The following is a 57,010-nucleotide window of genomic DNA, read 5'->3' on the forward strand; positions in this document are numbered from 1 at the left end:
CTCGGTCAGGTCCGTTTGATCTGGAGGCGTATAATAGCGCGTTTCCGTCACAGTCCCTTGCGACCAAACGGCATAGCTTCCGGGGTTGAGCTTGCGGATTTGTTTAAAAAGCGTGCGCGGTCCAGGCACGTAACGCCAGCGCAGGTACTCGTGCACAGCGTCCAAATCGAGTTGCTGCGCATTTGGCTGCGATGACAACAACGCGTTGATCTCTGAGGCAAAGGACAGCAGTTTTTCGCTCTGCATGAGGTAAAGGGGCTTTTTGCCGAACGGATCACGGGCGAGGATCAATTCGTGCCTCTGAGCATCCCAGAGCGCAAAAGCGAACATGCCGCTCAACCGTTCGAACATGGACAAGTGCCACTGATCATAAGCTCTGAGCAGCACCTCGGTATCGGAGCGCGTTCGAAAATGATGACCGAGGCCGATCAGTTCCTGGCGCAGCTCGATATAGTTGTATATTTCGCCGTTGAAAGTTATTCTGAGATGGCCGTCCTCGATATGCATCGGCTGATTTGACTCTGGCGCTAAGTCAATAATCGCCAGGCGGCGATGGACCAATGCCAATTGTTCCTCGCCAGTATTCAAGTCCAAGAACTCGATGCCTTCGGCATCGGGACCGCGATGCCGCAATGCATTTGACATTCTGGCGGCCCGCTCTTGTGGATTCTCGGCCCTTCGGCCGATCCACCCGGCAATTCCACACATTGTTCCCCCTAGGCGCGCGTATTCCTCACTCCAGTACAACAAATGTATTAAACACTTCGTGGCTAACAGATCGAGCCGCGAGGGAAAACTGCCACAGGCCGTTCTCGATCCAACCTGGCGTTGAGAGGATCGAAGTTGACGGCTGCTCATCCGCGACGAGAACTGACGGCAATTAGGGCAGGCCCAGTGCCTGCAGCATCTCCGGGTCGGGCACCGGGGGGCCATCGGGCCGGATGAGGCTCATCCCATAGCGATTGGAGAACTCCCAGACAGACCATGGGATCGCGAAGCGTTCGGCCTCTCGGCGCACCGCCTTGAGATAGCGCGAACGGTCGGCCTCGAAGGCGCCCATGCGGCCGTCCGCTGACATGAGGATAGCGCCGAATTCGCCCATGAAGAGCCGCCGGCTTGGAATGCCATGGCCTTCAGCCCAGCCGACGGCCTGACGAAAGCTCGTCTCGAGTTGGCTCTGCCCCCAGTTCTGCTCGAAATATTTCGCTACTGCTTCGCGCGCGGTGGCCATGTTCATCATCTGCTCGACCCTGCTCAAGCCGGCAGCTTCCATCCGCGCCCTAAGGGTTTCGGTCACCACTTCGGGTGTACTGCTGTCGGCAGGCCAGGGAAGTCCCGGAACAAAGCTGTTTGTGTCGTCGGGCCGCTGGTGGGTGAAGCTGTGCGGCTCATACATATGGAAGCTGTAATAGAGGTTTGGGTCATCAAAGTCGGGGCTGAGGTTGACCAGTCCGGCAATGCTGCCGCCGCAGGCGCCGGTCGCAACGATGGTGAGTTCGCTGCTGACCGCTCGAATGTCGTGGACGGTCCCCGCCATGATCCGCTGCCAGTCATCGCTGCCGCTTGGATCGCAAGGGTAATATGCTGGCTCGTTGTAAGGTTCGAGGGCGACTTTGTCGGTGCCTATCTTGACCAGCATGGCGGCGACCGCCACAACCATCTGGCGGTAGCCGGCGACGCCCTCGCTGTCGGCGCCGCCGTAGATCATCTCCATGCTGTAGTCCGGAACCTGAGTGACGCCATGCAGGTCGAAAACCACCTTGAGGCCGGTCGACGTGATCCGCTCGACGGCGGCGGCAAGTATGTCCAGCGCCTGCTGCCGCCTGGCGCCCTCGCTGGCAAGCAGAGGGCCGGGATCGACGCTCAGCCGGACGAAGTCGAAGCCCATCGATCGGATGTGGGCAAACACCTCCCCGGCCGGCCAATCGGTGAACGGCCTGCTTCCCGCAAGCCACTCCTTTTCGCTGCGATAGGGCGGCCAAACGTAGGTTCCGTCTTTCTCCACCGGCGACCAGTTGAGCCACTCATGCACGCCAACGCCGCGCTTGAGAGGGATGGGCGCTGCCTCGGCCGCCATAACCAAGGCGAGCACCCAGGCAACAACACACACCGCTTTTCTCATCGCTCTCTCCGCATGGTCGCCGGAGATATTAACCGCAACGAACGGGAAAAAAGATTGCCGGCGCGCAGCTTTTCGACGGCATGGTATACAAGGACCGAAACGTTGACGGGGCGTGCATGAGAATCGGCTGGTACATCAACCGATTGCGCAGCATGGGACCGGCCGAGGTGTTGCACCGGCTGAGCGAGCAACGTCGAAGGATCGCGTCGCGCCGCCGCGATGATGGGTGGGAGCGCTATCCATCGCCGCAGTTGCACCCGGTGCTGCCGGGATTTCGCCACGCTGTGCTGGCAGCGACCGACGCTAAACGGCAAGCCATAGCGGCGGCCGCGCAAGAGACGCTTCAGGGCCGGTTTTCGGCACTCGGGCGGACATGGCCAAAGCGCGAGCCCGATGTTTTGTTTCCTGCTGAGCTTTGGCGTCTTGATCCGGTGACCGGCAGGCTTTGGCCTGGCTCCGAGGCTCATACTTTCGACATCGATTTTCGCCATGGCGGCGACCTTGGCGATATAAAATATGTCTGGGAAATCAACCGGCTGCAGCAATTGCCGCCACTGGCTGCACACCTGCTCCTCAGCGAGGACAATCGGTCCCGGAGGGCCATTGAGGTGGCAATCGGCAGTTGGCATTCCGCCAATCCGCCGTTCCGAGGCATTGGCTGGGCGTCCGGCATCGAGGTAGCGCTGCGAGCCATCAGCCTGATCGTCACCCTGGACCTCGTTGGCGACCGGCTTGACCCGACGACCCTGCGGAAAGCCGGTGAGATACTCGCGGCAAGCGCCTATTGGCTGCCGCGGTTTCCATCGCGATATTCCTCCGCCAACAACCATCTCGTCGCAGAATTGGCTGGCGAATATCTGGTCGGCCTGGCGCTCGGGGCCGAATCCGAAATCGCCCACGGCGCCCTCCTGAATGAGACGCACAAGCAGATACTCGCCGACGGCGCCGGTGCCGAGCAAACGCCGACCTACGCAGCCTTCAGCGCCGAACTCATCTTGCTGTGCGCCGCCGCGGCACGCCAGGCGGGAACGCCGTTTCCCCACGCTGTCGAAGCGCGTCTGGGTGCCTTCGCCAATTTCGTCGGCTGGCTGCCACTGAAAGCCGCCCGCTTCGGCGACGACGATGAGGGCCGCGTGCTGAAGCTGGGGGACGAGCCGAACTATATCCGATCCGTCGCGGCCGCCATCCAAAGCTTACTGGGGACGCCGGGCAACGCGCCGGGGCCCGACGACTTTCGTTCGCTTTTCTTTGGTGCGCCGTCGGGCCCGGCACCGGCGGTGCATGGCTTGCAGACATTCGCGCGAGGTGGGCTCTCCGTCTGGCGCGGAGCAATGAATGGCCGCGATGTCGAACTGACGTTCGACCATGGGCCGCTCGGCTATCTCTCGATAGCGGCGCACGGCCATGCCGACGCGCTGTCGCTCACCCTGTGCATCGACGGTGAGCCGGTGCTGGTCGATCCGGGCACCTGGCTCTACGGTTCGGGAGGCGCATGGCGCGACTGGTTCCGCTCCACGCCGGCGCACAACACGCTGAACATCGAGGGTAAAAACCAAAGCACCATCGCTGGGAATTTCAACTGGTCGCACAAGGCAGTTGCGACGCTGGTGGACAGCGAGCCTGGAACGCACTGGAGGCTGTGTGGCCGGCACGACGGCTATAGAAGCCGCTTCGGCGTCATGCATCAGCGCACTTTGGCGCGCCAGGCCGATGGCATCCTCATCACCGACCAACTGCTCAGCGGCAAGCATCAGTCCGAGATCGTCTTCCAACTGGCCGCCGGCCTCCATACCGACCGGCATGAAAACACGGTCACGGTGTTGCGCGGCGACGAGGCGCTATTGGCCATCCGCTTTCCTGATGCCGCGCTCGATATCCGCGCCGGCGGTGACATGCCGGGGCAAGGCGGTTGGGTTTCACTGCGTTTTGGCACCAGGCAGCAAGCCGAACGCCTCGCCTGGCACGGTGAAGTGGGCGAAGCTGGAATCCATATCCATCTTGCCCCAATTCACCCGCCGCAACGGCAAAAACCGGCGCCAACGTAGAGTTGCCGGGCGAGTTCCAGCCGTATTCGACATTAATTACGTTTGGACATTTAGCGGTTTCGTTACCGTTGATCTGCTAGTCTCGCATCATCCAGCCTGCTTTGCCCGCTGCGCCCGCAACAGCCACTGGTTGCAGGCGGCGTAGCAGGTGTGGCGGGGATTTCGTGCTTTGCAATTCGCCCCAGGAGCCGCTGCAACGATGTTTTCCGAATTTGCCAGAGCGATTGTGGAAAAGCTTTCGAACGTCAATCTGACCACGCTCGGCCTGCTTCTCCTCACCGCACTGGGCAGCGCGGTGATCGCCTACTGGCGAACTGCCGAACATAAGTCCCTCAGGGACTTTTTCGACTTCGCCTTCCCGGCGGAAGTCATCCTGCACCCGTCGGCGCGAGCCGACGCCCTGTTCTGGATCACGAAACGGGCGATGATGCCTTTCCTGCTCATTCCTGCCGGCGTCACCTTCGTCGTCGCGGTGGGCTACGGCACACGCGAGGCAATCGGCTGGCTCCTTAACATCCACGCGCCGCTTCTCGGCGGCCCGGCGGGACCGATGACGATCGTCATCTTCACCGCAACCATGCTGGTCGCCTATGATATTTCCTACTACCTCTACCACGTCGCCCAGCACCGCTTTCCGTTCCTGTGGGAATTGCACAAGGTGCATCATTCGGCCGAGGTGATGGTGGGGATCACCAAGGACCGGGTTCATCCGCTGGACGATCTGATGAACCGTATGTGGGATGGCGTCATCCCGGGCATCTGCTTCGGCATCTGGAGCCTCATTGCACTCGATCCGGTAGAGATCGCTATCTTCGGCATCAACGTCTACGTCATCCGCAACATCCTGATGATGGATTTTGTTCGCCATACGCATCTCAAGATCTCGTTCGGCCCGTTGAACAACATCATCTTGTGTCCGCACTGGCACCAGGTGCATCACAGCATCGACCCACGTCATTATGACAAGAATTTCGGCCTGCTTTTTTCGTTCTGGGATCGTCTGTTCGGAACGCAATTTGTCCCGGAACCGGATGAAGACCTGAAATTTGGCCTGATCGATCGCGATGTGCGCGATTATCAGTCGCTCTTTGGGCTCTACATCCTGCCGCTCAAGAAGATGGCAAGGCATGTCATGCGACTGTTTCACAGGCGGCCCAATGTGGTCGCGCAGCCACAGGACAGTTCTCCTTCATGAACACCGCTGTTTCCATCGACGTCTTAGGCGCGGAGCGCCTGGAAATCGTCCGTTCGGCGGATCGCCTGGCTGCGGTCGAAGCCGCTTGGATGGACCTTTGGCATCGTACCGACGGGCTGATCTTTCAAAGCCATGCCTGGATTTCGGCATGGTGGAGTACCGCACAACGCCGTGACCAGCGCGCGTTGCGGATCGGCCTGGTGTGGAAAGGCGAGAAACTCGTCGCCGTCGTTCCGCTGGCGATCGGCAGGCGCAGGGGGCTGCGGTTTCTCGAATGGGCGGCCGGCAGCTATACCGACTATGGAGATATTCTCGTTGCCCCGGACTGCTCGTTGTCGGCGCTGCAGGAGCTATGGAGCCAACTCTGCGATGCCGGTGGCTTCGATCTTGCCCTGATCAATCGTCTCTCACCGGATGCGGCGGCCCGCAAAATTTTCACGCCGGGAGCTTCCTGCGGCATCAGGCTTCGTCCGTTTCACCGAACGGAAGTCAGCTATCGCGTTGCCGGACAATGGGAAAGCGGAGCGGCATGGTTCGCGGATCAGTCGAAAAAGACGCGCCAGAACTATCGGCGCGGCATCAAAGTGCTGGAAGAAACCGGAGAGGTGAGATTTCGCCTGCTTGCCCCCGACGAGCCGCTGCAACCGGTACTGGAGCGCCTCGCGGCCTTGAAGCGGAAATGGCTGACCGAGCGCATGCGTGAGTCCGACCTGTTCGAAGAGGGCGTGCCGGTACTCGCCGCGCTCGTCGACGCGCTGGCGCACGCCGGCGTGCTGCATATCTTCGTCCTGGAATGCAATGGCATAATGGTCGCGGTGTCGATCAACTTCGTCCAGCACGACGTGATGATGGCCTTCGTAACGACTTTCGATCCGGATTTCGGCCGGGCGTCGCCGGGTGTGATCCTGTTGATGGATTACGTACAGTGGTCGATCGATCACGGCTTGAGCGTGGTCGATTTCCTCTGTGGTGCAGAGTCGTTCAAACACAAATTCTCAACGCAGGCGGTTACGCTGGAATCCGTCATCGGAACGCGCACGGCACAGGGCGCGCTTGCATCCCTTGCCGATCGTGTCCTTCAGACCGTCAGGCACATGCGCGAGCGTTCATTGGCACCACCAGAGGGGCGCGATATCCCCGCCCAAGCCGAAGCAGCCTTGGACTAGCGGGACGCTGGCAAAAAAGCTCAAATGAAGCGCGGTATTGGACCGTTTTGCGGCGTGGTGCGGTCGCCGAGGTCGAGGAAGATATCGTCGATGTAGCACCATCCCCAGCCTTCCGGCGGATCGTAGCCTTCGATGACGGGATGGCCGGTTGCCCGAAAATGCTTGGTGGCATGACGGTTGGGCGAGTCGTCGCAGCAGCCGACATGGCCGCATGTGCGGCAGAGCCGCAGATGCACCCACTGCGAACCGCTCTTCAGGCATTCCTCGCAGCCGAGCGCGCTCGGCGTCACGTCGCGAATGTCCCCGGCATGCCTGCATTCGTCCGCCATCATGCGCTCCTGGCCAGTTGAGGCGCCACGGCGAGACTGCCGCCTTGCGCGAGATATGCATGCAGCGCCGCAACCACCTGGGCACCTTCACCGACGGCAGCGGCGACGCGCTTGATCGAGCCAGCGCGCACGTCGCCGATGGCGAACACGCCGCTGCGGTTCGTCTCCAGCGCACCCGCTTGGCCAATGTCCGGCCCAGTGCGCACGAAGCCCTTCGCGTCCAACGCCAAGCCGCATTGCGCCAGCCAATCGGTGTTCGGATCGGCGCCGATGAACAGGAAGAGATGGTGGATCGGACGTGCTGTCTCCGTGTCGCGGTTGCGCCAGCGTACATTGCCAAGATTGCCGTCGTCGCCTTCCAGCGCCGTGATCTGGGTCTCAGCCAGCACCTCGATGTTCGGCTGTGCCCTGACGCGCTCCACCAGATAGCGCGACATGCTCGCATCCAGGCTGCTGCCGCGCGCCAGCAGCCATACCTTCTTCACATGCGCCGCCAGATAAACAGCAGCCTGGCCAGCCGAATTGCCGGCGCCGACCAGGGCCACCTCTTGCCCGGCGCAAAGCCGGGCTTCGATCGGCGAAGCCCAATAGTGCACGGAGGTTCCCTCGAATTGCGCCAGGTTTGCCATATCAAGGCGGCGATAACGCGCTCCACTGGCGATCACCACCGACCGCGCCTGCACGGTCTCCCCGCCGCCGACGGCGAGCGTGTAATGGGCGCCCGACGTGTCGCTTGCACTGCCCAGCCGCTTCGCCTCGTCCGGTATCACCATTTCGACGCCGAATTTCTGCGCCTGATTGTAAGCGCGCGCCATCAGCGCCATTCCCGAAATGCCGGTCGGGAAGCCGAGATAGTTCTCGATGCGCGAGGAGGCGCCCGCCTGTCCACCAAAGGCACGGCAATCGAGCACGATCGTCGACAGCCCTTCGGAAGCCGCATAGACGGCCGCCGCGAGGCCGGCCGGTCCGGCGCCGACAATGGCCACGTCGTACAGCTTGTCGGCGTCGATCGGCCTCACCAGGCCGATGCAGCGGGCGAGCTCGTTCTCTCCGGGATTGAGCAGCAGCTTGCCGTTCGGGCAGAGCACGATCGGCAAATGGTGGATATCGACATGGAAGCGTTCTATCAGCGTCTTGGCGCAGGGATCGGTAGCGGAATCGAGAACCCTATGCGGCTGTCCGCTGCGGGCTAGGAAACCTTGCAGCCGCAATACGTCACCGCTGTCGACCGGTCCGACAATGATCGGTCCGGCTGTGCCGCTCTCGAGCAGGCCGACACGGCGCAGGATCAGCGCCCGCATGATGCGCTCGCCGAGGTTTGCTTCCTGTACCATCAGGTCCCGCAGCCTTTGCGAGGCGATGACGAGCGCCTCGACCGGCTCGACCGCCTCCACATCCACCAGCGAGGGCCGGGCTGAAAGCTGCGCCAGCTCGCCGACGAAATTGCCCGCACCGTGCGTGACGATCGTTTCGCGCCGGCCGAAGCTGCCGCCCTGGATTATATCCACTTTGCCGGACAGGACCACGATCAGACCGGGCGCCAGCTCGCCGGCTTTGACGATCTGTTCGCCTGCAGCATAAGACACGGCTTCGCCGAAACGGCCCATGCGGTCCAGGTCCGCCTCAGCCAGCGCTGGAAACATCTGATCGCGACGGGCAATGGAGATCGGATTGGCGGATTGAGACATGGTTCGAGCCTATCGCCGGTGTCCGACAGATTGAAGCGGTTTTTTGCGGCTAGCAGGCCGGCAGGAACGCAGCCTGCCTGTCGGTAAACGCTGTGCCTTTCGCTTCGCAGTTCACGGACGGCGGCCCGGGCGGCGGTGCCGGCGCGACGTGCCTCACATTCCGTTGCATCTCCTTGATTTGTTTGATTTGCGTATTCCGGCAAACCCGACGCATGCTGCTTCGGCCGGCGCCTGTCTAAGCCGGCCAGGCCCGGCGCGCCGTCCTGTGTCAAACTCTCGGCCGCCGGGCTTCTGAACAGGAGAAACGGCCTGCGTCCGCTAGGCGGCTACCTGAAGCACGATCTTGCCGCGCGTATGCTGCTTCTCGAGCCGTTCCTCGGCTTTGGCGACGTCCTCGAGAGGATAGATTGCCTGCACGAACGGCCTGACCTTCCCGGCGTCGATGAGGCGGCTGATTTCGGCAAGCTGTGCTGCGTTCGGCTTGGTCAGATAGGAGACGCCGCGAGCCCGATGCTGGCGGGCCTTCTCCGCCGACGGTTCGGAAAGCGTTGAGACGAGCGTCCCGCCGGGCTTGAGCACGTCCCACGAGCGGTCCTGTGTTTCGCCTGCTACCAGGTCGAAGACGAGGTCGACGTCCTCGACAACCTCCTCGAAGCGCTGGTTCTTGTAGTCGACCGCCTGGTCGGCGCCAAGCGCGCGGACGAAATTGAAATCCTGCGCGGAAACGGTCGTCGCGACGAAGGCGCCCGCAACCTGTGCAAACTGCACCGCCAGATGACCGACGCCGCCGGCGCCACCATGGATGAGAACCCGCTGCCCGGATTTGAGGCCGCCGTGATCGAAAAGACCTTGCCACGCGGTAAGGCCCGCAAGCGGCACGGCGGCGGCTTCGGCGTGGCTTAAACGTTGCGGCTTCGCCGCCGCCTCCGTTGCCTTGACGACAACATATTCGGCGTTGCCGCCGCGGTCGTTGCCGAGCATGGCATATAGCGGATCGCCCTTCTTCAGCGTATGGGCCCGCGTGCCGCACAGTTCCACCACGCCGGATACGTCACTGCCGAGCGTAACGGGCAGATCCGCGCCCGAAGAGCCCTCGCGAACCTTGTAGTCGACGGGATTGACGCTTGCCGCGTAGACCTTGAGCGTGACCTCGTCGTCATGCGGCTGAGGCAACCGAACCGTGTCCAGCGAAAGAGCCTCCGGTCCACCAAAATCGTGGATACGGACGGCCTTCATGGTAATCATGGCTTGCTCCTCGTCGGTTTGCGGTCCAGTTCGCCTCTGAACAGTTTCACCGGCAGGCCGGCGTCTATCCGGCCGGCGGTTCGGTCGTGGCAAGGCCGGTCGACGGTGCGCCGTCAGTGTATCGTTTGCGAATGCTCGCCGCCGGGTTGCGAGATGCCGCTTAGCGCTTCACCGGCTGTCGCCGTCTCGCTGTTGGTGGCGAGGTCGCCCAGCGAAACGATGCCGACCAGGCGCTTGTCCCGATTAAGCACCGGCAACCGGCGCACTTTCAGATCAGCCATGTTGCGCAGAACATCCTCCGCGTCTTCGTCGTCGAAACAATACCTGACCTCGGTGCTCATCACTTCCCGTACCTTGGCGTCAGGTGTCTTGCCTTGGGCGACGCCGCGGATTGCGATGTCGCGATCGGTTATCATGCCGACGAGCCGGTCGTTCTCGCCCACCGGCATCGCGCCGGCGTCGAGGCGACCCATCATTTCTGCCGCACCACGTAGGGTTTGCTGCGGACTGGCGATCTCGACGTCCTTTGTCATGCAGTTGCCAACTTTCATTTTAACCTCCGTTGGTTGCAGGCCCTGCCGCCGAATTCCGTGATGGAAGGGTGAATGAGCGCCAGCGCAAAACGTTCCATGGCAAGACCCGTTTCGAGCGCTCCGCCAAATCACCCTTGCCATCCTCCACTCCGACCGCCCTTCAGGCGGTCGGCCCGGGAAAAGTCGGTTCCGAAGGAATTTCGGAAGGGGTGCCAGGAGGAATCCCGATTGGCTCCTGGTCCGGCATTGGAATTGGATCCGGCGAGGGTGGGGGTACGCCTGGAGGTTCTCCCGGCGGAGTCTCCGGCGGGGCAGGCGGCCGGGCCGGCTCGGGATTGGGATTGTCCGGCAGTGGATTCGGGTTGTTCGGATCGGGATTGTCCATCGATCACTCCCTGACATCTGTGGCCTGATCTCCGCTCAGAGTGGGTTGTCGCAGCGGCGATCAGGCTCTCTTGTCCTAAACCAAGGGGAAGCAAAAGCGTTCCCGATTCCGACGCCAAGCGCGGTGCGAATCTATCGGGCGGTTCCCAGGCTGGCATACATTCCGTTGGTGCGGAATTGCGTCGGGTTGATGCCGTAGAGGCGGCGGAAGACCTTCGAAAAATAATTGGCATCCTCGAAGCCGCACATGATGGCGACTTCCTTGACCGGCAGGAAATCGGCCTTCGTCAGCAACTTCGCCGCGCGCTGCAGTCGCTGCTGCAGCACGAATTCGGCGGGCGGAAGACCTTCACTCTCGGCGAAGCAGCGCGAGAAATGCGCGCGGCTCAGGCCGCTGATCTCGGTGAGATCGGCAACGCGGAGCGGCCTGTCGAGATTGGCCTTGATGTGATCGATGACCGGTTGCATGGCGCTCTTGTCGTCGGTGACGGCATGCGAGCCGAAGACATCGTCGTAGAGCGCCATGGCGGCTTCATAGGCGACAGCCGAGGCGGCTCCGGGCGAGACCGCGCCTGTGATCAGGCGTACGCTGCAATCCGCGAGATGATCGATCGTCGAGGGCTTCAGCCGAAGCACCGGACCGACGGCGGCAAGGATCGACTTGTGAATGCGCAGTGCCTCCTCGCCGTTCATCGATATCCAGAAGAATTCCCAGCGTTCGCCCCTGGCCAGCCAGTAACGGTGGTTGTGCGGCACGAGAACCAGCAACGTATCGCCCCTTTGCAGACGGTAGTTCCGGTTCTCGTAGCGCAATCGGCCGATGCCGCTGATCGTGTGCTGGAGCACGGTAAACGGCGTCTGGCCGCGCCTGCGCCCATCCCAGTCGTAGACCTCGTTCTCGCGCACTTCATAGCCCGTGCTTGTCGGCATGGTGTGCAGGCGCTGGCGGCCGCGCGGCAGCGATACCGTCCTGCCCGCCGGCCCGGCGTCGATCAAGTTCCGCAGCACAAAATTACCCCTAAAAGCATAATCCTTCTCTGGTCGCGTGCTGAATTAGGCGCATAATCCCTCGAGAAAAGCAAAAGAAACCGCGGTCAAAGAGCGGACGGGAGGAAGCGCCGGAGTCCAGCCTGCACGCCATGGCAGGCGGGCCAAGCCTGTTTTCGCCGCCTTTGCCCTAACATTCGATCAGGTCGAGGTGAGACTGATGAGTTTCAAGATCGCTATCATCGGTGCGGGAAGCGTCGGCTTCACCAAGAAGCTCTTCACCGACATTTTGTGCGTTCCTGAATTCAGGGATGTCGAATTCGCGCTGACCGATCTCAGCGAGCGCAATCTCCAGATGATCAAGTCGATCCTCGACAGGGTCGTCGAATTCAACAGGCTGCCGACCAAGGTTACAGCAACGACCGACCGCCGTGCTGCCCTTGAGGGTGCCCGCTACGTCATCAGCTGCGTTCGCGTCGGCGGTCTCGAAGCCTATGCCGACGACATCCGCATTCCGCTGAAGTATGGCATCGACCAATGCGTCGGCGACACGATTTGCGCCGGCGGCATCCTCTACGGCCAGCGCAACATTCCGGTGATCCTCGATTTCTGCAAGGATATCCTCGAAGTCGCCGAGCCTGGGGCGAAATTCCTGAACTACGCCAACCCGATGGCCATGAACACCTGGGCGGCGATCGAATATGGCAAGGTCGATACCGTCGGCCTCTGCCACGGCGTCCAGCACGGCGCCGACCAGATCGCCGAAGTGCTCGGCGCCAAGTCGCGCACCGAACTCGATTACATCTGCTCCGGCATCAATCACCAGACCTGGTTCATCGACCTGCGTCTCAACGGCCGCAAGATCGGTAAGGACGAGCTGGTTGCCGCCTTCGAGGCGCATCCGGTCTATTCGCAACAGGAAAAGCTGCGCATCGACGTCCTGAAGCGGTTCGGCGTCTATTCGACCGAAAGCAACGGCCATCTTTCCGAATACCTGCCCTGGTACCGCAAGCGGCCGGACGAAATCACCCGCTGGATCGACATGTCCGACTGGATCCACGGCGAGACCGGCGGCTACCTTCGTTATTCGACCGAAACGCGCAACTGGTTCGAAACCGAATTCCCGCAATTTCTGGAATCCGCCGCGAGGCCGATCGATCCTGCCAAACGCTCCAACGAGCATGCCAGCCATATTCTCGAGGCGCTGGAGACGAACCGCGTTTATCGCGGTCATTTCAACGTCAAGAACAATGGCATCATCGCCAACCTGCCGCAGGATGCGATCGTCGAGTCGCCCGGCTTCGTCGATCGCTTCGGTATCAACATGGTGGCCGGCATCACGCTGCCGGAGGGCTGCGCCGCCACTTGCATTTCCTCGATCAACGTCCAGCGCATGTCGGTTCATGCGGCAATCTCCGGCGATATCGACCTGCTGAAGCTCGCGGTCCTGCACGACCCACTGGTCGGCGCGGTTTCGACCCCGGAAGAGGTTTGGCAAATGGTGGACGAGATGGTCGTCGCCCAGGCCCGCTGGCTGCCGCAATATGCCGATGCGGTGCCGGCCGCGAAGGAACGGCTTTCGAAATCCAGGGTCAAGACCCGAGAATGGGCCGGTGCGGCACGGCGCGACGTCCGTTCGATCGAGGAATTGCGTGCGGAAAAAACGGCTCTCAAGCAGGCCGTCTGAATTTCATCGGGACGGATTGCGGTAAAGTTTCGGAGGGATTTTCGGCGCCGCACCGTCTGCATAGCGTTCGAGGAGAAATGGAGCGGCGTCAACGCGCTCCTGAACAACAGGGAGGAGAGACGATGAGGAATTTTCGAAACATTGGCATTCTCGCAGGGCTGGCGCTTGGCGTCTCGGCCTCGGCGCTGAGCGCATATGCATCCGAGCCGACCGTGCCGCCGGTGCCCGCGCAATTTCCCGCCGAGGGAAAGATCAAATATGTCGCGCGCGACTCCATCCTGGAGTTCAAGGCACTTCCAGAATACCACGAACCCGATTGGGTCACCGACAAATACGTCAAGCAAGGCAAGCTGCCGCCGGTCAAGGACCGGCTCCCGAAGGAGCCGCTGGTCTTCAAGACCGGCAACATGCCGGACGGCGTCGGCGTCTACGGTGACACGATGCGCCATGTCATCGGCGGCCGGCCGGAGGGCTGGAACTACGGCGCGGGGCAGACGCAAGGCTGGGGCGGCATCGACATCGGCCTCTCCGAATGCCTTACGCGAACGGCCCCGCTTTTCCAGGTCGAAGCCAAGGACACCGAGCCGCTGCCGAACCTCGCCAGGGGCTGGGGCTGGTCGAAGGACGGCCACACGCTGACGATGCATCTGGTCGAGGGCGCGAAATGGTCGGACGGCGTTCCGTTCAACGCCGACGATGTGATGTTCTACTGGGACGACGAGGTGATCGACCCCAATGTCTCGCCGCTGAACGGCGCCACGCAGGAGACCTTCGGCGTCGGCACGACGCTGAAGAAAATCGACGACTACACCGTCGAGTGGACCTTCAAGGACGCCTTTCCGAAGCAACACCTCTACGCCATGGCTTACGGCAAGTTCTGCCCCGGACCGTCGCACATCCTCAAGCCGCAGCATCCGAAATACTCGAAGAACACTTACGAGCAGTTCAAGAACGCGTTCCCGCCGGAATATATGAACATGCCCGTGATGGGTGCCTGGGTGCCGGTGGCATACCGCCCCGACGACATCATCGTCATGCGCCGTAATCCGTACTATTGGAAGGTCGACGAGAAGGGCAACCAACTGCCGTATCTCAATGAACTGCACTACAAATTATCGACCTGGGCCGACCGCGACGTTCAGGCGGTGTCCGGGGCGGCCGACATCTCCAATCTGGAGCAGCCGGAGAATTTCGTCGCCTCGCTGAAGCGGGCGGCGCAAAAGGACGCGCCGGCCCGGCTTGCCTTCGGTCCGCGGCTGATCGGCTATAATCTGCGGATGAACTTCTCCGCCAACGGCTGGGGCAATCCCGACGAGCGTGGGCAGGCGGTTCGCGAGCTGAACCGCAACGAGGATTTCCGCAAGGGCGTTACCATGGCGCTCGACCGCAAGGCGCTCGGCGACTCGCTGGTCAAGGGTCCGTTCACCGCCATCTATCCGGGCGGCTTCTCCTCGGGTACGAGCTTCTACGACCGGAAGTCGACGGTCTACTACCCCTTCGATCTCGAAGGCGCCAAGGCGGAACTCGCCAAGGCAGGCCTGAAGGACAGCGACGGCGACGGCTTCGTCAATTTTCCTGCCGGCACCGCCGGCGGAAAGAATGTCGAGATCGTGATGCTCGTCAACAATGACTACACCACCGACAAGAGCCTCGCGGAGGGCGTCGTCGGCCAGATGGAGAGGCTAGGTCTTCGCGTTGTCCTGAACGGGTTGAACGGCGTCCAGCGCGACGCGTCCATGTATTCTGGCCGTTTCGATTGGATGGTCAGGCGCAATGATGAGGAGCTCACCTCGGTCGTACAGAACACCGAGCAACTGGCGCCGATCGGCCCACGCACAAGCTGGAACCATCGCGCTCCGGAAAACGGCCAGGTCGATCTGATGCCGTTCGAGAAGGACCTCGTCGACATCGTCAACAAGTTCGTCTCGGCGCAGGACAACGACGAGCGCGCCAGCCTGATGAAGCAGTTCCAGAAGATCTCGACGCAACACGTCTATACCGTCGGGCTGACCGAATATCCCGGCGCGCTGATCATCAACAACCGCTTCTCCAATATCCCGCAGGGAACGCCGATCTTCATGTTCAACTGGGCCGAAGATTCGATCATTCGTGAAAGGGTCTGGGTCGCTGTCGACAAGCAGCAGAAATATGAACTGTTCCCCGAACAGCTTCCCGGAAAGCCCGGCGACAAGGGTCCGACGAACTGAGTTTCCTCCCCTGACTTGAAAATTCCCGGCCGCGCTGCTGGCGCGGCCGGGACAAAGCCAGCGGCAAGGGGATAACTGAAACCGAGCGAGGAGAGAAACGGCCGATGCTGCGATTTCTGCTTATGCGCATAGCATCCGCATTACCGGTTCTCGCCATTTTGAGCGTGGTTACCTTCGCGATCATCCAGGCCCCGCCGGGCAACTATGCCGACTACATCCGCTTGCAGCTCATCAACCAGGGTGGAGCCTCCTTTGCCGAGGCCGATGCGCAGGCGAAGGCTTATAGCGTGGAGCATGGCCTCGATAAGCCGGTTCCGCTCCAATACCTGAACTGGATCGCCGGCATCGTCACCCGCGGCGACTTCGGCTACAGCCTGTATTACAACAAGCCCGTCGCCGACGTGGTGGGCGAGCGGCTGCCGCGCACGCTGCTGCTTGCGCTTGTCTGCCATCTCTTGGCTTCGGTGCTGGGCATCGGCTTTGGCATCTGGGCGGCGACCAGACAGTACAGCTGGATCGACAGTACGCTGTCAGCGATTTCCTTCCTCGGCATGACGGTGCCGCGCTTCCTGATGGCCCTGATCATCGTCTACCTGCTGGTCTTCCAGTTCAATGTGTCCGAGATCGGCAGCTTCTTTTCGCCGCAATTTGGCGGGGCGCCGTGGTCCTGGGCGAAGTTCGTCGATCTCGTCCGGCATGTCTGGCCGGTTGTCGCCATCGCCACCTTTGGCGGGCTCGCCTACAACATGCGGGTGATGCGCGGCAATTTGCTCGACACGCTGAACGCGCAATATGTCGAAACCGCTCGCGCCAAGGGTCTCAGCGGTGGTGCGGTCGTGATGCGCCATGCGGTGCCCAATGCGCTGCATCCGCTGGTCATGTATCAGGGCGTCGTGCTGCCCTATATGCTGACCGGCGAGATCGAGACTGCGATCATCTTTGCCCTGCCGACCGTCGGCCCGGCGATCGTCGGTTCGATGGCGGTTGGCGACGTCTATGTCACGGCGACCTTCATGATGGTGCTGTCGGCGACGCTGATCGTCGGCAACATCATCGCCGACATGCTGCTCGTCATGCTCGATCCGCGTGTGCGCCAATATGCAGGGTCCTGAGATGCTTGTGTTCGAGCCCTCGCTGCCGCCACTTGCCGAGGAGCCGGCCAAGACCAAGCCGCGCGGCAATGAGAGCTACATCGCACTCGTCTGGCGCCGCCTGAAACGGTCCTGGACCGGCATGGCCGGGCTCATCCTGGTCGCGTTTCTGGTGCTGCTGGCGGTGTTTGCCGACTTCTTCGCACCGATGGATCCCAAGGTGACCGATGTCGGCTTCGCCCCGCCGCAGATGATGAGCTTCCATGACAAGGACGGCAACTTCGTCTTCCAGCCACGCGTCTATGCCCTGGCGGATTCGGAAGACCTCGACCCGGTTACCTTCCAACCCGTCGTCGGGCCGGACTACGACCATCCGCGGCTGCTCGGCTTCTTCGTCAAGGGAGCGGAGTACAGACTGCTCGGCCTGCTTCCCGCGAACCGGCACTTCTTCGGCTCGACCGACGGCCAGCCGGTGCACTTCCTTGGCACCGACAAATTCGGCCGCGATGTGCTGGCTCGTGCGATTTATGGTTCGCGCATCTCGTTGATGATCGCATTGACCGTGGTTTTCATCGTCACCGTGATCGGCACGACGGTCGGCATGGTGTCGGGTTATTTCGGCGGCACATTCGATGTCTGGGTCCAGCGCTTCGTCGAACTGGTGCTCGCATTTCCGCAATTGCCGCTTTATCTGGCGCTAACGTCGCTGGTTCCGGTGACGGCGCCGACAAATGTCTTCCTGGCCTTCGTGATCGTCGTCATGTCGGCGCTTGGCTGGGCGCAGATGTCGCGCGAGGTGCGCGGCAAGACCCTGGCGCTGGCGCGAATCGACTACGTCCGTGCGGCGATGGCGGTCGGCGCCACGGATGGCCGCATCATCATGCAGCACATTTTCCCAAACGTGATGAGCCACGTGATCGTTGCCGTCACATTGGCGATCCCCAGTGTCGTCCTGCTCGAATCCTTCCTCGGTTTTCTCGGCTTCGCGGTGAAGCCGCCACTGATCTCCTGGGGGCTGATGCTGCAAGACACCGCCACCTATTCGGTCATTGGCACCTATCCCTGGATACTCTCGCCGGTCGGCTTCGTGCTTGTCACCGTCTTCGCGTTCAACGCGCTTGGCGACGGACTGCGCGATGCAGTCGATCCTTATTGACGTGACATGATGCAACACGCGCTCGTCAAATCTTTCGCACCGCCTGTCCGGCTCGACCATGATGGACGTTCGGAAAACCCGGTCATCGATGCCCGCAACATCGCCGTCGATTTCAAGGTCGAGCACGGCATGGTGGAAGCGGTCAAGGACATCTCCTTCCAGCTCTATCGCGGCGAGACGATCGCCATTGTCGGCGAGTCCGGATCGGGCAAGTCGGTGACGGCGCGCACCGTCATGGGACTGTTGTCGAAGCGTGCGGTCGTGTCGCCGAAATCGACCGTCGAATACAATGGGGCGAACATCCTGAAATTTTCCGAGCGTGCCCGGCGCAAACTGCGCGGCGACCGCATCTCGATGATCTTCCAGGAACCGATGAGTTCGCTCAACCCGATCTACACGATCGGCAGCCAGATCGTCGAGGCGATACGGGTGCATCGCAAGATGAGCCGCAGGCAGGCCGAGGCAAGGGCGCTCGAGCTGCTGCAGCAGGTGCAAATTCCTGAGCCCCAGGCGCGGCTGAAGCAGTATCCGCACCAGCTTTCCGGCGGTCAGCGCCAGCGTGTGATGATCGCCATGGCGCTGGCCAACGATCCGGACGTGCTGATCGCCGATGAGCCGACGACGGCGCTCGACGTGACGGTTCAGGCGCAAATCCTCAATCTCATCCGCAACCTGCAGAAGAAACTGCGCATGGCGGTGATCCTGATCACGCACGACCTGACCGTGGTGCGGCAGTTCTCCGACTATGTCTACGTCATGCAGCATGGGGAGATGCGCGAGCACAATGTGACGGAGAAGCTGTTCGCCAATCCGCAGCATCCCTACACATGCCACCTGCTTGCCTCCGAGCCGCGCGGCCAGGCAAATCCGTTGCCGGAAGGCGCCGACGTCATTCTTGAGGCCAAGGGTGTGCGCGTCTCCTTCATGCTGCGGCACGGCACGTTCATGAAGCCGGATCTGCGCGAACTTGTCGCCGTCGACAGCCTCAGCCTGACCCTCCGGCGGCACGAGACGCTGGGCCTCGTCGGCGAATCCGGATCGGGCAAGACCACGTTCGGCGAGGCGTTGCTCAGGCTCAACACCACGGACAGCGGCGAGATCTATTTCGATGGCCAGCCGATCCATGGCTGTTCGCGGGCGCAGATGCGGCCGCTGCGGTCGCGCATGCAGGTCGTCTTCCAGGACCCGTTCTCGTCGCTCAACCCGCGCATGACGATCGGCCAGATCATCGAGGAAGGGCTTGTCGTCAACCGCATCGGCGCCACGAGGAACGATCGGATCGAGCGGGTGCGCGAGGCACTGATCAGCGCCGGCATGCCGGGCGATATCCTGTCGCGCTTCCCGCACGAGTTTTCCGGCGGCCAGCGCCAGCGTATTGCGATTGCCCGCGCCGTCGCGCTCGAACCGGAATTCATCGTACTCGACGAGCCGACATCGGCGCTGGATCTCTCGGTCCAGGCGCAGATCATCGAACTGCTGCGCAAGCTGCAGCGCGAACGGGGCCTGAGCTACATCTTCATCTCGCACGATCTCAAAGTCGTGCGGGCGCTGTGCCATCGCGTCATCGTCATGCAGCACGGCCGGATCGTCGAAGAGGGGCCTGTCGACGAAGTCCTGTCCCATCCCAAAACCGCTTACACCGAACGGCTGGTCAAAGCCGCTTTCGAGGTAGCCTGATTGTTATGCCGGAGGTTATTGTGGCAAGAAATCCCAAGGTCGCTTTCATCGGAGCTGGCTCGACGGTGTTCATGAGGAACATCGTTGGTGACATATTGCAGCGTCCGGCTTTATCCGGCGCGACGATCGCACTGATGGACATCAATCCGCAAAGACTTGAAGAAAGTGCAATCGTCGTTGGCAAGTTGATCTCGACGCTTGGCGTAAAGGCCAAAGCCGAAACCTATTCGGACCAGCGCAAGGCGCTGGCGGGCGCCGATTTCGTCGTCGTCGCCTTCCAGATCGGCGGCTACGAGCCCTGCACGGTCACCGACTTCGAAGTTCCGAAGAAATACGGGCTGCGCCAGACCATCGCCGATACGCTCGGCGTCGGCGGCATCATGCGAGGCTTGAGAACCGTGCCGCATCTGTGGAAGATCTGCGAAGACATGCTCGCGGTCTGCCCGCAGGCTATCATGCTGCAATATGTCAACCCGATGGCGATCAACACCTGGGCGATCGCGGAGAAATACCCCGACATCAAGCAGGTCGGCCTCTGCCATTCGGTGCAAGGCACGGCAATGGAGCTGGCGCATGATCTCGACATTCCCTACGAGGAGATTCGCTATCGCTCGGCCGGCATCAATCACATGGCCTTCTACCTGAAGTTCGAGCATCGCCAGCCGGACGGCTCCTATCGCAACCTCTATCCGGATCTGCTGCGCGCCTATAGCGAAGGGCGGGCGCCGAAGCCGGGGTGGAACCCGCGCTGCCCGAACAAGGTGCGCTACGAGATGCTGAAGCGCCTCGGTTACTTCGTCACTGAAAGCTCCGAACATTTCGCGGAATACACGCCCTATTTCATCAAGGACGGGCGCGAAGATCTGATCGAGAAATTCGGTATCCCGCTCGACGAGTATCCGAAGCGCTGCATCGAGCAGATCGAACGCTGGAAGGGGCAAGCGGAAGCCTATCGCTCGGCTGACAAGATCGAAGTGGAGCAGTCGAAGGAATATGCGTCCTCGATCATGAATTCGGTCTGGACCGGCGAGCCGTCGGTGATCTACGGCAATGTCCGCAACAATGGCTGCATCACGTCATTGCCATATAATTGCGCGGCCGAGGTGCCGTGCCTCGTCGACGCCTCCGGCATTCAACCCACCTTCATCGGCGACCTGCCGGTGCAGCTTACTGCGCTAATCCGCACCAATATCAACGTCCAGGAGCTGACGGTCCAGGCGCTGATGACCGAGAACCGCGAGCACATCTATCACGCGGCGATGATGGACCCGCACACGGCGGCTGAGCTCGACCTCGACCAGATATGGTCGCTGGTCGATGATTTGCTGGTTGCGCATGGCGATTGGCTGCCGGCCTGGGCGCGCGGAGCGCGCAGCGTTCGGGCGGCCTGAGGCGCAGGGCTGTCTATTTCACTCGCCTATGCCGACCATAAAGCCCGCTTTGAAAGCGGCGCGGCGTTGCCGGCCGATGTCTCGAAATCGAAGAGCTTCTGCGTCACCAGTGCAGCCGCCCCTCTTGCCCAGGAATTGTCCTCCCAGTCCAGCAGCATTGGCGGTGCTTGTCGAAAGGTGTTTTGCCCGAGCATCACCCGCATCGGGCCAAACAGCGCGTCGCCAAACGATACCGCTTCACCGCCGACAACAATGACCTCCGGGTCGGTGATGTTGACAAGATTGGCGAGATGCCGGCCGATGCCACGTCCGGCTTCTTCGAGAATGGCGACGGCTCGCGGTTCGCGGTCTGCCAAGGCTTCCATAAGGGTCGCTTTGCAATCCGCTTCGTCGTGCCCGGTGGCTTCGCGCCATGTGCGCAGGATCGCCGGCTCGGCGTAATAGGCCATCAGGCAGCCGCGTTTTCCGCACTCGCAAAGGCGGCCGTTCTCCTCATAGGAGGTGTGACCGAATTTGCCGGCAGCACCGTTCGCACCGCGATAGAGTTTGCCTTCGAAGACGAGCGCACAGCCGATCCCGACGCCGATCGCCAGCACCGCCATATTGCGGTGCTGGCGTCCGAGGCCGAAGAGTTGCTGGGCAATGGCGTAGGCATTGGTGTCGTCCTCAAGCCACACGGGGACGTCCACCCGTTCGGCCAGCATCGGGCCAAGGGGAACGTTGTCCCAGTTATAGCGATTGCTGCGGATACACACGGCCTTCTGGTTGTCTATAACGCCAGGCATTGAAACGCCGATCCCGGCAAGCTTGGCGCCGGGCCGATCGACAATCGCAATCAGCTCCGGCACCGCCTTGGCCAACGCCTTTGTAATACGGTCGGGATCGCTGTCCGAGAGCTTGACGCGCATGGAACCCAGCGGATTGGTCGCAAGATCGGTGACCACGCATTCGACCGACCCGACCATCAGCTTGAAACCTATGGCGAGGCCGTTCGCGTAGTTGATATCCACCGGGATAGGGCGGCGCCCGGCCGAGCCCACGACTGTCTTGCCCTCGATCAGCAGGCCATCCTCGATGAGGTCCGCCACGACGAAGGTGACGGCCGCCGGACTGAGGCCGGTAACGGACGCTATGTCGGCCCGGCTGCGCGGACCCTCCTGCCGCAAGAGATTGAGGATCAGTCTCCGGTTCATCGCCCGGGTCGTGCTCGGGTCACCCTTGAGCTTCACGGATTATTCCTTAATTTTGTAATTTAATTATTGCCTCTCGATCAAACATATGCGTAAGTTTGCCCAACTGTTCAACACCCGAACCGATCGAGCAGGCGCTTGCGCCGCATATCTGCCGTTGCACCGGTTATGTCCGCTATTACGAGGCCGTTCGTGACGTGATCCTGAGCACGCCCGGGCTGGTACAGGGCTGAGGCGCGATGATGAGGCGCCCCTGGATATTCCGCCTGCCGCGCTTTCTAATTCTCGGTCTGGCGGTCACTGTGATCGCAGCGCTGGCGGTCTTCCTCGGCCTGTTCGAAAAGAGCGCCGTCAGCGCGGTGGTCGATAGGCCGTTGTCAGCCGAGGAGATGCAAAAATTGGCTCCGCAGGGCCGGTATCTTGCCCAGGCGGCCGATTGCGCCGCCTGTCATACGGCGCCGGGCGGCGCGCCCTTCGCCGGCGGTCTCGCCTTTGCCATGCCCTTCGGCACGCTCTACGCCTCCAACATTTCGCCGAACAAAGAGACCGGCATCGGCGCCTGGACCCGGGCCGACTTCCATCGAGCCGTCCGCGACGGCGTCGGGGCGCATGGCCGGCATCTTTATCCGGCCATGCCCTATACGTCCTATCGGCGGCTCACGGAGGCAGATGTCGATGCGATCTACGCCTTCCTGATGACACGCGAGCCGATCCGGCAGGCGAATCGGGCGGGCAGCTTTCCGTTCCCCTATGTCCGCCGGTTCATGACCTTCTGGAACCTGATTAATCTTCCCTCCCGAACGGTTGCCGAGGACGCGGCCAAATCGCAGGACTGGCATCGCGGACGCTATCTGGTTGATGCACTCGGCCATTGCGGCGAATGCCACACGCCACGCGATTTCACCATGGCCACGATCCCGAGCCGATATCTCCAGGGCGCGCGGATCGACAATGTCGACGCACCGGACATCACCACGGCCAGTCTGGCGCGGTTCGGCTTCGACCGCGACGGTCTCGCCGCTTACATGCGCGCCGGGCTTGGGCCGGAGGGGGTGATGAGCTTCGGCATGTTCGACGTGGTGCACAATTCGACACGGCATCTGGACGAGGCGGACGCCAAGGCGATGGCGACCTATCTGATCGGCGAGGCGGCGTCCGCACCCGAACCCGGCAAGCCGTCTGCCGCGACCGAGGCTGCCGCCGGCCGACGCGTCTATGTCGAGGCCTGTTCCGGCTGTCATGGCCTGAACGGCGAAGGCACGCCGCATGTCGCGCCGGCAGTGACCACCAATGTGTCGCTGCGCCTGCCGAGCGCCCACAATTTGCTGGTAATCGTGCTGGACGGCCTTCCGGCTCGCATCTATCCGCACGGCGAAGCGCGGCAGGACATGCCGGGCTTTCGTGAACTGCTGACCGACCAGGAAGTCGTGGATCTCGGCAATTACTTGCGCGTCAAGTGGGGCGGGACCAGTCCCGACATTACGCCGCAAAGCGTCGCGGACGTGGCAAAACGAAACTGAGTAAGCCTGATCCTGGAAGTCGACCGGTATCGGCAGCTCACAGGCTGGTATCGCCATTGCCGTTGCTCACATTCGATGCCGGCAGCTACACTACCGTTTCGACCATCGAGATCGATGGCGGCATCTCGTTTCATCGTTGTGAGCGCCATGAATTTCGACATCCCCGTCCGCACCGAGGCCTTCCGCAGCCGGATCGCCGATTTCGTCGAGCGCGAAATCCTGCCGCTCGAGGCAGACAAGGCTTCCTATGACGGCCATGGCAACATCGCGCTGCCGCTGCTCGAAACGCTGCGGCCAAAGGCGAAGGCGGCTGGCCTGTGGTGCCTGCAGTTGAAACCCGAGACTGGCGGGGCGGGCCTTTCCAAGGTGGATATAGCTGTCTGCTATGAGGCGATGAACCGCTCGATCTTCGGTCCGGTCGTGTTCAATTCCGCGGCTCCCGACGACGGCAACATGATGGTGCTGGAACGGTTGGGGACGCCGGAGCAGAAACAGAGATGGCTGAAGCCGATCGTCGATGGCAAGGTGCGCTCGGCTTTCGCAATGACGGAACCGCATCCGGGCGGCGGGTCGGACCCGTCGATGATCATGACCAGAGCCGAGCGGCGCGGCGACAGATATGTCGTCAGCGGCCGCAAATGGTTTATCACCGGGGCGCAAGAGGCGAGCCATTTCATCCTTGTCGCACGCACCTCGGACGATCCGCGTCACGGCCTTTCGGCCTTGCTGTTCCACAAGGACCAGCCGGGCTGGCGGATCCTGCGGCGCATCGAGATCATGGGACCGGAAGAACATGGCGGCCATTGCGAGCTGGAATTCGACGGGCTTGAAATCCCGGTCGAGGACGTGCTTGCCGGCGAAGGCAGCGGCCTCAGGGTTACCCAGGTCCGGCTCGGTCCAGCGCGGCTCACCCATTGCATGCGCTGGCTCGGCCTTTCCAAGCGCTGCGTCGAAATCGCGCGCGCTTATGCCGCCGAGCGTAGCGGCTTCGGGCAGCTTTTGGCCGACCGCGAGAGTATCCAGCTGTTGCTCGGCGACCTTGCCATGCGCATCGAGATCGGTCGCTTGCTGGTGATGAAGGCGGCCTGGGAGCTCGATCGCGGTGGCTTTGCCCGCAAGGAGGTTTCCATGGCCAAGATCCAGGTCGCCAATGTGCTGCATGACGCCGCCGACGTGGCGATCCAGATCAACGGCGCCCGCGGCTATTCGAAAGACACTGTGCTCGAATGGATCTACCGCTATGCCCGCCAGGCTCGCCTGGTCGACGGCGCCGACGAGGTTCACAAGATGGTGCTCAATCGCTTCCTCAACGAGGAAGGTACAGGCTTCTGGCGCTGGCATGTCGAAGCCGGCACGCAAGATGACACAGGTCGCAGCGGGAACGGCTGAGCCGGCAATGAGGACGGATTTCGATCCAGCAAGCCTGCAGGATTTTCTGAGAGCGCATTTTGGCGATGGCCAGATGTCGCTTGAGCGGATCGTCGGCGGCCAATCCAACCCGACCTATTTCGTCGACTACGGCGGCCGCCGCATGGTGCTGCGCAAGAAACCTCCGGGACCGATCCTGCGCGGCGCTCATGCCGTCGATCGCGAATATCGGGTGATCGAAGCGCTAGCGGAGACAGAGGTGCCGGTGCCACGGCCGGTGCTCTTTCACGACGGCGACGAGCCGCTCGGCACGCCGTTCTATCTGATGCAGCGGCTTGACGGCCGGGTGTTCCACGATGGCTCGTTGCCGGGACTGGCGCCGGACGAGCGGCGCGGCATCTATTTTGGCATGGCCGAGGCGCTGGCAAAGCTGCACGCAGTGCGGCCGGAAGAGGTCGGGCTCGGCGATTATGGCCGTCCCGGGAACTATTTTGAACGACAGATCGCGCGCTGGACCAGACAGTTGCGGGAATCGCCGAGCGAGCGGATCACCGCGCTCGAAGCCGTCGCCGAATGGCTGCCGCGACATCTTCCGCCAGATGACGGCCACGTCTCGATCGCGCATGGCGACTTCCGTTTCGGCAATCTCATCTTCCATCCCGAGCGGCCCGAAGTGATCGGCATACTCGACTGGGAGTTATCGACGCTTGGCAATCCGCTTGCCGATCTCGGCTTCTGCTCGATGCCCTGGCATTCCTCGCCTGACGAATATGGCGGCATCCTCGGTCTCGATCAGGCAGCGCTCGGCATTCCGACACAGCGCGAATTCCTCGATCATTACTTCGCCCACGCGGTGCCGACGGCGCCGCTGCAGCGGTTCCATCTGGTGTTTGCCATGTTCCGCTTTGCGGTGATCTTCGTCGGCATCGCCGACCGCGTGCTGGCCGGCAGCGCGGTTGCGGCCGATGCGGCCGACGTGGCACCGCTGGCCGGCCGTTTTGCTGCACGCGCCATGGAAGTCATCGACGGCGCGCGGCCCTGGTGAGGAGAGGCTGGCAATCGGCTAAGCGAGCCGCACGCGATACGCGTTCAGTTCATTCGAACTTCCGGTTCCGCCAGCAGCGGAATCTCCAGGCCACGCCGCAAGCCGGTGGCGACGACCGACACCCTGAATTTTCCGGCGAGTGCCTTGTCGAAGATGGCGCCGACGATGATGTCGGCATCGTTGTCGACCTCCTCGCGGATGCGGGTAGCCGCTTCATCGACCTCGAACAGCGTCATGTCCATGCCGCCCGATATCGAGACAAGGACGCCCTTGGCGCCCATCATCGAAGCTTCGTCGAGCAGCGGGTTGGCGATTGCCGCTTCCGCCGCCTTCTTGGCACGGCCTTCTCCGGCGGCCTCGCCGGTTCCCATCATGGCGCGGCCCATGTCGCGCATCACCGACTTCACATCGGCGAAGTCGAGATTGATCAGCCCTTCCTTGACGATCAGATCGGTGATGCAGCCGACACCTGCATAGAGAACCCGGTCGGCCATGGCGAATGCGTCGGCGAACGTGGTTCTGGCGTCGGCGATCCTGAACAGGTTCTGGTTGGGGATGACGATGACGGTATCGGCGCTTTCGCGCAGGCGCTCGATGCCGTCATCGGCAGCGTGCATGCGGCGCCTGCCTTCGAAGACGAATGGCTTGGTGACGACGGCGACGGTCAGTATTCCAGCTGCCCGCGCTGCCTGCGCTATAACAGGCGCGGCACCTGTTCCGGTTCCACCTCCCATGCCGGCGGTCACGAAGCACATATGCGTTCCAGCAAGGTGATCCATGATCTCGTCGATGGATTCCACGGCCGCGGCACGGCCGACCTCGGGCAGGGACCCGGCCCCCAGACCTTCGGTGATATGAGCGCCCAACTGGATCAGCCTCGTTGCCTTCGACATGGCAAGGGCCTGGGCATCGGTGTTGGCGACGATGAATTCCGCGCCCTGCAGGCCTTCGGCGATCATGTTGTTGACGGCGTTGCCGCCGCCGCCGCCGACCCCGACGACGGTGATCTTAGGCCTCATCTCCGAGATTACCGGCCTCGTCGCGGTGTTCATTGCCGTTCTCCCTGGATACGCCGAGTGGTCGCTGGAAGCTTGTCCCGGGCGCACTGCGAAAACTTTGAACCGGGCAGTGCGAATCAGAACAGCCCAGAATGCAGGGAATCAGAGCGCGGAGCGGGCTGCAAGTGCGCGATGTGCCTCTTAGGCGACTTGCGCCTGAAAGTTCACGCAATGCGCCTCAGATCGTGGCGCGGGCGCCGCACGCTACAACTTCGGCGCGAGGCGCTGCGCGACATGATCGGCAATCGCCAGGCAGGAGGTCAGGCCGGGGCTTTCGATGCCGAACAGGTTGAGCAGGCTGTCCACGCCATGCACCGCCACGTCCTGGATGACGAAGTCGGCATTGGCCTCACCGGGACCGGACAGTTTTGGCCGGATGCCGCTATAGGCGGGCTGCAGGCTGCCATCGGCCAGGTCCGGCCAGTATTTGCGGATCTCGCTGTAGAAGCGCTCGCCACGAGCTGGATCGACGCGATAGTCGAGTTGATCAGTCCATTCGACGTCCGGCCCGAAGCGGGTGACGCCGTCGAGATCGAGCGTCAGATGAACACCGAGTCCGCCTGGTTCGGGTACTGGATAGATCAGCCGCGAGAAGGGCGCCCGGCCGGCCACCGAAAAATAATTGCCTTTGGCGTAATGGAGCTTTGGCACGAACTGCTGATCTAGCCCTTCAAGCGAGCGGGCAAGCGCTGCGGCGCTAAGCCCGGCCGCATTGACGAAGCGTGTGGTAGCGATCTCGAAGCGCTCGCCGCCGGTAGCGTCCACCGTGTCGAGCACGACGCGGCCCGCTTCGATGCGGCCGGCGGCGACGCGGGTGTTGAGGCTGAGTGCCGCCCCGTGCTCCTCGGCATCAGCCAGCAAGGCAAGCATCAGGGCATGGCTGTCGACGATCCCGGTGGCCGGCGACAGCAGCGCCGCCGTACACTTGAGGCTGGGCTCCAGCGCATGTGCCTCGGCTTCGCGCAACGGCACCAGGTCGCCGGCGCCGCAAGCGCGCGCATTGGCCCGGATCGAGGCGAGCACCGGCTCCTGTTCGGCATTCGTAGCGACGATGAGCTTGCCGCAGCGCAAATGCGGGATCGCACGCTCGTCGCAGTAGCGATAGAGCCTTTCCCGGCCCGCCACGCAGAACCGGGCTTTCAGCGATCCAACTGGATAGTGGAGGCCGGCATGGATGACCTCGGAATTGCGCGAACTCGTCCCGGTGCCGATGGCGCTCTCGGCTTCCAGCACCAGCGTGTCGATGCCGCGCTGCGCCATCTCTCGCGCGATCGCCAGGCCAACGACGCCGGCGCCGACGACAATGCAGTCGACACGGTCCACGATCAGGTCAAGCCGAAGTTCTGCATGCGTCCATCCATCCGCTGGCCCTGTCGAAAGCGCTTGACACTATATCGTTCGAGAAAGATGCATCAAACCGCATAATGCACGGGGACCTGCCGAGCCGGACCGGCGGCGGAACTGTTTCTGCGTGCAGCACAGGAGCCGTCATGGACGCACGACCGAATTCGCCCGAAGCCCGCGACATAAGCTATCACATGCATGGGTACACCAACGCCCGCAAGCATCAGGAGGCAGGGCCGCTCGTCATCGAGAAGGGCGACGGCATCTATGTCGAGGACCTCGCCGGCAACCGCTATATCGAGGCGATGGCCGGGCTTTGGAGCGTCGCGGTCGGTTTTTCGGAGAGGCGGCTGGTCGATGCGGCGGTACGGCAAATGTCGAAGCTGCCTTACTATCACGACTTCGGCTCCAAATCGCATTCGCCGCTGATCGATCTCGCCGAGAGACTGGTGCAGATGGCGCCGGTGCCGATGAGCAAGGCGTATTTCACCAATTCCGGCTCCGAGGCCAACGATACGGCCATGAAGATGATCTGGTACCGGTCGAATGCGCTCGGCCAGCCGGCGCGCAAGAAGATCATCAGCCGCAAGAAGGGCTATCACGGCGTCACCATTGCCTCGGCGAGCCTGACCGGACTGCCCAACAACCACATCTCGTTCGATCTGCCGATCGCCAATGTGCTGCATACCTCGACACCGCACCATTGGCGTGAGGCGATGCCGGGTGAGAGCGAAGAGCAGTTTTCGACGCGGCTTGCCGACGAGCTGGAAAAGCTGATCCTGGCCGAGGGTCCGGAAACCATCGCCGCCTTCTTCGGCGAACCGATCATGGGCGCCGGCGGCGTCATCGTTCCGCCTTCCGGCTACTGGGAGAAGATACAGGCGGTGCTGTCGAGATACGACATCCTGCTTGTCGCCGACGAGGTGATCTGCGGCTTCGGCAGAACAGGTGAGATGTTCGGCTCGCAGATCTTCGGCATCAGGCCCGATATCATGGTGCTGTCGAAGCAGATCTCTTCGTCCTATCTGCCGATCTCGGCCTTGCTGATCAACGACAAGGTGTTCCAGCCGATTGCCGACGAAAGCAATCGTATCGGCACCTTCGGCCACGGCTTCACCGGCGGCGGCCATCCTGTTGCGGCAGCGGTCGCGCTCGAGAACCTGAAGCTGATCGAGGAGCGCGACCTTGTCGGCAATGCGCGTGCGGTCGGCGCGCATATGCAGAAGCGGCTGCGCACGCTCGCTTCGCACCCGCTTGTCGGCGAGGTGCGCGGCATCGGCCTGATCGCGGCGGTCGAACTGGTCGGCGACAAGGCGAACAAGGCGCCGTGGGGGAAGACCGGTGAACTGGGCGGGCTCGTCAACGGCTTCATGCAGCAGAACGGCGTCATCTCGCGCAATATGGGCGATGCGCTGGCTTTCTGCCCGCCGCTGATCATCACCGAGCCGCAGGTCGACCAGGTGATCGACGCGTTTGAAAGATCGCTCGAGGCTGCCGTCAAGCAGGTCCGATCGCCAAGCTGATCGCGCTATTTAGCGATGCCGACCGCATCCGGCACGACGACCAGCTTGCCAACGAAATCCTTGGCGATGAAATCGGCTTGGGCGCGATGGAAATCGGACAGCTTGTAGACGCCGCCGACCAGCGGCCGGATCTTCTTCTCCTCGATGTAGCGCACGATGCGGCGGAAATCCGCCCGTGTGCCCTGGCTCGAGCCATGCAGTTGCAGCTGTTTCAGATACATGGTGCGCAGATCTAGCTGCACGACGGGGCCGGCAATTGCACCAGCCGTGGTGTAGCGGCCTTCCGGCCTCAAGATGCGCAGGAGGTCGTTGAAGATCGCGCCGCCGACCAGATCGGCGACGACGTCGATCGGCTGGCCCCCGGTCGCCGTGCTGACGGCGGCCGGCAGATCGGCAACGCCACGTGTGATCACCGCCTCGGCGCCGATGTCACGCACGGCCTGTTCCTTGCCCTTGCCGGCAATTGCATAGGGAATGGCGCCGCGCGCCCGCGCCAGCTGCACGATGCCGGAGCCGACGCCGCCCGAGGCGCCGGTGACCAGCACACGCTCGCCGGCTTTCAACGCGGCGCGTTCCAGCATCTGCTCGCCGGTGAGATAGGCGCAGCAGAAAGTGGCGAGCTCGACATCGCTAAGATCGGTGTCGACGACATGGGCGTTCTCGGCAGGCACTGTCTGGTATTCGGCATAGCCGCCGTCGCGGCCATGGCCCATATAGTCGATGTCGGCCAATGAATCGTCGTCGCGATTGTAGATAGAGAAATCGACCATCACCCGCTCGCCGATGCGGGCCGGCGACACGCCGTCGCCGACGGCAACGATGTTGCCGACCGTGTCAGTGCCCTGGATGCGCGGGAAGGTCAGCGTATTGCCCTGTCGACGCCAGGTCGACACAGCGGCGGCATCCTCCTCAGTGCCATACGCGCCCTGTCGCACCCAGACATCGGTGTTGTTCATACCGCAAGCGGTGACCTTGACCAGCACCTCACCCGGGGCGGGCGAGGGTACTTTGACGTCGGTGCGGTAGACGAGCTTTTCCGGTCCGCCGTGCCCGATCAACTGCACGGCGGCCATGGTGGCGGGGATGGTCTTGGTCATGGCATTCATGTCGGTTCTTCAGATGTTGGCAAACACGCTCTTCACCGCATCGGCCGTCTTGGAGACGACGATGTCTGCCTCTTCCCGCGTCAGGCAGAGCGGCGGCGCAAAACCGAGAATGTCGCCCTGCGGCATGGCGCGGCCGATGACGCCGCTTGCCGCAAGCGCGGTCGCGATCTGCGGACCGATCTTCTGCGAGGCATCGAAGAACACGCGATCGTTCTTGTCGGCGACGAACTCGATTGCCGCCAGCATGCCGTCGCCGCGCACCTCGCCGACGTTTTTGTGGCCACCGACGGCTTTCGTCAGCTCGGCGCGGAAATAGGCGCCGGTCTCGCCGGCGTTCCGTACCAGGTCCATCTCGTCGATCAGTTCCAAATTGGCGACGCCGGCGGCGACGCAGATCGGATGCGCCGAATAGGTCCAGCCATGGCCGAGCGAGCCGAGCTTGTCGGAACCCTGCACCAGCACCTGCCAGACCTTGTCGGAGACGATGACTCCGGAGAGCGGCGCATAGGCCGAGGTCAGGCCTTTGGCGATGGTAATCAGGTCGGGCTTGATGCCGTAATGGTCGGAGCCGAACATGGTGCCCAGCCGGCCGAAGCCGGTGACGACCTCGTCGGCAACCAGCAGCACGTCGTACTTCTTCAGCACCGCCTGGATCTTCTCCCAGTAGCCGGCCGGCGGCGGCACGATGCCGCCGGTGCCGAGGATCGGCTCGCCGATGAAGGCGGCGACCGTTTCCGGCCCTTCGGCCAGGATCATCTCCTCGAGCTTGTCGGCGCAGTATTGCGAAAACTGCTCCTCGCTCAGCGAGCGGTCGGCGCGGCGGAAATAGTAGGGCGCCTCGGTGTGCAGGACCGGCGCACGTGGCAGGTCGAAGGCGTTGTGGAAAAGGTCGAGGCCGGTCAGCGATCCGGTCATGATGCCGGAGCCGTGATAACCGCGCCAGCGCGAGATGATCTTCTTCTTCTCCGGCCGGCCGAGCACGTTGTTGTAATACCAGATCAGCTTGATGTTGGTTTCGTTGGCGTCGGAACCGGAGAGGCCGAAATAGACCCTCGACATGCCTTGCGGCGCGCGGTCGATGATCATCTTGGAAAGCGTGATCGAAGCCTCGGTGCCGTGGCCGACATAGGCATGGTAATAAGCGAGGTTCTTGGCCTGCGCGGCGATGGCGTCGGCGATCTTCTGGCGGCCATAGCCGACATTGACGCAATAGAGCCCGGCGAAGGCGTCGATGCTCTTCTTACCGGTATTGTCCCAGATGGTGACGCCTTCGCCACCGGCAATCACACGCGTCGGGCTCTCGCCACGCGCATGGGTGCCCATATGGGTCGAGGGATGGAAGAAGTGATCGCGATCCCAGGCGGCGAGTTCGTTTGACTGGTCGAGCATTTTTTTACTCCTGAGAAAAATGTGTCGGGCGCACTCACGCAACGTTGAGGCAGAGATATTTGAGATCGGTAAAGGCTTCGAGCCCGTGACGCGAGCCCTCGCGGCCGATGCCGGACTGCTTGACGCCGCCGAACGGGACCGGCGCGCCGGTGATCTTGACCCGGTTGATGGCGACCATGCCATAGTCGAGCGCGCGACCCATGCGCAATTGCCTGCCGCCATTCTCAGTCACGACATAGGCAACCAGGCCGTATTCGGTGGCGTTGGCGCGGGCGATGACCTCGTCCTCGCTGTCGAAAGGCGTCACTGCCGCAACCGGACCGAAGGTCTCCTCGCGCATGATCAAAGCGTCGTCTCCAACGTCGGCAAGCAGGGTCGGCTGGTAAAACAGCGGCCCGGCCGGATGGCGCTTGCCGCCGGTCAGGCAGCGCGCGCCTTTGGCCAGCGCATCGGCGACCTGCTCCTCGACCTTCTTGACGGCGCGTTCATGCATCAAGGGTCCGATTTCGGTGTCGTCAGCCAGGCCATTGCCGGCCCGCAATGCCTGGACGCGTTTGGCGAAAGCAGCGCAGAACCGATCGTATAGCGGACGCTGGACATAGATGCGGTTGGCGGCGAGGCAGTCCTGGCCGGAGGTGGCGAATTTGGCGTCGACCGCGATGGCCACAGCCTTGTCGAGATCGGCGTCGGCGAAGACGATCAGCGGCGCATGACCGCCGAGTTCCATCACCAGACGCTTCATCGTCGGCGCACTCTGCGCGGCGATCAACCTGCCGACCTCGGTCGAGCCGGTGAAGCTCATGGCGCGAACGCGCGGATCTTCGCACATCCGCCCAACGATGGTCGAAGCCTTGCCGGTGAGAACGTTGAACACGCCTGCCGGCAGGCCGGCACGTTCGCCAAGCTCGGCCAGCGCCAGTGCAGACAGCGGCGTTTCCGAGGAAGGATGCGCGACGATGGTACAGCCGGCGGCAAGGGCGGCAGCCGCCTTGCGGGTCAGCATGGCCGCTGGAAAATTCCACGGCGTGACCACGCCGACGACGCCGAGCGGCTCGCGCCGCACCATCATCTCGGCGTTTGGCAAATGGCTGGTGACGCTTTCGGCGTTGAGGCGTTTGGCCTCCTCGGCATACCATTCGACAAAAGAGGCGGCGTAGTCTATCTCGCCGAGCGATTCCTTCAGCGGCTTGCCTTGTTCTAGCGTCATCAGCAGCGCCAGATCATTTTTGGCAGCGATGATCAGATCGAACCACTTTCGCAGTATTTTGGACCGTTCCTGCGGCAGCAATGTGCGCCAGGCAGGAAAGGCGCGCGATGCCGCATCGATCGCCAATGTGGTCTGCCGGGCATCGAGCGCGGCAACGAAAGCGACGGTGGATCCGGTGGCCGGATCGGTCACCTCGAAACTCTCCGCGGTCTCGCTTGCCGTCCAGTGGCCATCGACATAGGCGAGTTCACGCAGCAGCCGTCGGTCGGCGAGGCGATCAAGCGCTTCATGGCGCTGCGAGCGGGCAAAATGTGCGGACATCATCGGGCTCCCGGTTCGGGTGATGCCGCAAGACTATCTCTGCCGCGCAAACAGAGAGGCTGTTTCGGTGCCTGCAGGTAGAGAGATTGTCTCTATTGCATCGCCCGGGCAGACGATCTCTCCTGTATCAGGAAGATGCGGGCAGCAGATCGGCCACTGGCAGCACACTCTCCTCCTTCACCGTCTTGGTGACGATGTAGGTGAAATAGCGGTCTATGCCGATCTCGCGTTCGAGCAGAGTGTCAACCAGCCGCTGATAGGCGTCGATGTCGCGCGCCATCACCTTCAGCAGGTAATCGACGCCGCCACCGACAGACCAGCAGGCGACGATCTCGGGGATGTCGCGGATGACGCGCTCGAAACGGTCGAAATCGGCCTGGCGGTGGCTGGCCAGCGTCACCTCCATCAGCACGGTGGCGACCGGCGCGATGGCACGCATGGCGATCCTGGCGTGATAGCCGGAGACGATGCCGGCCTTTTCCAGCTTGCGCAGCCGCATCCAGCACGGCGTCGGCGACAGGCCGACCTTCTCGGCCAGCGCCAGCTTGGTGATGCGGCCGTCGCGCTGGATGGCCTCGAGGATTTTCAGGTCGATCGGATCGAGTTTCGCTGCAGCCATGATCGTCCACTTCCAGTGCCGGACACCATGACGGCGCATTATTTCGATTGTCAATTGCACTGATTTCGATCTCTAATAAGTCATGACATATTGGCGTCCAGATCCCGCTCTTATCCGGCGGCCGGCCTATCAATCGCTCGCCGACCAGTTCGCGCGCGCCATCCACGACGGGCGCCTGGCCAATGGCGCCCGGTTGCCGACGCACCGGCAGCTGGCCGACGATCTCAAACTTTCCGTGCAGACGGTCAGCCGCGCCTATGAGGAACTGATCCGCCGCGGGCTGGTGTCCGGCGAGGTCGGCCGCGGCAGCTTCGTGCAGACGCAGCGCCGCGAGCCGGAGCCGCCCTATTTGCCGGAGCGGCTGGGTGAGGTCATCGACCTCTCTATCCTGAAGCCGGTCTGCGAACCGATGCATCTGGAGCGGCTGAAGCAGGCGCTGGGCTGGCTCGCCGAAAACCTGCCGTCGAGCTCGGCGCTGTCGTTCAGGCCGAACATGGTGTTCCCGCGCCACCGCGCGGTGGGTGTCGAGTGGCTACGCTTCTGCGGCCTCGACGCGTCGCCGCAGAACATCAGCCTGACCAACGGCGCCACCGCAGGGATGACAGTGGCGCTGATGAGCGTGGCGCCGCCCGGTTCGACCGTCGCCACCGAGGCGATCGGCCATCACACACTGATCCCGCTGGCGCGTTATCTCGGTTTCAACCTCGAGGGTTTGCCGATCGACGACAATGGGCTGATCCCGGAAGCGCTGGACGAGGCCTGCCGGCTGTCGGACATCCGCGCGGTGTTCGTGCAGCCCTCGGTGATCAACCCTACGGCGACGCTGATGGACGCCGCCCGGCGCGAACAGATTGCCGCCGTTGCGCGCAGGCATGACATCGCCATTATCGAAAACGACGTCCTCGGCCCGCTGGTCGAGGACCGGCCGCCGCCGGTCGCGGCGTTTGCACCCGAGCGCACGCTCTACGTCACCTCCTTCACCAAGATCGTGGTGCCGGGCCTGCGCATCGGCTATCTCGCGGCACCCGATCGTTATGTCGCCGCGGTTGCCAACCGCCACCTCGTCTCGAACTGGATGGCGACGCCGCTGGTGGCCGAGATCGCCACCAAATGGGTGACCGACGGCACCGCGATGGAACTCGTTCGATGGCAGCGGATGGCTTTGCGGCGGCGTCTGGACATCGCCGCCGAGGCGCTCGCCGGAGTGGACTATCGGGCTCATCGCGACGGGCTGCATGTCTGGCTGCAACTGCCCGATGATCGCGGCGAGGAAGGCTTTGTTTCCCAGGCCCGCCTGCAGGGCGTGGCGATCGCGCCCGGCACGTCGTTTCGCATTTCGCAGATGCCTTGGCATCCAGCCGTGCGGATTTCGCTGGGCTCGACCACGGAGGGGGAACTGCGTGCCGGTCTCGGCGTTGTCACCAAGCTTCTGCTCGGCGATCCCGAGCATCTCCTGCTTGCGATCTAGGCAACAATTGGCGGGGAATTGTGCGGAGTCCGAAATATCGTCATGATATTATTTTCTTGATTGACATGATTTGCCGCGATCCGCATCGTTAAAGGCACAGCTTCTCCATCACGGGAAATTCATTGTCGGCGCCCATCATCAAGATCGACGGCATTTCGAAAAGCTTCGGCACCTTCAAGGTGCTGGATGGCCTCTCGATGCAGGTCATGCCCGGCGAGAAGCTGGCGCTGATCGGCCCGTCGGGTTCGGGAAAAACGACGATCCTGCGCATACTGATGACGCTAGAGCGTATCGACAGCGGCCATATTCAGGTCGACGGCGAGCAGCTGTACCACATGGAGCGTAACGGCCGGCTGCTGACGGCGGATGAACGGCATTTGGCAAAGATGCGCCAGAAGATCGGCATGGTCTTCCAACTGTTCAATCTGTTTCCGCACAAATGCGTCATCGACAATGTGACGCTGGCACCGATGCTGACCAAAGGCATGCCGCGGGCCGCCGCCGAAAAGCGGGCGATGGAGCTGCTCGACATGGTCGGCATGGTCGACAAGGCCAAAGTGATGCCGGCGCAGCTTTCCGGCGGACAGAAGCAGCGCGTCGCGATTGCCCGGGCGCTGGCGCTGTCGCCGAAGATCATGCTGTTCGACGAGGTCACCTCGGCGCTCGACCCGGAACTCGTCGACGAGGTGCTCAACGTCATGCGCAAGCTCGCCGCCGAGACCGACATGACCATGCTGCTGGTCACCCACGAGATGGGTTTCGCCCATGACTTCGCCGACCGGGTGCTGTTCTTCGATCGCGGCAGAATAGTCGAGGAAGGCAAGCCCGACGAGATTTTCCGCCATCCCAAACAGGAGCGTACGCAAGGTTTCCTGAAGAAGATCATTGCGGCCGGACATCGGGTCTGACTGCCATGCGAGGCGGCGACGCCTCAAGCAAGCCAAGAAGACAGACAAACAAGGAGTTGGGAACAATGAAGAAATTTGCCATTTTGGCCGGCGTCGCCGGTATTGCGCTGACGGCGGTGCTGGCCGCCTCGACGACCGGCTCGGCCGATGACAGCAAGCTCGAAGAGCTCAAGGCGCAAGGCTTTGCCCGCGTCGCCATCGCCAACGAGCCGCCCTATACGGCGGTCGCCGCCGACGGCAAGGTCTCGGGTGCGGCGCCTGACGTTGCCCGTGAAATCTTCAAACGCCTTGGCGTCAACGACATCGTCGCCTCTATCTCGGAATATGGTGCCATGATCCCCGGCTTGCAGGCCGGCCGTTTCGACGTCGTCACCGCCGGCCTGTTCATGAAGCCGGAACGTTGTGCTGCGGTCGCCTATTCGGAACCGGTGCTGTGCGACGCCGAGGCGATGCTGGTGAAGAAGGGCAACCCGAAGGGCTTCAAGAGCTACGAGGACGTCGCCAAGGACACCAGCGCGACGATCGGCGCACCCGGTGGCGGCACAGAGGAAAAGCTGGCGCTCACCGCAGGTGTGCCGCGCGAGCGCGTCATCGTCGTGCCGGACGGCCAGAGCGGCCTGAAGATGCTGCAGGACGGCCGCATCGATGCCTATTCACTGCCAGTGCTGTCGATCAACGACCTGGTCAAGAAAGCCAATGATCCGAACCTCGAAGTCATCGCGCCGGTGGTCGGTGCGCCGGTCTATTGCGATGGCGCGGCCTTCAAAAAGGGCGACGAAGCGCTACGTGATGCCTATGATGTCGAGCTGGCGAAACTGAAGAAGTCCGGCGAGTTCGCCAAGATCATCGAACCCTACGGCTTCTCGGCGGCGGCGGCGATGTCGACGAGCCGCGACAAGCTCTGCTCGGCGAAGTAGGCGCGTTCTTCCTTCTCCCCGTTGACGGGGAGAAGGTGGCCCGAAGGGCCGGATGAGGGGCGACGCCCAGCTTCTGATAGATTGGCTCTGCCCCTCATCTGCCTGCCGGCATCTTCTCCCCGTGAACGGGGAGAAGGACGCTGAAGTGATCGCCTCGCCAAATTCAATGCGGAGCCCTTTCGACCAATGACCCAATGGTCCGGCTATTTCGGCCTGATTTTGCAAGGAGCGCTTGTCACCATCGAGCTGACGCTGATGGGGTCGGTGCTGGCCTTGATCATGGCCTTTCTTGCCGGGCTGGGGCGGCTGTCGCGGTTTTTTGTGCTACGCGCGCTGGCCACCGCCTATATCGAGTTCTTCCGCGGCACCTCGATCTTCGTGCAGCTGTTCTGGGCCTATTTCGTGCTGCCTTTCGCCGGCATCTCGCTGACGCCGCTGCAGGCCGGCGTGCTGGCGCTGGGCCTGAATGTCGGGGCCTATGCGGCGGAAGTGGTGCGCGGCGCCATCAAGTCGATCGGCCGCGAACAATACGAGGCCTGCACCGCGCTCAATCTCGGCCGCTGGCAAGCCATGCGCCATATCATCCTGCCACAGGCACTGCTGGTGATGCTGCCGACCTTCGGCAACAACGCCATTGAATTGCTCAAGGCCACCGCCGTCGTCTCGCTGATCTCGCTTGCCGACCTGACCTTCCAGGCGCAGGTGGTGCGCTCGCAGACCGGCAACACGCTGGTGCCGTTCAGCACCATTCTCGTCATCTATTTCGTGCTGGCGCTACTCATCTCATGGGGCGTGCGGTCGCTGGAACGCCGCATGGCGCGCGGCCTCGACGGGGTGCGCGTCTGATGGATCGGGCTCTGTAATGGAATGGGATTGGGATTTTGTCCGGCAGATCCTGCCGACGCTGATCCAGGGGGTGAAGATCACCATCCTGGCGACGCTGCTCGGCTCGGTGCTGGCGGCCATCGTTGGGCTGGGCATCGCGTTGGCGCGCCGTTCGCCGAACAGGGCTCTGTCGCGCACGATCGGCTTCCTTGCCGAGTTCATCCGCGGCACGCCGCTATTGGTGCAGCTCTATTTCATCTTCTACGTGCTGCCGGATTTCGGCGTCCTGTTGCCGCCGCTGGTGGCGGGCGTCATCGGTCTCGGGCTGCATTACGGCACCTACACAGCCGAGGTCTACCGCGCCGGCATCGATAATGTGCCGCGCGGCCAATGGGAAGCGGCCAAGGCCTGCAATCTGAACGCCACGCAGACCTGGACGCACATCATCATGCCGCAGGCGATCCCGCCGATGATCCCGGCGCTTGCCAATTATTTCATCGCCATGTTCAAAGAGACGCCGCTGCTGTCGGCGATCACCGTGCTGGAACTGATGAACCAGGCCAAGAGCGTCGCCAATACCTATTATCGGTATATCGAACCGATCACCTTGGTCGGCGCCTTCTTCCTCGCCATCAGCCTGTTCTCGGTGGTGCTGCTGCGCTGGCTGGAACACCGTTATGGGCGGATCGAACGATGAGCGCTGCACCCGATATCCGCCTGCGCTCGGCCCGTCCAGCGCTCGATGCACGTCCGCTGGAAAAGCGGGTCGGCCTGATTATCCTTGCCACCGACCATACGAGCGAACCGGATTTTCACCGCATGGTGGCAAGCGATCGTATCGGCGTCTATGTCGCGCGTATTCCCTACGCCAACCCGACGACGCCGGAGAATTTGCGCAAGATGCAGCCGTCACTGACGGCGGGCGCGGCCCTGATCCTTCCTGACGAACCGCTCGATGCGATCTGCTATTCCTGCACCTCGGCCTCCGTCGTGATCGGCGATGCCGAAATCGAGGCGGCGGTGAAGGCCGCGAAACCCGGCGCGCCGGTGGTGACGCCGCCGATGGCCGGAGTGCGCGGCCTGAAGGCGCTGGGCGCCAGGACGATCAGCATCCTCACCCCCTATACGGTCGAGACGAGCCGGCCAATGGCGGCCTATTTCGCGGCACACGGTTTCGAGATCGCCAGCTTCACTTGCCTCGGCTTCGAGGATGACCGCGAGATGGCGCGGATTGCGCCGAAATCCTTGGTCGATCTGGCCCGCGAGGCGACGGCCCCGCAGGCCGACGCGCTGTTCGTGTCCTGCACGGCGCTGCGGTCGGCGCTGGCAGTTGTCGGTATGGAAGAAGCCATCGGCCGTCCCGTCGTCACCAGCAACCAGGCGACAGCCTGGAATTGCCTGCGGCTTTGCGGCGACGACGAGCCACGCCCCGAATTCGGCCGCCTGATGACGCTGCCGTTGAACTGATTGCAGAGCCATGACCACGTCCAGGATAAGCCTCTCCGACATCCGCGCCGCACGCGAGCGCATCGCAGGCAAGGTCGAGCGCACGCCGACCGTCACTTCCCCGAGTCTTTCCCAACACTTGGACGCTCCTGTTTATCTCAAGCTCGAACATCGGCAGACCACCGGCGCCTTCAAGTTGCGCGGTGCCTCGAACGCTATCGCCTCGTTGACAGAAGAGGAGAGCGCGCGCGGCGTCGTCGCGGCCTCGACCGGCAACCATGGCCGGGCGCTTGCCTATGCCGCTCGACTGCAAGGCATCCACGCGACGATCTGCATGTCGCGGCTGGTGCCTGAGAACAAGCTCGAGGAAATCCGTCGGCTCGGCGCCGAGATCCGCATCGTCGGCAACAGCCAGGACAATGCGCAGCGGGAGGTCGAACGGCTGGTCGCGGAAGAGGGGCTGATCATGCTGCCGCCTTTCGATCATCCTGCGGTCGTTGCCGGGCAAGGAACACTTGGGCTGGAGATCATGGAACAAGTTGCGGACGCCGCGCTGGTGTTGGTGCCGCTTTCCGGCGGTGGGCTGGCGGCTGGCGTTGCCGCTGCCGTCAAGGGCGTCAGCCCGGCAACGAGGGTCATCGGCGTTTCGATGGCGCGCGGTGCGGCGATGAAGGCAAGCCTCGACGCCGGGCATCCGGTGTCGGTCGAGGAACTGCCGACGCTGGCCGACTCGCTCGGCGGCGGCATTGGGCTCGACAACCGGCTGACCTTCGCCATGTGCCGTGATCTGCTCGATGATGTGATCCTGCTCAGCGAGGACGAGATCGCCGCCGGCATCCGCCATGCTTATGAGCAGGAGCGCGAGATCGTCGAAGGCGCCGGCGCGGTCGGCATTGCGGCTGTGCTTGCCGGCAAGGTCGGGGCGAACGGCCCGACGGTGCTCGTGCTGTCCGGCCGCAACATCGACATGACACTTCACCGCAAGATCATTTGCGGCGAAGCAATTGCGGAGAGCGCAGCATGAGCCGGATGACGATCCTCACCGAAGCTGAATTGCGCAAGATCGTGAAGCTCGATCTCGATGCCGTCGCCTGTGTCGAGAACGCGTTTCGCGCGCTCGCCACCTTGCCGGTGGCGATGCCGCCGATCCTGCGGCTCGACATTCCCGAGCATCGCGGCGAGGTCGATGTCAAGACCGCCTATGTGCCGGGCATCGACGGTTTTGCGATCAAGATCAGCCCCGGCTTTTTCGATAATCCGAAGCTCGGCCTGCCTAGCGTCAACGGCATGATGGTGCTGCTGTCGGCGAAGACCGGGCTGGTCGAGGCGCTGCTGCTCGACAATGGCTATCTCACCGACATCCGCACGGCGGCGGCCGGCGCGGTCGCCGCCAAACATCTGTCGCGTCCGGACTCCTCCGTTGCCGCAATCTTCGGCGCCGGTGTTCAGGCCGGACTGCAGCTCGAGGCGCTGATGCTGGTGCGGTCGATCACCGAGGCTCGGATCTGGGCAAGGGATGCCGCCAAGGCCGAAGCCGCGGCGGACGCATTGTCCGAAAGACTGGGCATCGCCGTTCACGCCGAGCCGGACGCGGCAAAGGCTGCGGCCGATGCCGACATCATCGTCACCACGACGCCGTCGACCGAGCCGCTGATCAAGGCCGGCTTCGTCTCCGCCGGCCAGCACATCACCGCGATGGGCTCGGACGCGGAGCACAAGAACGAGATCGCGCCGGCGATCCTGCGCATGGCCGACCTCTACGTCGCCGACAGTGCGAAACAGACGCGGCGCCTGGGCGAACTGCACCATGCCATCGTGGCGGGCGTGATGGCGGCCGATGCCGAGATCACCGAGCTTGGCCACATCATCGCCGGCGAAAGGCATGGCCGGCGTTCGGACAGCGACATCACCATTGCCGATCTGACCGGCACCGGCGTGCAGGACACGGCGATCGCCACGCTCGCCCGCGACCGTGCGCGTGCAGCCAAGACCGGTACGATTTTCGAAAGCTGATACCGGCCGCAAGGCCCAACAAACGAGGACCAAGAACAATGCAGCCTAATTTGAAATTCTCGCGCGGCGAATATGCGGAGCGCCTCGCCAAGACGCGGAAGGCGATGGCGGCCAAGGGCGTCGATCTGCTTGTTGTCAGCGATCCGTCCAACATGGCCTGGCTGACCGGCTATGACGGCTGGTCGTTCTACGTACACCAGGCGGTCGTCGTGCCACCGTCGGGCGAGCCGGTGTGGTACGGGCGCGGCCAGGACGCCAACGGCGCCAAGCGCACCGCCTATCTCGCGCACGACAACATCGTCGGCTATGCCGACAACTATGTGCAGTCGACCGAGCGCCATCCGATGGATTTTCTGTCCAGCGTGCTCGCCGATCGCGGCTGGGGCAAGCTCAGCATCGGTGTCGAGATGGACAATTACTGGTTCTCGGCCGCTGCCTTCGCATCGCTGCAGAGGCACTTGCCCAACGCCCGCTTCGTCGATGCCACGGCACTGGTCAACTGGCAGCGCGCGGTGAAGAGCCCGACCGAAATCGACTACATGCGCAAAGCCGCCCGCATCGTCGAAGCGATGCACCAGCGCATCGTCGACAAGATCGAAGTCGGCATGCGCAAATGCGACCTGGTCGCCGAGATCTATGATGCCGGCACGCGCGGCGTCGACGGCATTGGCGGCGACTATCCGGCGATCGTGCCGCTGCTGCCGTCAGGCACTGATGCATCGGCACCGCATCTGACCTGGGACGACAGGCCGATGAAATCGGGCGAGGGCACTTTCTTCGAGATCGCCGGCTGCTACAACCGCTACCATTGTCCGCTGTCGCGCACCGTCTTCCTCGGCAAACCGACGCAGGAATTCCTCGATGCCGAGAAGGCGACGCTGGAAGGCATGGAGGCGGGACTTGCCGCGGCCAAGCCCGGCAACACCTGCGAGGACATCGCCAACGCCTTCTTCGCGGTCCTGAAGAGATACGGCATCGTCAAGGACAACCGTACCGGCTATCCGATCGGGCTTTCCTATCCGCCGGACTGGGGCGAACGCACGATGAGCCTGCGCCCAGGCGACCGCACCGAGCTCAAGCCCGGCATGACCTTCCATTTCATGACCGGCCTGTGGCTGGAGACGATGGGGCTGGAGATCACCGAATCCATCCTGATCACCGAAACGGGCGTCGAGTGCCTGGCCAATGTGCCGCGCAAGCTGGTGGTAAAGAATTGAGCCCGATGTCCAGCCTTCGCCCATCACCGATCACGCCGAGCGTCGATTTCGAGCGCGACGGCGTGCAGCACGGTTTCTTGCGCCTGCCTTACAGCCGTGACGATTCCGCCTGGGGATCGGTGATGATCCCGATCTGCGTCATCCGCAACGGCAACGGGCCGAGTGCATTGCTCACCGGCGGTAATCATGGCGACGAATATGAGGGGCCGCTGGCGCTTTACGATCTCGCCCGCACGCTCGATCCGAAGCAGGTCAGCGGCACGGTCATCATCGTGCCGGCGATGAACTATCCGGCGTTCCGCGCCGGCACGCGCACCTCGCCGATCGACAAGGGCAATCTCAACCGCAGCTTTCCCGGCCGGCCCGACGGTACGGTGACCGAGAAGATCGCCGATTATTTCCAGCGCGAACTTCTGCCGCGCACCGACATCGCGCTCGATTTCCATTCCGGCGGCAAGACGCTCGACTTCGTGCCGTTCTGCGCCGCCCATATCCGGCCCGACAAGGTGCTGGAAGAGAAGGGGTTCGCTGCGGTTGAAGCTTTCTCGGCACCCTGGTCGATGAAGATGCTGGAGATCGACGCGGTCGGCATGTTCGACACTGCCGCCGAAGAGATGGGCAAGCTGTTCATCACCACCGAGCTCGGCGGCGGCGGAACTTCGCGCGCGGAAACGGTGCGGATCGCGCGTCGCGGCGTGCTCAATGTGCTGCGCCATGCCGGCATCGTCGCCGGCGCGGTCGAGATGCAGCCGACCCGCTGGCTCGACATGCCATCGGGAGATTGCTTCTCGTTCGCCGAGGACGACGGGATGATCGAAACCATGATCGATCTCGGCGAGCCGGTGGCAGAAAACCAGGTGCTGGCGCGCATCCATTCGATCGGCCGCACCGGCGGCGCTCCGCAGGAGATCCGGGCCAAAATGTCCGGTCTGTTGGCAGCGCGGCATTTTCCCGGATTGGTCAAGGCGGGCGACTGTGCTGCCGTGGTGGCCGTGCTGGTCGATTGAGGCTAGGAGGCCGATGTCGGAAACGGCTCGGCCTTGCCTTTAGGGCGGTCGCCGATGGCAAAGACGGCGCTCGCCTCGCTGACGATCGAGACATGGTCCTTGGCGGCTGTTCCGGCGGCCGTACTGTCGCCGCGCATGATTGCGGTAACGATGGCGTCATGCTCTTGCCAGGACTGGGCCAGCCGGCCGGGCAGCATGAATTGCGCGCGCCTGAACGGCGCCAGCCGGCCGCGGGTCATGACGGTCAACTCATAAATGTGCTTGCTGTGCGCGCCGCGATAGAGCCGGGTGTGGAATTCGGTGTTGAAAAGCTCATACTCTTCTTCGGCACCGAGCTGCACGAAGCGCGCCGAGGCCTGGTGCTCGGCCTCCAGCGTGCGGCGTTCGCCGGCTGTCATGCGCTCGGCCGAGAAGCGCGCGCAGATCGCTTCGAGCTCGGCCATGCTCTCGAACATCGAGGCGAGATGCTCCTGCGTCACCACCGCGACGGTGGCGCCGCGGTTCGGCCGCCTTTCGACCAGTCCCATGGCGCTGAGTCGGCTGAGCGCTTCCCTGATAGGCGTGCGTGAAACGTCGAAGCGGGCGGCGAGCGAGGCTTCGTCGAGTTTTTCGCCGGGACGCAGGAAACCGGTAACGATCCGGTCGCTGATCGCCCTCACCATCTGATCGACGGTCGTGCCCGACCTGATCAAATTGCGCTTTGCCGACACGTCTCCTCCGTCCAGTCTCTTCGCGCAGCCATAAGCCACGCACCGGCTTCGATTCCTCCGCAGCTCTGTATGCCTATGTTTTAGCCTTCATGTCAAATTGGCCGTTTTATAGGCAAAAAGTGTATGCAATAGCTCCGGCTTTGTGCAGGCCACATCGGCACACTCGTTGATATTGCTTAATAAATCCCATTTCTGAAACTGGCACGCTGATTGCATACACTTCTTTCATTGAGGTGTTAACCGGCCCCAAAGGCCCCATAGAGGGAGCATTCACATGACCGAGCGATTCATGCTTAGCCGCCGCGACCTGCTCAAGACTTCCGCCGCCGGAGCGGCGCTCGGTCTTGCGTCCGCATCGTTTCCGATCAGCAGGGCCTTCGCCGCGACCGCAACCGTCGGCTTCATCTATGTCGGGCCAAAGGACGATTACGGCTACAACCAGGCGCATGCCGAAGGCGCCGCCACGCTGAAGAGGATCGAAGGCATTTCCGTCGTCGAAGAGGAGAACGTGCCGGAGACGGTCGACGTGCAGAAGACGATGGAATCGATGATCAATCTCGACGGTGCGTCGCTGATCTTCCCGACCTCGTTCGGCTATTTCGATCCGCATATGCTGGCCATGTGCGCGAAATTCCCCGACGTGCAGTTCCGCCATTGCGGCGGCATGTGGAACAAGGACAAGCATCCGATGAATGCCGGTTCCTATTTCGGCTATATCGGCATGGGCCAGTATCTGAACGGCGTCGTCGCCGGCCACACCAGCAAAACCAAGAAGCTCGGCTTCGTCGCGGCAAAGCCGATCCCGCAGGTGCTGCTCAACATCAATTCCTTCCTGCTCGGCGCGCGCTCGGTCGACCCGACCATCACCTGCCAGGTGATCTTCACCGGCGAGTGGTCGCTGGCGGTCAAGGAGGCGGAGGCCACCAATGCGCTGGTCGACCAGGGCGCCGACGTCATCACCTGTCATGTCGACAGCCCCAAGGTGGTGGTCGAGACGGCGGCCGGACGTGGCGCCTTCGTCTGCGGCTATCATGCCAACCAGAGCCCGCTGGCGCCGGAGAAATACCTGACCGGCGCGGAATGGAACTGGGCCAAGGTCTACAAGATGTTCGTCGACGATCTGGTGGCCGGCACGCCGCTGCCCAATTTCACACGCGGTGGCCTGGCAGACGGCTTCGTCAAGATGAGCCCGCTCGGCCCCGCCGTCGGCGATGCCGCCCGCAAGCAGTTCGACGGCACGCTGGCCGAAATGATGAAAGGCGGATTTTCCGTCATCAAGGGTCCGCTGAAGAGCAACAAGGGCGTCGTCGTCGCGACCGAGGGCCAGGCCTTCGTCGAGACCGCGCTCGAGCTCGAAAGCATGGACTACCTCGTCGAGGGCGTGGTCGGTTCGACCGCCTGAACCGGATCGGAGACGGGGCCATGGCAGACACGGTCAGTACCGCGAGCGCACCAGCGCTGTTTGGCGCCAGGAATTATCCGGCGGCACTCGAATGGGTGGCACGGCGGGCGGAAGCCTTCGTCATACCGCTCGCGGCGCTGATCGTCGGCATGGCGCTGTTCAGCCTGTTCATCGCGCTGGTCGGCAAATCACCGGTGCAACTCTACGTGACGATGTGGCGCGGCGGCTTCGGCTCCTGGTTCTCGATCCAGAACTCGCTGTCGCGGGCCGCACCGCTTTTGCTGGCAGCGCTCTGCGTGGCGCTGCCGGCTCGGCTCGGCCTCGTCGTCATCGGCGGCGAAGGCGCGATTGTGCTGGGCGGCGTTGCCGCCGCCGCCATCGGCGTCGCGGCGAATGGCGCGCCGGCTTTCGTGGTCATCCTGTTGATGGGCGTGGCGGGCGTGGTCGCCGGCGGCATCTGGATAGGTGCCGTCGGCGCACTCCGCCACTACCGCGCCGTCAACGAAACCATATCCAGCCTGCTGATGGCCTATATCGCCATCGCGCTGATGAACCATCTGGTCGAAGGGCCGCTGCGCGATCCGGCCTCGCTCAACAAACCCTCGACCGAGCCGCTGGCGGATGCCTACCGCATCGGCAACATTCCAGGCATGGACGTGCACTGGGGCCTTGTCGTCGGCATCGTCGCCTGCGTCCTGTCCTGGCTGTTGATCGAAAAGACGCGCTGGGGGTTTGCCGCCCGCATTGCCGGCGGCAATGTCAGGGCGGCCCAGGTGCAAGGGCTTCCCGTCGGCCCGCTGATCGTCGGCTTTACCGGGCTCGCCGGCGGCTTTGCCGGACTGGCCGGCATGCTGGAAGTCGGCGCCGTGCAAGGCAGCGCCAACGCCTCGCTCGCCGCCGGCTACGGCTATACCGGCATCCTCGTCGCCTTCCTCGCCCGCCACAATCCGCTCGCCATCATCCCGGTCGCTTTCCTGCTCGGCGGCATCGGCGCTTCCGGCGGGCTGATCCAGCGCCGCATGGACCTGCCCGACGCCACCGTGCTGGTGCTGCAAGGCATGCTCTTCGTGGTCATCCTGTTCAGCGAAACCTTTTACGGCCGCTTCAAGGTTTTCAATCCCGATCTGTGGAAGAGGGGCTCCTGATGGACGCGACCGAGATCGGCCTGTGGGGCGTGCCGCTCGCCATTCTCGGCGGCGCCATCCGCGTCTCGACGCCGTTCATCTTCGTGTCGCTCGGCGAAGCCATCACCGAGCGCTCCGGCCGCATCAATCTCGGCCTCGAAGGCACGCTGGTCTTCGGCGCAATGACCGCCTATGCGGTAGCAGTGGTGACCGGCTCGCCATGGCTCGGCGTGCTGGCTGCCGCCGGTGCCGGTCTTTGCTTCGGGCTGTTCCATGGCTGGATCTGCAAATTCCGCGGGGTTAACGACATCGCCATCGGCATCGCGCTGATGCTGTTCGGCTCGGGTCTCGCCTTCTTCTTCGGCAAGCCGTTCATCCAGCCCTCGGCGCCAGACCTGCCGGCCATCGCCTTCGGTGGCTGGTCGAATATTCCGCAGGTGCAGGCGGCGCTCAACGTCAACGTGCTGTTCCTGATCGGGGCCGCACTTGCGCTGTTCCTGTGGTGGGCCTTCCGTAACACCCGCGCCGGCCTGATCGTACGCGTCGTCGGCGACAGCTCCGATGCGGCGCGCGCCATGGGCCTCAATCCCAACACCGTGCGCCTGCTTGCGACAGGCGTCGGCGGCGCGCTCGCCGGCATCGGCGGCGCCTATCTGTCGCTCTATTACCCCGGCAGCTGGACCGAACGCATCTCGTCGGGGCAGGGGCTGATGGCGGTGGCGCTGGTCATCTTCGCACGCTGGAACCCGCTCGGCTGCTTTGCCGCGGCACTGTTGTTCGGCGGCGCCGGGGCGCTAGGCCCGGCGTTGCAATCGGTCGGGGTAACGCAGGGCTACTATCTCTTCTACGCCGCACCTTACATCCTCACGCTCATCATCATGATCGCCACCTCGTCGCCGAGCCGCTCGCTTGCCGGCGCGCCGGGCGAGTTGTCGATCACCAAATGACTGGAGTTTTCCCGATGAACGCCAGAGCCGAGATCACCCAGCGCTACATCGACGCCGACCCTTATCCATGGCCCTACAATGGCGAGCTGCGGTCGGACAATACGGCTCTGATCATCATCGATATGCAGACCGATTTCTGCGGGCCGGGCGGCTATGTCGATCATATGGGCTACGATCTTTCGCTGGTGCGGGCGCCGATCGAGCCGATCAAGTCGGTGCTTGCAGCCATGCGGGCCAAGGGCTACACCATCATCCACACGCGCGAGGGCCACCGGCCCGATCTCGCCGACCTGCCGGCCAACAAGCGCTGGCGCTCACGCCGCATCAATGCCGGCATTGGCGACCCCGGACCTTGCGGGCGCATCCTGGTGCGCGGCGAACCAGGCTGGGATATCATCCCCGACCTCTATCCGGCGGCGGGCGAACCGATCATCGACAAGCCGGGCAAGGGCTCGTTCTGCGCCACCGATCTGGAGCTGATCCTGCACCAGCGCGGCATCGAAAACATCGTGCTGACCGGCATCACCACCGATGTCTGCGTCCACACGACCATGCGCGAGGCCAATGATCGCGGCTTCGAATGCGTGATGCTTGAGGACTGCTGCGGCGCGACCGACTACGGCAACCATCTCGCCGCGATCAAGATGATCAAGATGCAGGGCGGCGTGTTCGGCGCGGTGTCGAGCTCGGCGTCCTTCGTCGCGCAGCTGCCGTGAGGGGGCGATCTTGAGCGGAACCATCGTCAAGAAAGCCGTCGGCGTCGAGACTATCGGCATGACCATGCGCTTCGGCGCCTTCACCGCGCTGGACGATGTCTCGATCAAGGTGCCAGCGGGATCATTCCATGCGCTGCTCGGCGAAAACGGTGCCGGCAAGTCGACGCTGGTCAAATGCATGATGGGTTTTTACCGCCCGACCGCCGGCGACATGCTGGTCGATGCCCGCGAGGTCGCGATAGCCAGCCCGAAGGATGCCTCGGCGCTCGGGCTAGGCATGGTCTATCAGCATTTTACCCTCGTCCCGTCGCTGACCGGTGCGGAAAACCTGGTCATTTCCCGCGAGAAAGTGCCGGGCGTCATCGACTGGCGCAAGGAGCGCGCCGCACTTGCGCAATTCATGCAGCGGATGCCGTTCAAGCTGCCGCTCGACGTCAAGGTGGCGGAACTTGCGGCCGGCGAGAAGCAGAAGCTCGAAATCGTCAAGCAGCTCTATCTCGGCCGCAGTTTCCTGGTGCTCGACGAGCCGACTTCGGTGCTCACCCCTGGCGAGGCACAGGAAGTGCTTGGCCTGGTGCGCGACATGACCAGGACAGGCGACCTCACCGTGCTGATGATCTCGCACAAATTCCACGAGGTGACGGCCTTTGCCGACGACATCACCGTGTTGCGCAAGGGCAGGCTGACCGGAACCGGAAAGGTCTCCGAACTTTCGCACAAGCAGATGGCGGCGATGATGATCGGCGACCAACCGATTGCAGCACTCGACAGTCGCGCTCCGGTGCCGGCCGGCGCCAGGCAGGTGCTGACGGTAAAGTCGCTGAAGGCGCCTGACCGCACCGGCTTGAAAAGCATCGACATCGGCGAGCTCGACGTGAAGTCCGGCGAGATCGTCGGCATCGCCGGCATCTCCGGCAACGGCCAGAAGGAGTTTCTCGAAGTCCTTGCCGGACAGCGGGCACGCAATGCGGGCGACGTTCTGGTGAAAGGCTCGCCCTATGGTGCCAGCCGCAGCGAGGCGCGCACGCTCAATGTCCGCTTCATTCCGGAGGAGCCATTGCGCAATGCCTGCGCACCGCGGATGACGGTGGCCGAAAACATGGCCTTCCGGACCTTCGACCTCAACGAGGCCGGCAAGCCGGTCAACTGGATCAGGATGAGCGCGATCAGGGACTACGCGGCCCGTCTTGTCGAACAGTTCAAGGTCAAGACGGCCTCGCTCGCTTCGCCGATTTCATCATTGTCGGGCGGCAATGTGCAGCGCGCGGTGCTGGCGCGGGAACTGACCGGCGAGGTCGATTTGCTCATCGTGTCGAACCCCTGCTTCGGCCTCGACTTCTCCGCCGTCGCCGAAATACGCGCCCGCATCATGAAGGCGCGCAATGCCGGTGCTGCAGTGCTTTTGATGTCGGAGGACCTCGACGAGCTGCTTGAGCTCTCGGACCGCATCTTCGTCATGTCGGATGGCGCGCTGGTCTACGAGACGCCGATCGCGCAGGCGAGCGTGCAGACGATCGGCGAGCACATGGCGGGACATCATTGATGGCGGAGATCGAGGCGCTGCCGTTCCCGTTTGCCTTCAAGCCTGAGGCGATGGCGCTGGTCGTCATCGACATGCAGCGCGATTTCGCCGAGCCCGGCGGCTTCGGCGCCAGCCTCGGCAACGACGTCAGCCGGATCACGGCGATCGTGCCGACGGTGAAAAGGCTGCTCGAAGGGTTTCGCGCCGCTGGCCTGCCGGTGATCCACACGATGGAGTGCCACAAGGCAGATTTTTCGGATCTGCCGCCGGCCAAGCGCAATCGCGGCAATCCGTCGATCCGCATCGGCGATATCGGTCCCATGGGTCGCGTGCTGATCGTCGGCGAACCGGGAACGGCGATCCTCGATGAACTTGCACCATTGCCTGGCGAGATCGTCATCGAAAAACCCGGCAAGGGCGCGTTCTATGCCACCAGCTTCGGCGATGACCTCAAGCGGCTCGGCGCACAGCAACTGGTCTTTGCCGGGGTGACGACGGAGGTCTGCGTGCAGACGACGATGCGCGAGGCCAACGACCGCGGCTATGAATGCCTGCTGGCGGAGGATGCGACGGAGAGCTATTTTCCGGAGTTCAAGACGGCAGCCCTTGCCATGATCAGGGCGCAGGGCGCGATCGTCGGCTGGACGGCGACAACGGACCAGGTGCTCGAGGGAATTTCCAATGCCTAACATTGCATACCAGGCCCTCATCCAAGGGGGCTGGCGTGATCTGCCATTCGAGCCTTTTCGCGAAGGCATCACGGTGCATTGGCTGCTCAAGGGGGGATCGACGGAACCGTCGGTCGCGATTCTCAACTACCGGGCGGGCGCCGGCGTGCCGCGTCACCGCCACGCCGGGCTGGAAACGATCATCGTGCTGGAAGGCTCGCAGAGCGACGAGAACGGCGATTATGCAGCGGGCAGTGTGATCCTGAACCCGGTTGGAACCGAGCATTCGGTGTGGACAAAAGACGGCTGCGTCGTACTCATCCAGTGGAACCTGCCGGTCGTCATTCAGGGCGAGGCCGAATGAGCGACATCCGCTTCGACATAGCGAGCCTGCACGCCGCCTATCAGGCCGGCCTCAGTATTGGCGATATGATCGATACGGTCCATGCGCGGCTCGCGGCGGCCGATGACCCGGGCATCTTCATCCATCTGGCGAGCAGGGCGGAGATGCTTGCCGAGGCGGAAAAGCTCGGCCTGTTCGATCCGTTGGCAAAGCCACTGTGGGGCGTTCCGTTCGCGGTCAAGGACAACATCGATGTTGCCGGCATGCCGACCACGGCGGCCTGCGCGGAATATGCCTACTTGCCGGCGAACGACGCCACCGTCGTCGCGCGGCTCAAGGCCGCCGGCGCGCTGGTCGTCGGCAAGACCAATCTCGACCAGTTCGCTACCGGCCTGGTCGGCGTGCGCACGCCCTATCCAATCCCGAGGAATGCGATCGACCCGACACTGGTGCCGGGCGGCTCCTCATGCGGCTCGGCCGTGGCGACGGCGCGTGGCATCGTCTCGTTCGCGCTCGGCACCGACACCGCCGGTTCGGGCCGCATACCCGCCGGCCTCAACAACATCGTCGGGCTGAAGCCGAGCGTCGGCGCGCTGTCGGCCGCCGGCGTCGTGCCGGCCTGCCGCACGCTCGACTGCGTCTCCGTCTTCGCACTCAACGTCGACGACGCCTACAGCGTGTTCGAGGTCGCGGCGGCGAAGGACGACGCCGATCCCTATTCACGTGACCTCGGCATCCAACCGCTTGCCGCGCGCCCACCGGTGCTGACGGTTGGCGTGCCGGCCAAGGCCGATCGGACGTTCTTCGGCGACCAGGCGATGCAGGCGGGCTTCGAGGCCGCTCTTGCCTCGCTGGAGACGCTGGGCTGCAGGCTGGTCGAAATCCCGTTCGGCGATTTCTACGCCACCGCCAATCTGCTTTACGAGGGCGCCTGGGTGGCCGAGCGTTACACCGCGATCAGGGACTTCATGGATGCCAACGAGGCGGCCATGCATCCGGTGACGCGGCAGATCATCGGCGGTGCGCGAAAACTTTCCGCAGCGGACGCCTTCAACGGGCTCTATGCCTTGCAGGCCTACAAGGCCAAGCTTGCGCCGGTTATCGCCTCGGTCGATCTTTTCTGTGTGCCGACCGCGCCGACGCATTACACAGTCGAAGCGGTGTTGGCTGACCCTATCGTCACCAACAGCCGGCTCGGCACCTACACCAACTTCGTCAATCTGCTCGACATGTGCGGCATCGCCGTGCCGACCGGAACCCGCAGCGACGGTTTGCCGATGAGCGTCACCTTGCTTGCCGCGGCGGGCAAGGACCATCTGACGGCGTCGCTTGCGCGCGATGTCCATGCGGCAAGCGGCCTTGCGCTGGGCGCTACCGGCTGGCCGCTGCCGCCGCGTGGCGATATCCGCGTGGACGTGGATGAAGGCACGATCGAGCTGGCCGTGGTCGGCGCGCATCTATCGGGGATGGCGCTGAACGGCCAGTTGCAGCAGCTCGGCGCGATTTTCGCCCGGGCTGCGAGAACGGCGCCGCTCTACCGGCTTTACGCACTCGCCGGCCAGTCGGTGTCGAGACCGGGGCTCGAGCGCACCTGCAATGGCAAGGGCACAGCCATCGAGGTCGAAGTCTGGCGGCTGTCGCCGCAAGCCTTCGGTCGCTTCGTCGCGGCGATCCCGCCGCCGCTCGGCATCGGGACGCTTCTGCTCGACGACGGAACTTCGCCGAAAGGCTTCCTCGTTGAAAGTGCCGGCCTTACCGATGCAGAAGAGATTTCGCATTTCGGCGGCTGGCGCAATTTCATGGGGGATCAGCAGCTGCGGAGCTGACGCCATCACTCGACCTTTTGCCGGAACTTCGAGTGGCAGCTCGAGCAATCCTGCAAGATGAGATGCAGGAGGTGCTCCGCCGGCAATTTGGCGGGATCGGCTTCCGCCGTCCCCGGTCGCTTGCCAAGCAGGCTGCCACCGCCCATCGCCGGGCCGGAACCCATTCTCATGTCGTCGGTAATGCGCGGCGGCACCCGCTCGGCGTCGGAGGCCAGGGCGCTGGCCAGCGTCCCGATGTGGCGAGCCAGCCCTTCGAACTCCGCGCGGGCAGGGTCGATATCCAGCTTGGCGCCTGAAGGCGCACCCAATGTCGCGCTGGGGAATTCGGCAATGAGGGAAGGGCCGGTGCGGGCGCGGATGGCCTCGGCCGCCGCTTGGAAAGCCGCGGCGTCATACGCCCGCTTGCCGTCGAACATCCCGGCGATCGCCTTTGCCGCCGCAGCCATTTCCTTCATCGAGGCCTGGCGAGCCTCGATGACCGCATCACGGCTCGAATGGGCGGCAGCGAACACGACAGAGACGCAGGCAAGCGACAGCACTGTTAGAGCGGCTGCGAGCCTCACTGGGCCACGCCTTGTCCCGCCAACTCGTCGATGATCGGGCACTCCGGCCGCTCGTCGCCGTGGCAGTGACTGACCAGATGGTGAAGCAAGCCACGCAATCCGACCAGTTCGGCGATCTTCCTGTCGATCTCCACCAACTTGGCTTTCGCGATCGCCTTCACGTCAGCGCTGTCACGTTCCCTGTCTTGGTACAGCGAGAGCAACTGGCGGCATTCGTCGACCGAAAACCCCAGGCTTCGCGAGCGCTGCAGGAAGCGCAGCCGGTGAATATCGGCCGTCGAGTAATCGCGATAGCCATTGTCTGTCCGGGCCGGGTGCAAGAGCCCGATGTCCTCGTAGTAGCGGATCGTCTTGGCCGGTAGGCCGGATTTTTCGGATGCGACGCCGATGTTCATATCGGAAATCTCCTTTATCGGAGGAAATAGACCTTCCAGTAGATGGAAGGTCAACATGATGTGGCGATTTTGGATGCCCGACGCAACCGCCCGCCGGCTCCAACCGTTTGCCTGCCAACAGCGCATACTGAACCTTCGGGAAGAAATCAGTTTTCGGAAACGTTTATCGAACAGCGCTCAAACTCGGCGCCCGGCACCAGGTACCGATCAGCAAGGACCCTCCGGCGGCACGTTACGCCGTGCAGACGCCGAGGAGATAGAACATGCCCGTCAAGGCCTATATCAACCGGATCGCGACAGCGGTGCCGGAGCACGAGGTTCATCAATTCTACCTGCGTTTCGCGGCCTCGATGCTCGCGGCCGATCGCCGGAGGATCTTCGAACGCATGGCCGATCTTGCCGGCATCGAGCACCGCTATTCCTGCTTTGCGCCGGCGTCCGATCCCGAAGGACCATCCGCCGACCTGGCCGGGACCTTCATTCGGGGCGCGTTTCCCGGAACGGCCATGAGAATGGCGATGTTCGACGATGCCGCACCTGTTCTGGCGCAAAAGGGCATCGACGGATTGCAACTTGGCGGCGACGCTTCCCGCATCACCCATCTTATCGTCACTACCTGCACCGGTTTTTCGGCGCCGGGCATCGATCTCGAGCTGGTTGCGCGTTGCGGGCTGCCGAACGGGGTCGAACGCACGATGATCGGTTTCATGGGTTGCTACGCGGCGATCAACGGCCTCAAGCTGGCGCGTCACATCGTCCGCTCCGACCCGCAGGCCAAGGTCCTGCTGGTCAATATCGAGCTCTGCACGATGCACCTGCGTCAAACCACCGAACTGGAAAAACTGCTGTCGTTCTGCCTCTGGGGAGACGGCTGTGCGGCTGCGCTCATCACTTCCGAGCCGCTCGGCATCGAGCTCGATAGCTTTCACTGTCTGGTGGCGAGGGAGCGGCGGGATCTGATGCGCTGGAATATTCGCGACCACGGATTCGAAATGGTTCTTTCCGGCCAAGTGCCGGCAGCGATTCATGAAGCGTTGCGGAGCAACCAGGCCGCCATCCTCGGTGGCCGGCCGACCGAGGCGATCGACCTTTGGGCCGTGCACCCGGGTGGGCGTTCGGTGCTCGATGCCGTCGAAAGGGCTCTGGAACTGGAGCCCACCGCGCTGGAACCATCGCGCGCGGTGTTGCGCCAATACGGGAACATGTCGTCGGCGACCGTCATGTTCGTGATGAAAGAGATGCTGAAGGCGCCTGCCGGCCTGCTCGGCTGCGGCATGTCGTTCGGACCCGGGCTGACGGCCGAAACCATGCTCTTTCGAACGGTGTCATGAGCGGCCTGGAGCATCGGCAGCTTGCGCCGGAAATCCTTGACGGCCTTGCGGCCGACGATCCGCGAGCGCTGACCGCGCGCCGCGACCTTCGGCGCATCAATATGCTGATGTTTCAGGTGCCGATCATGACGTCGTTGCTCAGGAGGTTTGTGCCAAAGCCGCCACGCCGCATTCTGGAGATCGGCGCCGGCGATGGCTCCTTCATGCTGGCGGTGGCGCGGCGCATGGCCAGGCATTGGCCTGGGGTCGAACTGATGATGCTCGACCGCGTCAGCCTCGTCACCGCGCAATTGCGCGGCGATTTTGACAGGCTGGGATGGAAGGCTGAAGGGATCACCGCCGATGTCTTCGACTGGGCAGGAAAGATCGAGGGCGCACGGTTCGACGCCGTCACGGTCAATCTGTTCCTGCATCATCTCGACGATGCGCAGCTCGTGCGTCTGTTTTCGCTGATCAGGCCGAAAGCCCCGTTGCTGCTGGCGACTGAGCCGTTGCGGGCGAAACTGGCGCTGGCCGCGACCCGTCTTCTCCCGGCAATCGGCGCCAATGACGTCACACGAAACGATGCGGCGCAAAGCGTGCGTGCCGGCTTTCGCGGCAGCGAGCTTTCCGGTCTCTGGCTTGCGGCCAACGGCAAACCGGTCGAGGAGCGGCGCGCCGGCCTCTTCTCCCACATCTTCGTCGGCGCCAGTGCCGGCAGCGACTCATGACGCGATTGTCGACTCATGACGCGATCGTCATCGGTGCCGGCCCGGCGGGGACGTCCGTCGCGCTCACGCTGGCCCGGCGCGGATGGGCCGTGGCAATTGTGGAAAAGACCGCATTTCCGCGCCGCAAGGTCTGCGGCGAATACATCTCGGCAAGCAATCTTGCGCTTCTCGACCAGCTGGAGATCGGCGATGCCTGGCGTACCGATGCCGGCCCCGAAATCCGCCGCGTCGGTTTGTTTTCCGGCGAAACCTGCGTCGAGGCGGCAATGCCACGTGCAGGAGCTGGGCCTCCTGCAAAAGACGGCTTCGGCCGGGCACTCGGCCGGGACATTCTCGACTCTCTGCTTTTGCAGACGGCG

The 57,010-nt window shown here is 63.1% G+C and carries 51 protein-coding genes (2 of these 51 cut by a window edge); 34 read left to right on the plus strand and 17 right to left on the minus strand.

Translation table 11 applies throughout. From position 1 onward, the window contains the following. A protein-coding gene (asnB, locus tag NKH71_RS13625) for an asparagine synthase (glutamine-hydrolyzing) (RefSeq protein ID WP_352895117.1) crosses the window boundary here: on the minus strand, positions 1-708 show its 5' end (the start). The gene continues 1,218 nt to the left of window position 1, outside the view; 708 of the gene's 1,926 nt are visible here — the first part of the coding sequence; the start codon lies at positions 706-708; its stop codon lies beyond the left edge, outside the window. Positions 709-880: 172 nt separating this feature from the next. Then, entirely contained in the window at positions 881-2,122 is a 1,242-nt protein-coding gene (locus tag NKH71_RS13630; protein WP_352895118.1) for a glycoside hydrolase family 5 protein, read from the minus strand. 116 nt (positions 2,123-2,238) lie between these two features. Here NKH71_RS13630 and NKH71_RS13635 point away from each other — a divergent pair, with 116 nt between their 5' ends. The 3 genes from NKH71_RS13635 (at position 2,239) to NKH71_RS13645 (ending at position 6,528) form a co-directional block, all read left to right on the plus strand. Then, positions 2,239-4,167 (plus strand): heparinase II/III family protein, encoded by a 1,929-nt coding sequence (locus NKH71_RS13635; protein ID WP_352788076.1) that lies wholly within the window; start codon positions 2,239-2,241, stop codon positions 4,165-4,167. Positions 4,168-4,366: 199 nt separating this feature from the next. Further along, on the plus strand, positions 4,367-5,362 hold the full coding sequence (locus NKH71_RS13640; RefSeq protein ID WP_352788079.1) for a sterol desaturase family protein: 996 nt from the start codon (positions 4,367-4,369) through the stop codon (positions 5,360-5,362). Between the two features lie 332 nt (positions 5,363-5,694). After that, the gene (locus NKH71_RS13645) at positions 5,695-6,528 is read left to right on the plus strand and encodes a GNAT family N-acetyltransferase (RefSeq protein ID WP_352895119.1); all 834 of its coding nucleotides are present in this window, start codon (positions 5,695-5,697) and stop codon (positions 6,526-6,528) included. A gap of 20 nt (positions 6,529-6,548) precedes the next feature. Here NKH71_RS13645 and NKH71_RS13650 read toward each other — a convergent pair whose 3' ends face one another. The 5 genes from NKH71_RS13650 to NKH71_RS13670 all read right to left on the minus strand — a co-directional run bounded on the left by NKH71_RS13650 (position 6,549) and on the right by NKH71_RS13670 (position 11,637). Next, positions 6,549-6,860, minus strand: coding sequence for a UBP-type zinc finger domain-containing protein (locus NKH71_RS13650; protein WP_352484042.1), 312 nt, complete (start codon positions 6,858-6,860; stop codon positions 6,549-6,551). Next, positions 6,857-8,545 carry an FAD-dependent oxidoreductase gene (locus NKH71_RS13655; RefSeq protein WP_352788084.1) on the minus strand — a complete coding sequence of 563 codons (1,689 nt, stop codon included), beginning with the start codon at positions 8,543-8,545 and terminating at the stop codon, positions 6,857-6,859. The genes NKH71_RS13650 and NKH71_RS13655 overlap by 4 nt, the downstream gene beginning before the upstream one ends. Positions 8,546-8,863: 318 nt before the next feature. After that, the gene (locus NKH71_RS13660; RefSeq protein ID WP_352895120.1) at positions 8,864-9,790 is read right to left on the minus strand and encodes an NADP-dependent oxidoreductase; all 927 of its coding nucleotides are present in this window, start codon (positions 9,788-9,790) and stop codon (positions 8,864-8,866) included. A gap of 113 nt (positions 9,791-9,903) precedes the next feature. After that, complete coding sequence (locus NKH71_RS13665) at positions 9,904-10,341, minus strand: CBS domain-containing protein (protein WP_352788220.1); 438 nt, start codon at positions 10,339-10,341, stop codon at positions 9,904-9,906. A gap of 498 nt (positions 10,342-10,839) precedes the next feature. Further along, positions 10,840-11,637 (minus strand): AraC family transcriptional regulator, encoded by a 798-nt coding sequence (locus tag NKH71_RS13670; protein ID WP_352788221.1) that lies wholly within the window; start codon positions 11,635-11,637, stop codon positions 10,840-10,842. Between the two features lie 277 nt (positions 11,638-11,914). Here NKH71_RS13670 and NKH71_RS13675 point away from each other — a divergent pair, with 277 nt between their 5' ends. The 6 genes from NKH71_RS13675 (at position 11,915) to NKH71_RS13700 (ending at position 20,903) form a co-directional block, all read left to right on the plus strand. Then, positions 11,915-13,381 carry an alpha-glucosidase/alpha-galactosidase gene (locus tag NKH71_RS13675; protein ID WP_352494473.1) on the plus strand — a complete coding sequence of 489 codons (1,467 nt, stop codon included), beginning with the start codon at positions 11,915-11,917 and terminating at the stop codon, positions 13,379-13,381. 122 nt (positions 13,382-13,503) lie between these two features. Continuing rightward, positions 13,504-15,588, plus strand: a complete 2,085-nt coding sequence (locus tag NKH71_RS13680) for an ABC transporter substrate-binding protein (RefSeq protein ID WP_352788090.1) — start codon at positions 13,504-13,506, stop codon at positions 15,586-15,588. Between the two features lie 104 nt (positions 15,589-15,692). Further along, positions 15,693-16,700 carry an ABC transporter permease gene (locus NKH71_RS13685; protein ID WP_031194486.1) on the plus strand — a complete coding sequence of 336 codons (1,008 nt, stop codon included), beginning with the start codon at positions 15,693-15,695 and terminating at the stop codon, positions 16,698-16,700. Position 16,701: 1 nt separating this feature from the next. Next, positions 16,702-17,835, plus strand: a complete 1,134-nt coding sequence (locus tag NKH71_RS13690) for an ABC transporter permease (protein WP_352788092.1) — start codon at positions 16,702-16,704, stop codon at positions 17,833-17,835. Positions 17,836-17,844: 9 nt separating this feature from the next. After that, complete coding sequence (locus NKH71_RS13695) at positions 17,845-19,512, plus strand: ABC transporter ATP-binding protein (protein ID WP_352639489.1); 1,668 nt, start codon at positions 17,845-17,847, stop codon at positions 19,510-19,512. 20 nt (positions 19,513-19,532) lie between these two features. Further along, positions 19,533-20,903, plus strand: coding sequence for an alpha-glucosidase/alpha-galactosidase (locus tag NKH71_RS13700; protein ID WP_352639423.1), 1,371 nt, complete (start codon positions 19,533-19,535; stop codon positions 20,901-20,903). 26 nt (positions 20,904-20,929) lie between these two features. Here NKH71_RS13700 and NKH71_RS13705 read toward each other — a convergent pair whose 3' ends face one another. After that, positions 20,930-22,132: an ROK family transcriptional regulator gene (locus NKH71_RS13705; protein ID WP_023720673.1), complete on the minus strand. Its 1,203-nt coding sequence runs from the start codon at positions 22,130-22,132 to the stop codon at positions 20,930-20,932. Between the two features lie 200 nt (positions 22,133-22,332). Between NKH71_RS13705 and NKH71_RS13710 the strand changes: the two genes are divergently transcribed. The 3 genes from NKH71_RS13710 (at position 22,333) to NKH71_RS13720 (ending at position 26,026) form a co-directional block, all read left to right on the plus strand. Continuing rightward, on the plus strand, positions 22,333-23,613 hold the full coding sequence (locus NKH71_RS13710; protein ID WP_352788093.1) for a cytochrome c: 1,281 nt from the start codon (positions 22,333-22,335) through the stop codon (positions 23,611-23,613). A 147-nt stretch (positions 23,614-23,760) separates the two neighbouring features. After that, entirely contained in the window at positions 23,761-25,002 is a 1,242-nt protein-coding gene (locus tag NKH71_RS13715) for an acyl-CoA dehydrogenase family protein (RefSeq protein WP_352494541.1), read from the plus strand. Then, the gene (locus NKH71_RS13720; protein WP_502900361.1) at positions 24,974-26,026 is read left to right on the plus strand and encodes a phosphotransferase family protein; all 1,053 of its coding nucleotides are present in this window, start codon (positions 24,974-24,976) and stop codon (positions 26,024-26,026) included. Before NKH71_RS13715 ends, NKH71_RS13720 begins: the two co-directional genes overlap by 29 nt. Positions 26,027-26,070: 44 nt before the next feature. On the opposite strand, the gene ftsZ is transcribed toward NKH71_RS13720, so the two are convergent. Together ftsZ and NKH71_RS13730 are read right to left on the minus strand one after the other, a co-directional pair. Then, positions 26,071-27,078, minus strand: a complete 1,008-nt coding sequence (ftsZ, locus tag NKH71_RS13725) for a cell division protein FtsZ (RefSeq protein WP_023720665.1) — start codon at positions 27,076-27,078, stop codon at positions 26,071-26,073. Between the two features lie 210 nt (positions 27,079-27,288). Beyond that, positions 27,289-28,407: an NAD(P)/FAD-dependent oxidoreductase gene (locus NKH71_RS13730; RefSeq protein WP_352484033.1), complete on the minus strand. Its 1,119-nt coding sequence runs from the start codon at positions 28,405-28,407 to the stop codon at positions 27,289-27,291. Between the two features lie 167 nt (positions 28,408-28,574). Between NKH71_RS13730 and NKH71_RS13735 the strand changes: the two genes are divergently transcribed. Further along, positions 28,575-29,951, plus strand: coding sequence for an aspartate aminotransferase family protein (locus tag NKH71_RS13735; protein ID WP_352788096.1), 1,377 nt, complete (start codon positions 28,575-28,577; stop codon positions 29,949-29,951). A gap of 5 nt (positions 29,952-29,956) precedes the next feature. Here the strand turns inward: NKH71_RS13735 and NKH71_RS13740 are convergent, their stop codons facing one another. The 4 genes from NKH71_RS13740 to NKH71_RS13755 all read right to left on the minus strand — a co-directional run bounded on the left by NKH71_RS13740 (position 29,957) and on the right by NKH71_RS13755 (position 34,593). Beyond that, a complete protein-coding gene (locus tag NKH71_RS13740; protein WP_352788099.1) occupies positions 29,957-31,057 on the minus strand; it encodes an alcohol dehydrogenase family protein in 1,101 nt (366 codons plus the stop codon). A 9-nt stretch (positions 31,058-31,066) separates the two neighbouring features. Then, on the minus strand, positions 31,067-32,446 hold the full coding sequence (locus NKH71_RS13745; RefSeq protein WP_352494465.1) for an aspartate aminotransferase family protein: 1,380 nt from the start codon (positions 32,444-32,446) through the stop codon (positions 31,067-31,069). Positions 32,447-32,480: 34 nt separating this feature from the next. Beyond that, positions 32,481-33,974 carry an NAD-dependent succinate-semialdehyde dehydrogenase gene (locus NKH71_RS13750; protein WP_352788101.1) on the minus strand — a complete coding sequence of 498 codons (1,494 nt, stop codon included), beginning with the start codon at positions 33,972-33,974 and terminating at the stop codon, positions 32,481-32,483. 127 nt (positions 33,975-34,101) lie between these two features. Then, positions 34,102-34,593 (minus strand): Lrp/AsnC family transcriptional regulator, encoded by a 492-nt coding sequence (locus NKH71_RS13755; RefSeq protein ID WP_352548887.1) that lies wholly within the window; start codon positions 34,591-34,593, stop codon positions 34,102-34,104. A gap of 82 nt (positions 34,594-34,675) precedes the next feature. On the opposite strand from NKH71_RS13755, the gene ehuR reads away from it, so the two are divergent. The 10 genes from ehuR (at position 34,676) to doeB (ending at position 44,394) form a co-directional block, all read left to right on the plus strand. Continuing rightward, complete coding sequence (gene ehuR / locus NKH71_RS13760; protein WP_352788103.1) at positions 34,676-36,061, plus strand: MocR-like ectoine utilization transcription factor EhuR; 1,386 nt, start codon at positions 34,676-34,678, stop codon at positions 36,059-36,061. Positions 36,062-36,183: 122 nt separating this feature from the next. Further along, entirely contained in the window at positions 36,184-36,969 is a 786-nt protein-coding gene (gene ehuA / locus NKH71_RS13765; RefSeq protein WP_352895121.1) for an ectoine/hydroxyectoine ABC transporter ATP-binding protein EhuA, read from the plus strand. Between the two features lie 65 nt (positions 36,970-37,034). Next, entirely contained in the window at positions 37,035-37,886 is an 852-nt protein-coding gene (gene ehuB, locus NKH71_RS13770) for an ectoine/hydroxyectoine ABC transporter substrate-binding protein EhuB (RefSeq protein ID WP_352484026.1), read from the plus strand. 186 nt (positions 37,887-38,072) lie between these two features. Continuing rightward, positions 38,073-38,732 (plus strand): ectoine/hydroxyectoine ABC transporter permease subunit EhuC, encoded by a 660-nt coding sequence (ehuC, locus tag NKH71_RS13775; protein WP_023720654.1) that lies wholly within the window; start codon positions 38,073-38,075, stop codon positions 38,730-38,732. Between the two features lie 16 nt (positions 38,733-38,748). After that, complete coding sequence (ehuD, locus tag NKH71_RS13780; RefSeq protein ID WP_023720653.1) at positions 38,749-39,408, plus strand: ectoine/hydroxyectoine ABC transporter permease subunit EhuD; 660 nt, start codon at positions 38,749-38,751, stop codon at positions 39,406-39,408. Further along, on the plus strand, positions 39,405-40,178 hold the full coding sequence (gene eutA, locus NKH71_RS13785; protein WP_352484025.1) for an ectoine utilization protein EutA: 774 nt from the start codon (positions 39,405-39,407) through the stop codon (positions 40,176-40,178). Before ehuD ends, eutA begins: the two co-directional genes overlap by 4 nt. Positions 40,179-40,188: 10 nt before the next feature. After that, positions 40,189-41,181 (plus strand): hydroxyectoine utilization dehydratase EutB, encoded by a 993-nt coding sequence (gene eutB / locus NKH71_RS13790; RefSeq protein WP_352788104.1) that lies wholly within the window; start codon positions 40,189-40,191, stop codon positions 41,179-41,181. Then, positions 41,178-42,170: a cyclodeaminase gene (locus NKH71_RS13795; RefSeq protein ID WP_352484023.1), complete on the plus strand. Its 993-nt coding sequence runs from the start codon at positions 41,178-41,180 to the stop codon at positions 42,168-42,170. Before eutB ends, NKH71_RS13795 begins: the two co-directional genes overlap by 4 nt. Before the next feature lie 38 nt (positions 42,171-42,208). Continuing rightward, on the plus strand, positions 42,209-43,387 hold the full coding sequence (gene doeA / locus NKH71_RS13800; RefSeq protein ID WP_352484022.1) for an ectoine hydrolase DoeA: 1,179 nt from the start codon (positions 42,209-42,211) through the stop codon (positions 43,385-43,387). Between the two features lie 5 nt (positions 43,388-43,392). After that, complete coding sequence (gene doeB, locus NKH71_RS13805) at positions 43,393-44,394, plus strand: N(2)-acetyl-L-2,4-diaminobutanoate deacetylase DoeB (protein WP_352484021.1); 1,002 nt, start codon at positions 43,393-43,395, stop codon at positions 44,392-44,394. Between the two features lie 2 nt (positions 44,395-44,396). Here doeB and NKH71_RS13810 read toward each other — a convergent pair whose 3' ends face one another. Then, positions 44,397-45,056: a GntR family transcriptional regulator gene (locus NKH71_RS13810; protein ID WP_352484063.1), complete on the minus strand. Its 660-nt coding sequence runs from the start codon at positions 45,054-45,056 to the stop codon at positions 44,397-44,399. 322 nt (positions 45,057-45,378) lie between these two features. On the opposite strand from NKH71_RS13810, the gene NKH71_RS13815 reads away from it, so the two are divergent. The 8 genes from NKH71_RS13815 to atzF are packed head-to-tail and all read left to right on the plus strand — an operon-like array spanning position 45,379 to position 53,652. Continuing rightward, on the plus strand, positions 45,379-46,506 hold the full coding sequence (locus NKH71_RS13815; RefSeq protein WP_352788108.1) for a BMP family ABC transporter substrate-binding protein: 1,128 nt from the start codon (positions 45,379-45,381) through the stop codon (positions 46,504-46,506). A 20-nt stretch (positions 46,507-46,526) separates the two neighbouring features. Next, entirely contained in the window at positions 46,527-47,651 is a 1,125-nt protein-coding gene (locus tag NKH71_RS13820) for an ABC transporter permease (RefSeq protein ID WP_352895122.1), read from the plus strand. Next, entirely contained in the window at positions 47,651-48,577 is a 927-nt protein-coding gene (locus NKH71_RS13825) for an ABC transporter permease (RefSeq protein ID WP_023720644.1), read from the plus strand. Before NKH71_RS13820 ends, NKH71_RS13825 begins: the two co-directional genes overlap by 1 nt. 14 nt (positions 48,578-48,591) lie before the next feature. Next, complete coding sequence (biuH, locus tag NKH71_RS13830) at positions 48,592-49,293, plus strand: biuret amidohydrolase (protein ID WP_352639441.1); 702 nt, start codon at positions 48,592-48,594, stop codon at positions 49,291-49,293. Positions 49,294-49,303: 10 nt separating this feature from the next. Continuing rightward, entirely contained in the window at positions 49,304-50,836 is a 1,533-nt protein-coding gene (locus NKH71_RS13835; RefSeq protein WP_023720642.1) for an ABC transporter ATP-binding protein, read from the plus strand. Continuing rightward, entirely contained in the window at positions 50,836-51,504 is a 669-nt protein-coding gene (locus NKH71_RS13840) for a cysteine hydrolase family protein (RefSeq protein ID WP_023720641.1), read from the plus strand. The genes NKH71_RS13835 and NKH71_RS13840 overlap by 1 nt, the downstream gene beginning before the upstream one ends. Next, positions 51,497-51,847 (plus strand): cupin domain-containing protein, encoded by a 351-nt coding sequence (locus NKH71_RS13845; RefSeq protein WP_023720640.1) that lies wholly within the window; start codon positions 51,497-51,499, stop codon positions 51,845-51,847. The genes NKH71_RS13840 and NKH71_RS13845 overlap by 8 nt, the downstream gene beginning before the upstream one ends. Continuing rightward, on the plus strand, positions 51,844-53,652 hold the full coding sequence (gene atzF, locus NKH71_RS13850) for an allophanate hydrolase (protein WP_352895123.1): 1,809 nt from the start codon (positions 51,844-51,846) through the stop codon (positions 53,650-53,652). The genes NKH71_RS13845 and atzF overlap by 4 nt, the downstream gene beginning before the upstream one ends. Positions 53,653-53,657: 5 nt before the next feature. On the opposite strand, the gene NKH71_RS13855 is transcribed toward atzF, so the two are convergent. Then, positions 53,658-54,215 (minus strand): cytochrome c, encoded by a 558-nt coding sequence (locus NKH71_RS13855; protein ID WP_352788113.1) that lies wholly within the window; start codon positions 54,213-54,215, stop codon positions 53,658-53,660. Further along, positions 54,212-54,610, minus strand: coding sequence for a Cu(I)-responsive transcriptional regulator (gene cueR / locus NKH71_RS13860; protein WP_031194477.1), 399 nt, complete (start codon positions 54,608-54,610; stop codon positions 54,212-54,214). Before cueR ends, NKH71_RS13855 begins: the two co-directional genes overlap by 4 nt. 263 nt (positions 54,611-54,873) lie before the next feature. Between cueR and NKH71_RS13865 the strand changes: the two genes are divergently transcribed. The 3 genes in view from NKH71_RS13865 to NKH71_RS13875 are tightly spaced (each overlapping or abutting the next) and all read left to right on the plus strand, a layout consistent with a single transcriptional unit that may run on beyond the window. After that, positions 54,874-55,941 (plus strand): type III polyketide synthase, encoded by a 1,068-nt coding sequence (locus NKH71_RS13865; RefSeq protein WP_023720636.1) that lies wholly within the window; start codon positions 54,874-54,876, stop codon positions 55,939-55,941. Further along, a complete protein-coding gene (locus NKH71_RS13870; protein WP_023720635.1) occupies positions 55,938-56,651 on the plus strand; it encodes a methyltransferase domain-containing protein in 714 nt (237 codons plus the stop codon). The genes NKH71_RS13865 and NKH71_RS13870 overlap by 4 nt, the downstream gene beginning before the upstream one ends. Then, on the plus strand, positions 56,648-57,010 hold the start of the coding sequence (locus NKH71_RS13875; protein ID WP_023720634.1) for an NAD(P)/FAD-dependent oxidoreductase. It continues 858 nt past the right edge of the window; 363 of the gene's 1,221 nt are visible here — the first part of the coding sequence; the start codon lies at positions 56,648-56,650; its stop codon lies off the right edge, out of view. Before NKH71_RS13870 ends, NKH71_RS13875 begins: the two co-directional genes overlap by 4 nt.

The organism is Mesorhizobium sp. M0983 (assembly GCF_040318975.1).
Taxonomy (GTDB): domain Bacteria; phylum Pseudomonadota; class Alphaproteobacteria; order Rhizobiales; family Rhizobiaceae; genus Mesorhizobium.

What these genes read in the sequence shown, in the direction of transcription:
- ehuB (WP_352484026.1), top strand. Translation starts at nt 37,035, where the DNA reads ATGAAGAAATTTGCCATTTTGGCCGGCGTCGCCGGTATTGCGCTGACG.
- doeB (WP_352484021.1), top strand. Translation starts at nt 43,393, where the DNA reads ATGTCCAGCCTTCGCCCATCACCGATCACGCCGAGCGTCGATTTCGAG.
- doeA (WP_352484022.1), top strand. Translation starts at nt 42,209, where the DNA reads ATGCAGCCTAATTTGAAATTCTCGCGCGGCGAATATGCGGAGCGCCTC.
- NKH71_RS13815 (WP_352788108.1), top strand. Translation starts at nt 45,379, where the DNA reads ATGACCGAGCGATTCATGCTTAGCCGCCGCGACCTGCTCAAGACTTCC.
- NKH71_RS13845 (WP_023720640.1), top strand. Translation starts at nt 51,497, where the DNA reads ATGCCTAACATTGCATACCAGGCCCTCATCCAAGGGGGCTGGCGTGAT.
- NKH71_RS13865 (WP_023720636.1), top strand. Translation starts at nt 54,874, where the DNA reads ATGCCCGTCAAGGCCTATATCAACCGGATCGCGACAGCGGTGCCGGAG.
- NKH71_RS13640 (WP_352788079.1), top strand. Translation starts at nt 4,367, where the DNA reads ATGTTTTCCGAATTTGCCAGAGCGATTGTGGAAAAGCTTTCGAACGTC.
- NKH71_RS13675 (WP_352494473.1), top strand. Translation starts at nt 11,915, where the DNA reads ATGAGTTTCAAGATCGCTATCATCGGTGCGGGAAGCGTCGGCTTCACC.
- NKH71_RS13810 (WP_352484063.1), bottom strand. Translation starts at nt 45,056, where the DNA reads ATGGTGAGGGCGATCAGCGACCGGATCGTTACCGGTTTCCTGCGTCCC.
- NKH71_RS13635 (WP_352788076.1), top strand. Translation starts at nt 2,239, where the DNA reads ATGAGAATCGGCTGGTACATCAACCGATTGCGCAGCATGGGACCGGCC.
- ehuC (WP_023720654.1), top strand. Translation starts at nt 38,073, where the DNA reads ATGACCCAATGGTCCGGCTATTTCGGCCTGATTTTGCAAGGAGCGCTT.
- NKH71_RS13685 (WP_031194486.1), top strand. Translation starts at nt 15,693, where the DNA reads ATGCTGCGATTTCTGCTTATGCGCATAGCATCCGCATTACCGGTTCTC.
- cueR (WP_031194477.1), bottom strand. Translation starts at nt 54,610, where the DNA reads ATGAACATCGGCGTCGCATCCGAAAAATCCGGCCTACCGGCCAAGACG.
- NKH71_RS13870 (WP_023720635.1), top strand. Translation starts at nt 55,938, where the DNA reads ATGAGCGGCCTGGAGCATCGGCAGCTTGCGCCGGAAATCCTTGACGGC.
- NKH71_RS13745 (WP_352494465.1), bottom strand. Translation starts at nt 32,446, where the DNA reads ATGCTCGACCAGTCAAACGAACTCGCCGCCTGGGATCGCGATCACTTC.
- NKH71_RS13820 (WP_352895122.1), top strand. Translation starts at nt 46,527, where the DNA reads ATGGCAGACACGGTCAGTACCGCGAGCGCACCAGCGCTGTTTGGCGCC.
- NKH71_RS13795 (WP_352484023.1), top strand. Translation starts at nt 41,178, where the DNA reads ATGAGCCGGATGACGATCCTCACCGAAGCTGAATTGCGCAAGATCGTG.
- NKH71_RS13735 (WP_352788096.1), top strand. Translation starts at nt 28,575, where the DNA reads ATGGACGCACGACCGAATTCGCCCGAAGCCCGCGACATAAGCTATCAC.
- NKH71_RS13690 (WP_352788092.1), top strand. Translation starts at nt 16,702, where the DNA reads ATGCTTGTGTTCGAGCCCTCGCTGCCGCCACTTGCCGAGGAGCCGGCC.
- atzF (WP_352895123.1), top strand. Translation starts at nt 51,844, where the DNA reads ATGAGCGACATCCGCTTCGACATAGCGAGCCTGCACGCCGCCTATCAG.
- ftsZ (WP_023720665.1), bottom strand. Translation starts at nt 27,078, where the DNA reads ATGAACACCGCGACGAGGCCGGTAATCTCGGAGATGAGGCCTAAGATC.
- NKH71_RS13750 (WP_352788101.1), bottom strand. Translation starts at nt 33,974, where the DNA reads ATGTCCGCACATTTTGCCCGCTCGCAGCGCCATGAAGCGCTTGATCGC.
- eutA (WP_352484025.1), top strand. Translation starts at nt 39,405, where the DNA reads ATGAGCGCTGCACCCGATATCCGCCTGCGCTCGGCCCGTCCAGCGCTC.
- eutB (WP_352788104.1), top strand. Translation starts at nt 40,189, where the DNA reads ATGACCACGTCCAGGATAAGCCTCTCCGACATCCGCGCCGCACGCGAG.
- NKH71_RS13665 (WP_352788220.1), bottom strand. Translation starts at nt 10,341, where the DNA reads ATGAAAGTTGGCAACTGCATGACAAAGGACGTCGAGATCGCCAGTCCG.
- ehuR (WP_352788103.1), top strand. Translation starts at nt 34,676, where the DNA reads ATGACATATTGGCGTCCAGATCCCGCTCTTATCCGGCGGCCGGCCTAT.
- NKH71_RS13660 (WP_352895120.1), bottom strand. Translation starts at nt 9,790, where the DNA reads ATGATTACCATGAAGGCCGTCCGTATCCACGATTTTGGTGGACCGGAG.
- NKH71_RS13680 (WP_352788090.1), top strand. Translation starts at nt 13,504, where the DNA reads ATGAGGAATTTTCGAAACATTGGCATTCTCGCAGGGCTGGCGCTTGGC.
- ehuD (WP_023720653.1), top strand. Translation starts at nt 38,749, where the DNA reads ATGGAATGGGATTGGGATTTTGTCCGGCAGATCCTGCCGACGCTGATC.
- NKH71_RS13720 (WP_502900361.1), top strand. Translation starts at nt 24,974, where the DNA reads ATGACACAGGTCGCAGCGGGAACGGCTGAGCCGGCAATGAGGACGGAT.
- NKH71_RS13650 (WP_352484042.1), bottom strand. Translation starts at nt 6,860, where the DNA reads ATGATGGCGGACGAATGCAGGCATGCCGGGGACATTCGCGACGTGACG.
- NKH71_RS13655 (WP_352788084.1), bottom strand. Translation starts at nt 8,545, where the DNA reads ATGTCTCAATCCGCCAATCCGATCTCCATTGCCCGTCGCGATCAGATG.
- NKH71_RS13710 (WP_352788093.1), top strand. Translation starts at nt 22,333, where the DNA reads ATGATGAGGCGCCCCTGGATATTCCGCCTGCCGCGCTTTCTAATTCTC.
- NKH71_RS13740 (WP_352788099.1), bottom strand. Translation starts at nt 31,057, where the DNA reads ATGAATGCCATGACCAAGACCATCCCCGCCACCATGGCCGCCGTGCAG.
- NKH71_RS13755 (WP_352548887.1), bottom strand. Translation starts at nt 34,593, where the DNA reads ATGGCTGCAGCGAAACTCGATCCGATCGACCTGAAAATCCTCGAGGCC.
- NKH71_RS13825 (WP_023720644.1), top strand. Translation starts at nt 47,651, where the DNA reads ATGGACGCGACCGAGATCGGCCTGTGGGGCGTGCCGCTCGCCATTCTC.
- NKH71_RS13840 (WP_023720641.1), top strand. Translation starts at nt 50,836, where the DNA reads ATGGCGGAGATCGAGGCGCTGCCGTTCCCGTTTGCCTTCAAGCCTGAG.
- NKH71_RS13695 (WP_352639489.1), top strand. Translation starts at nt 17,845, where the DNA reads ATGCAACACGCGCTCGTCAAATCTTTCGCACCGCCTGTCCGGCTCGAC.
- biuH (WP_352639441.1), top strand. Translation starts at nt 48,592, where the DNA reads ATGAACGCCAGAGCCGAGATCACCCAGCGCTACATCGACGCCGACCCT.
- NKH71_RS13715 (WP_352494541.1), top strand. Translation starts at nt 23,761, where the DNA reads ATGAATTTCGACATCCCCGTCCGCACCGAGGCCTTCCGCAGCCGGATC.
- NKH71_RS13630 (WP_352895118.1), bottom strand. Translation starts at nt 2,122, where the DNA reads ATGAGAAAAGCGGTGTGTGTTGTTGCCTGGGTGCTCGCCTTGGTTATG.
- NKH71_RS13670 (WP_352788221.1), bottom strand. Translation starts at nt 11,637, where the DNA reads ATGCCGACAAGCACGGGCTATGAAGTGCGCGAGAACGAGGTCTACGAC.